At 59.8% G+C, this 57,671-nt stretch carries 46 protein-coding genes and 1 pseudogene (1 of these 47 running past the window's edge); 20 read left to right on the top strand and 27 right to left on the bottom strand.

The genetic code is table 11. The annotated features are described in order from the left end of the window. Positions 1 to 1,530: the 3' portion of a copper resistance system multicopper oxidase gene (locus tag DFP85_RS12520; protein ID WP_133636602.1), read on the top strand. 252 nt of this gene lie to the left of the window's left edge; only the last 1,530 of its 1,782 coding nucleotides appear in the window; its start codon lies off the left edge, out of view; its stop codon occupies positions 1,528 to 1,530. Positions 1,531 to 1,539: 9 nt separating this feature from the next. After that, positions 1,540 to 2,310, top strand: a complete 771-nt coding sequence (locus DFP85_RS12515) for a copper resistance protein B (protein ID WP_133636601.1) — start codon at positions 1,540 to 1,542, stop codon at positions 2,308 to 2,310. 686 nt (positions 2,311 to 2,996) lie between these two features. Here DFP85_RS12515 and cueR read toward each other — a convergent pair. Beyond that, a complete protein-coding gene (gene cueR, locus DFP85_RS12510) occupies positions 2,997 to 3,416 on the bottom strand; it encodes a Cu(I)-responsive transcriptional regulator (RefSeq protein WP_133636600.1) in 420 nt (139 codons plus the stop codon). Positions 3,417 to 3,832: 416 nt separating this feature from the next. On the opposite strand from cueR, the gene DFP85_RS12505 reads away from it, so the two are divergent. Both DFP85_RS12505 and DFP85_RS12500 read left to right on the top strand, forming a co-directional pair. Then, positions 3,833 to 4,030 (top strand): heavy-metal-associated domain-containing protein, encoded by a 198-nt coding sequence (locus tag DFP85_RS12505; protein WP_133636599.1) that lies wholly within the window; start codon positions 3,833 to 3,835, stop codon positions 4,028 to 4,030. A gap of 265 nt (positions 4,031 to 4,295) precedes the next feature. Further along, positions 4,296 to 4,796: an Lrp/AsnC family transcriptional regulator gene (locus DFP85_RS12500; RefSeq protein ID WP_279512937.1), complete on the top strand. Its 501-nt coding sequence runs from the start codon at positions 4,296 to 4,298 to the stop codon at positions 4,794 to 4,796. Between the two features lie 31 nt (positions 4,797 to 4,827). Here the strand turns inward: DFP85_RS12500 and DFP85_RS12495 are convergent, their stop codons facing one another. From DFP85_RS12495 to DFP85_RS12470, 6 genes are all read right to left on the bottom strand, one after another. Further along, a complete protein-coding gene (locus DFP85_RS12495; RefSeq protein WP_243737295.1) occupies positions 4,828 to 5,694 on the bottom strand; it encodes a GNAT family N-acetyltransferase in 867 nt (288 codons plus the stop codon). Positions 5,695 to 5,887: 193 nt separating this feature from the next. Continuing rightward, on the bottom strand, positions 5,888 to 6,607 hold the full coding sequence (locus DFP85_RS12490) for a cupin domain-containing protein (protein ID WP_133636596.1): 720 nt from the start codon (positions 6,605 to 6,607) through the stop codon (positions 5,888 to 5,890). 76 nt (positions 6,608 to 6,683) lie between these two features. Further along, positions 6,684 to 8,144 (bottom strand): aldehyde dehydrogenase family protein, encoded by a 1,461-nt coding sequence (locus DFP85_RS12485; RefSeq protein ID WP_133636595.1) that lies wholly within the window; start codon positions 8,142 to 8,144, stop codon positions 6,684 to 6,686. Continuing rightward, positions 8,141 to 9,418: an NAD(P)/FAD-dependent oxidoreductase gene (locus tag DFP85_RS12480; RefSeq protein WP_133636594.1), complete on the bottom strand. Its 1,278-nt coding sequence runs from the start codon at positions 9,416 to 9,418 to the stop codon at positions 8,141 to 8,143. The genes DFP85_RS12485 and DFP85_RS12480 overlap by 4 nt, the downstream gene beginning before the upstream one ends. Before the next feature lie 97 nt (positions 9,419 to 9,515). Beyond that, complete coding sequence (locus DFP85_RS12475; protein ID WP_133636593.1) at positions 9,516 to 10,382, bottom strand: GNAT family N-acetyltransferase; 867 nt, start codon at positions 10,380 to 10,382, stop codon at positions 9,516 to 9,518. Positions 10,383 to 10,506: 124 nt separating this feature from the next. Continuing rightward, on the bottom strand, positions 10,507 to 11,370 hold the full coding sequence (locus DFP85_RS12470) for a GNAT family N-acetyltransferase (RefSeq protein WP_133636592.1): 864 nt from the start codon (positions 11,368 to 11,370) through the stop codon (positions 10,507 to 10,509). 359 nt (positions 11,371 to 11,729) lie between these two features. On the opposite strand from DFP85_RS12470, the gene DFP85_RS12465 reads away from it, so the two are divergent. Continuing rightward, positions 11,730 to 12,890: a M20 aminoacylase family protein gene (locus DFP85_RS12465; RefSeq protein ID WP_208108508.1), complete on the top strand. Its 1,161-nt coding sequence runs from the start codon at positions 11,730 to 11,732 to the stop codon at positions 12,888 to 12,890. Positions 12,891 to 12,982: 92 nt separating this feature from the next. Here DFP85_RS12465 and DFP85_RS12460 read toward each other — a convergent pair whose 3' ends face one another. From DFP85_RS12460 to DFP85_RS12415, 10 genes are all read right to left on the bottom strand, one after another. Then, positions 12,983 to 13,390, bottom strand: a complete 408-nt coding sequence (locus tag DFP85_RS12460) for a RidA family protein (RefSeq protein WP_133636591.1) — start codon at positions 13,388 to 13,390, stop codon at positions 12,983 to 12,985. After that, entirely contained in the window at positions 13,390 to 14,535 is a 1,146-nt protein-coding gene (locus DFP85_RS12455; protein ID WP_208108507.1) for a DSD1 family PLP-dependent enzyme, read from the bottom strand. Before DFP85_RS12455 ends, DFP85_RS12460 begins: the two co-directional genes overlap by 1 nt. A gap of 138 nt (positions 14,536 to 14,673) precedes the next feature. Then, positions 14,674 to 15,996, bottom strand: a complete 1,323-nt coding sequence (locus DFP85_RS12450) for an NAD(P)/FAD-dependent oxidoreductase (protein WP_133636589.1) — start codon at positions 15,994 to 15,996, stop codon at positions 14,674 to 14,676. A 278-nt stretch (positions 15,997 to 16,274) separates the two neighbouring features. Further along, the gene (locus DFP85_RS12445) at positions 16,275 to 17,606 is read right to left on the bottom strand and encodes an MFS transporter (protein ID WP_133636588.1); all 1,332 of its coding nucleotides are present in this window, start codon (positions 17,604 to 17,606) and stop codon (positions 16,275 to 16,277) included. Positions 17,607 to 17,617: 11 nt separating this feature from the next. After that, positions 17,618 to 18,667: an ABC transporter ATP-binding protein gene (locus DFP85_RS12440; protein ID WP_133636587.1), complete on the bottom strand. Its 1,050-nt coding sequence runs from the start codon at positions 18,665 to 18,667 to the stop codon at positions 17,618 to 17,620. Beyond that, a complete protein-coding gene (locus tag DFP85_RS12435; protein ID WP_133636586.1) occupies positions 18,654 to 19,742 on the bottom strand; it encodes an ABC transporter ATP-binding protein in 1,089 nt (362 codons plus the stop codon). The genes DFP85_RS12440 and DFP85_RS12435 overlap by 14 nt, the downstream gene beginning before the upstream one ends. An 88-nt stretch (positions 19,743 to 19,830) precedes the next feature. Beyond that, positions 19,831 to 20,544 (bottom strand): GntR family transcriptional regulator, encoded by a 714-nt coding sequence (locus DFP85_RS12430; RefSeq protein ID WP_133636585.1) that lies wholly within the window; start codon positions 20,542 to 20,544, stop codon positions 19,831 to 19,833. A 31-nt stretch (positions 20,545 to 20,575) separates the two neighbouring features. Beyond that, entirely contained in the window at positions 20,576 to 21,442 is an 867-nt protein-coding gene (locus tag DFP85_RS12425) for an ABC transporter permease (RefSeq protein WP_166644642.1), read from the bottom strand. A gap of 43 nt (positions 21,443 to 21,485) precedes the next feature. Next, entirely contained in the window at positions 21,486 to 22,433 is a 948-nt protein-coding gene (locus tag DFP85_RS12420) for an ABC transporter permease (protein WP_133636584.1), read from the bottom strand. Between the two features lie 104 nt (positions 22,434 to 22,537). Further along, positions 22,538 to 24,079, bottom strand: coding sequence for an ABC transporter substrate-binding protein (locus DFP85_RS12415; protein ID WP_133636583.1), 1,542 nt, complete (start codon positions 24,077 to 24,079; stop codon positions 22,538 to 22,540). Between the two features lie 614 nt (positions 24,080 to 24,693). Between DFP85_RS12415 and DFP85_RS12410 the strand changes: the two genes are divergently transcribed. The 7 genes from DFP85_RS12410 to DFP85_RS12380 all read left to right on the top strand — a co-directional run bounded on the left by DFP85_RS12410 (position 24,694) and on the right by DFP85_RS12380 (position 35,256). Continuing rightward, positions 24,694 to 26,085, top strand: a complete 1,392-nt coding sequence (locus DFP85_RS12410) for an aminotransferase class III-fold pyridoxal phosphate-dependent enzyme (RefSeq protein WP_133636582.1) — start codon at positions 24,694 to 24,696, stop codon at positions 26,083 to 26,085. Between the two features lie 147 nt (positions 26,086 to 26,232). Next, entirely contained in the window at positions 26,233 to 28,743 is a 2,511-nt protein-coding gene (locus DFP85_RS12405) for a heavy metal translocating P-type ATPase (protein WP_243737294.1), read from the top strand. A 58-nt stretch (positions 28,744 to 28,801) separates the two neighbouring features. After that, positions 28,802 to 29,896 (top strand): NADH:ubiquinone reductase (Na(+)-transporting) subunit F, encoded by a 1,095-nt coding sequence (locus tag DFP85_RS12400; RefSeq protein ID WP_133636581.1) that lies wholly within the window; start codon positions 28,802 to 28,804, stop codon positions 29,894 to 29,896. 144 nt (positions 29,897 to 30,040) lie between these two features. Then, positions 30,041 to 30,973, top strand: coding sequence for a 2-hydroxyacid dehydrogenase (locus DFP85_RS12395; protein ID WP_133636580.1), 933 nt, complete (start codon positions 30,041 to 30,043; stop codon positions 30,971 to 30,973). 38 nt (positions 30,974 to 31,011) lie between these two features. After that, positions 31,012 to 32,463, top strand: coding sequence for an NAD-dependent succinate-semialdehyde dehydrogenase (locus DFP85_RS12390; RefSeq protein WP_133636579.1), 1,452 nt, complete (start codon positions 31,012 to 31,014; stop codon positions 32,461 to 32,463). Positions 32,464 to 32,696: 233 nt separating this feature from the next. Next, a complete protein-coding gene (locus DFP85_RS12385; RefSeq protein ID WP_133636578.1) occupies positions 32,697 to 33,368 on the top strand; it encodes a haloacid dehalogenase type II in 672 nt (223 codons plus the stop codon). A gap of 934 nt (positions 33,369 to 34,302) precedes the next feature. Beyond that, the gene (locus DFP85_RS12380; RefSeq protein ID WP_133636577.1) at positions 34,303 to 35,256 is read left to right on the top strand and encodes a cation diffusion facilitator family transporter; all 954 of its coding nucleotides are present in this window, start codon (positions 34,303 to 34,305) and stop codon (positions 35,254 to 35,256) included. A 473-nt stretch (positions 35,257 to 35,729) separates the two neighbouring features. Here the strand turns inward: DFP85_RS12380 and DFP85_RS12375 are convergent. After that, positions 35,730 to 36,696: pseudogene (locus tag DFP85_RS12375) on the bottom strand (integrase core domain-containing protein). Positions 36,697 to 37,858: 1,162 nt separating this feature from the next. On the opposite strand from DFP85_RS12375, the gene DFP85_RS12370 reads away from it, so the two are divergent. The 3 genes from DFP85_RS12370 to DFP85_RS12360 are packed head-to-tail and all read left to right on the top strand — an operon-like array spanning position 37,859 to position 44,356. Then, a complete protein-coding gene (locus tag DFP85_RS12370) occupies positions 37,859 to 38,512 on the top strand; it encodes a hypothetical protein (protein ID WP_133636576.1) in 654 nt (217 codons plus the stop codon). 16 nt (positions 38,513 to 38,528) lie between these two features. Next, complete coding sequence (locus tag DFP85_RS12365; protein WP_133636575.1) at positions 38,529 to 40,898, top strand: hypothetical protein; 2,370 nt, start codon at positions 38,529 to 38,531, stop codon at positions 40,896 to 40,898. Continuing rightward, complete coding sequence (locus DFP85_RS12360) at positions 40,895 to 44,356, top strand: site-specific integrase (protein WP_133636574.1); 3,462 nt, start codon at positions 40,895 to 40,897, stop codon at positions 44,354 to 44,356. Before DFP85_RS12365 ends, DFP85_RS12360 begins: the two co-directional genes overlap by 4 nt. 43 nt (positions 44,357 to 44,399) lie before the next feature. On the opposite strand, the gene DFP85_RS12355 is transcribed toward DFP85_RS12360, so the two are convergent. The 5 genes from DFP85_RS12355 to DFP85_RS12335 all read right to left on the bottom strand — a co-directional run bounded on the left by DFP85_RS12355 (position 44,400) and on the right by DFP85_RS12335 (position 46,910). Further along, entirely contained in the window at positions 44,400 to 44,798 is a 399-nt protein-coding gene (locus DFP85_RS12355) for a helix-turn-helix domain-containing protein (protein ID WP_133636573.1), read from the bottom strand. An 86-nt stretch (positions 44,799 to 44,884) separates the two neighbouring features. Beyond that, the gene (locus tag DFP85_RS12350; RefSeq protein ID WP_133636572.1) at positions 44,885 to 45,169 is read right to left on the bottom strand and encodes a hypothetical protein; all 285 of its coding nucleotides are present in this window, start codon (positions 45,167 to 45,169) and stop codon (positions 44,885 to 44,887) included. Then, on the bottom strand, positions 45,166 to 45,459 hold the full coding sequence (locus DFP85_RS12345) for a hypothetical protein (RefSeq protein WP_133636571.1): 294 nt from the start codon (positions 45,457 to 45,459) through the stop codon (positions 45,166 to 45,168). The genes DFP85_RS12350 and DFP85_RS12345 overlap by 4 nt, the downstream gene beginning before the upstream one ends. Next, positions 45,449 to 46,681, bottom strand: a complete 1,233-nt coding sequence (locus DFP85_RS12340) for a site-specific integrase (protein ID WP_133636570.1) — start codon at positions 46,679 to 46,681, stop codon at positions 45,449 to 45,451. Before DFP85_RS12340 ends, DFP85_RS12345 begins: the two co-directional genes overlap by 11 nt. Beyond that, positions 46,674 to 46,910, bottom strand: coding sequence for a hypothetical protein (locus DFP85_RS12335; RefSeq protein WP_133636569.1), 237 nt, complete (start codon positions 46,908 to 46,910; stop codon positions 46,674 to 46,676). Before DFP85_RS12335 ends, DFP85_RS12340 begins: the two co-directional genes overlap by 8 nt. Before the next feature lie 151 nt (positions 46,911 to 47,061). Between DFP85_RS12335 and DFP85_RS12330 the strand changes: the two genes are divergently transcribed. Continuing rightward, positions 47,062 to 47,274 carry a helix-turn-helix domain-containing protein gene (locus tag DFP85_RS12330; protein WP_133636568.1) on the top strand — a complete coding sequence of 71 codons (213 nt, stop codon included), beginning with the start codon at positions 47,062 to 47,064 and terminating at the stop codon, positions 47,272 to 47,274. A gap of 223 nt (positions 47,275 to 47,497) precedes the next feature. Here DFP85_RS12330 and DFP85_RS12325 read toward each other — a convergent pair whose 3' ends face one another. The 4 genes from DFP85_RS12325 to hsdR form a co-directional block, all read right to left on the bottom strand. Further along, a complete protein-coding gene (locus DFP85_RS12325) occupies positions 47,498 to 48,508 on the bottom strand; it encodes an Abi family protein (protein WP_243737293.1) in 1,011 nt (336 codons plus the stop codon). 30 nt (positions 48,509 to 48,538) lie between these two features. Beyond that, complete coding sequence (locus tag DFP85_RS12320) at positions 48,539 to 50,314, bottom strand: restriction endonuclease subunit S (protein WP_133636566.1); 1,776 nt, start codon at positions 50,312 to 50,314, stop codon at positions 48,539 to 48,541. After that, positions 50,311 to 51,855 carry a type I restriction-modification system subunit M gene (locus DFP85_RS12315; RefSeq protein WP_133636565.1) on the bottom strand — a complete coding sequence of 515 codons (1,545 nt, stop codon included), beginning with the start codon at positions 51,853 to 51,855 and terminating at the stop codon, positions 50,311 to 50,313. The genes DFP85_RS12320 and DFP85_RS12315 overlap by 4 nt, the downstream gene beginning before the upstream one ends. A 116-nt stretch (positions 51,856 to 51,971) precedes the next feature. Continuing rightward, positions 51,972 to 54,416, bottom strand: a complete 2,445-nt coding sequence (gene hsdR / locus DFP85_RS12310; protein ID WP_133636564.1) for an EcoAI/FtnUII family type I restriction enzme subunit R — start codon at positions 54,414 to 54,416, stop codon at positions 51,972 to 51,974. 154 nt (positions 54,417 to 54,570) lie between these two features. On the opposite strand from hsdR, the gene DFP85_RS12305 reads away from it, so the two are divergent. The 4 genes from DFP85_RS12305 to DFP85_RS12290 all read left to right on the top strand — a co-directional run bounded on the left by DFP85_RS12305 (position 54,571) and on the right by DFP85_RS12290 (position 57,287). After that, the gene (locus DFP85_RS12305; RefSeq protein WP_166644640.1) at positions 54,571 to 54,828 is read left to right on the top strand and encodes an antitoxin Xre/MbcA/ParS toxin-binding domain-containing protein; all 258 of its coding nucleotides are present in this window, start codon (positions 54,571 to 54,573) and stop codon (positions 54,826 to 54,828) included. 103 nt (positions 54,829 to 54,931) lie between these two features. Then, positions 54,932 to 55,771 (top strand): DUF2971 domain-containing protein, encoded by an 840-nt coding sequence (locus DFP85_RS12300; protein ID WP_133636562.1) that lies wholly within the window; start codon positions 54,932 to 54,934, stop codon positions 55,769 to 55,771. A 223-nt stretch (positions 55,772 to 55,994) separates the two neighbouring features. After that, entirely contained in the window at positions 55,995 to 56,585 is a 591-nt protein-coding gene (locus DFP85_RS12295; protein WP_133636561.1) for a hypothetical protein, read from the top strand. Positions 56,586 to 56,786: 201 nt separating this feature from the next. After that, entirely contained in the window at positions 56,787 to 57,287 is a 501-nt protein-coding gene (locus DFP85_RS12290) for a hypothetical protein (protein ID WP_133636560.1), read from the top strand. The last annotated feature ends 384 nt before the right edge of the window (positions 57,288 to 57,671 follow it).

The following is a 57,671-nucleotide window of genomic DNA, read 5'->3' as shown; positions in this document are numbered from 1 at the left end:
CCGATGATCCGGCTCAAGGAAGGCCAGGACGCCGTACTGCGGGTCACCAACCTGCTCGACGAGCCCACGTCCATCCACTGGCATGGCCTGATCCTGCCGCCCGGGATGGATGGCGTACCGGGGGTAAGCTTTCCCGGCATCGCGCCGGGCGAGACCTTCACCTACCGTTTCCCCGTTCGCCAGAACGGTACCTACTGGTATCACAGCCACTCCGGCCTGCAGGAGCAGCTCGGCCATGCCGGTCCGCTGGTCATCGATGCCGCCGAGCGCGAGCCCTTCCGCTACGACCGTGAGCATGTGCTGCTGCTCACCGACTGGACCTTCGAGGACCCCATGTCGGTCTTCCGCAACCTGAAGACCGCCGAGGGCTACTACAACTTCCAGGAGCGCACCATCGCCGACTTCTTCGCCGACGTGCGTGAGAAGGGCCTTGCGGCGACCGCCGAGATGCGCGGCATGTGGGCGAAGATGCGCATGAGCTCGCGCGACATCGCCGACGTCACGGGCAGTACCTACACCTACCTGCTCAATGGTCACTCGCCGGAGGAAAACTGGACGGCGCTCTTCAGGGCCGGTGAGCGGGTTCGCCTACGGGTGATCAACGGCTCGGCCATGTCCTACTTCGACGTGCGTATTCCCGGGTTGAAGATGACCGTGGTGGCAGCCGACGGTCAGCCGGTGCAGCCGGTACCGGTCGACGAGTTCCGCATAGGGGTGGCCGAGACCTACGACGTGCTGGTCGCCCCCGAGGACGACACGGCCTATACGATCTTCGCCGAGGCAATGGATCGCAGCGGTTACGCCCGCGCCACCCTGGCGCCGCGCGAGGGCATGGCGGCCGAGATTCCCGAGCGTCGCAAGATCGCCGACCGCGGCATGGAGGCCATGGGCGCCCATGACATGGAAGGCATGGACCACGCAGAGATGGAGGGGGTCGCTGACGGCGACATGGAGGGCATGGACCACTCCACCATGGAGGGCATGGACCATTCCAACATGCAGGGCATGTCGGATGAGCGCAGCAGGATGAATGCCAACGGCATGCTGGCGGCGGGGGCGGCCCAGCCGGGCTCCCGCTACGACCAGGCCGGCATCGGCATCGACCCGGAGGCGCGACGCATGCTGGTCTACCGGGACCTCAAGGCCTTCACTCCCTGGCCGGACCGCCGTGAACCGGAGCGGGAACTGGAACTGCACCTCACCGGCAACATGGAACGCTACATGTGGTCCTTCGACGGCAAGAAGTTCAGCGAGGTGTCGGGGCCCATTCACTTCAACAAGGACGAGCGCCTGCGCCTGATCCTGGTCAACGACACCATGATGGAGCACCCCATCCACCTGCATGGCATGTGGATGGAGCTCGAGAACGGCCAGGGCGAGCTCATTCCTCGCAAGCACACCCTGAACGTCAAGCCCGGAGAGCGTGTCTCGGCGCTGATCACCGCCGATGCCGAGGGCAGCTGGGCCTTCCACTGCCATCTGCTGTACCACATGGATGCCGGCATGTTCCGGGTCGTCAAGGTTTCATAAGGAGAAGGTATGAATACCAGGAACGTACGGACGGGGGCCGGCACCGTCCTGGCCATGCTGACGCTCTCCACTGCCTACGCGGAGGAGGGTTACGATGCGCCCGCTGACTGGCCGTCCCCCATGGCCGAGCACAACATGGCCATGGCACTGTTCGACCGGCTCGAGTACGCCGTGCCCGACAAGGGGCACGAGGAACTGGTCTGGGACTTCCAGGCCTGGTACGGCGGTGACGTCAATCGGGTCTACCTCAAGTCCGAGGGCGAGAACGTCCAGGGCGATGGCGAAGATGCCGAGTTCGAATCGCTGGAGCTTCTCTATAGCCGGTTGATCGCCGACTTCTGGGAACTCCAGGGCGGCATCGGCTACCAAGGTGGTGTGTTCTCGGACGACCATGCCGAGCGCTCTTACGGGGTGGTCGGCCTGCAGGGGGTGGTGCCCTACGGCATCGAGACTGACGTGGCACTTCGGGTCAGCGACGAGGGTGACGTCTCGGCGAGTCTCGAAGGGGAGTACGACCTGCGACTCACCCAGCGATTCTACCTTCAGCCGCGTACCGAGATTGCCGTGGCCGGCAGTGAGGTCGAGGAATTCGGGGTCGGGGAGGGGCTCAATTCCGTGCGGGTCGGCATGCGCCTGGGTTATGAGGTGACGCGCCGTTTCGCCCCCTACGTGGGTGGGTACTGGGAAAAGCAGTACGGGGATACCGCCGACCTGGCCCGCCACCACGGCGACCCCACTGAAGATAGCGGCTTTGTTGCAGGTGTCCGGCTGATGTTTTGATCCGCCATGGTTTTACCACGTGCGGGTAGTAGACGAGGCAGTCACCGGCACCGACAAGAAACGATCGATAGACTGGACTACCTCCCAATCGCTAGACCGGGTATTTCGTGAGCGCCGCCAGTCGGCGCTCCCTGGCACTTGAGTATTGGGACCAATACCGTCCCCCGCCAGATTGATCACTTTCTTATCGATCTCCCTGCGCCAAGATGCACTGTCCCCTCCCCCCGTTATTTACCCTATGCCGGGGACAGCACCGTTCTATTCATCAGCCAAACGGCGCGCGATGGTGTTAGTCAGGCCGATCTCGAGATCTAGTTGGCCGAGCAGCAGGGCACCGCCATCTGACGTGAGCTCATCCCCGTCGAAACTGGTGGGACCTCGCAACATTTAAGGCGTGGAAAGGAAGTGGTAGCCGTGGTAGATATCGCCATGGCACCTGTGCCGGTTGGTTCTTGTGTAAGGAATTGAATTATAACCGATTTTCAGCCGCCTTTTTCATGCTTGGTGCAATATGATGCGTGCTGGCCGACTTCCTCGATCCGAGCACACCCCGCGAAGGCCATTCGGCCCAGAAACGGGTGGTGGTAATGGTAGAGAATCCGAAGCGAACACCCGCTGAACAACGCAAGAGCGAAAGCCCTCACTCAACCAACCATAGCCAGGACAATCCCTCCAGGCGACTGCCCTTATAAGGCAAGCTTGTCGTCCAGCTCGACGCTCTCTGCGGCCAGATCCCCCAGGATCGGACAATCAGGGCGTTCGTCCCCATGGCAGTGCTTCACCAGATGCTCCAGGGTCTCACGCATGGCCTGCAGCTTATTGATCTTGCTGTTCAGCTCTTCGATGTGGGTTAGGGCGAAGGCCTTTACGTCCGAACTCGCTCGGTGTCGGTCATGCCATAGGGCAAGCAGATTGCTCATCTGCTCCACCGAAAACCCCAGGCTTCTCGCCCGAAAAATGAAGCGCAGGGTATGAATATCCTTATCGCTGAACACCCTGTACCCTGCATCTGTCCGGCCAACTGGCGCGATGAGCCCTATGCTTTCGTAATAGCGAATCATCTTGCCCGAGATGCCAGACGCTCTTGCAGCCTCTCCGATGTTCATAAGATACCTCCATTTACAGGCCATCTTCACGCATAAGCACACCCACTGATCTACTGAGCTTTGGGCTGCCTGCCTCGCGCCCCTAGAAGATGAGGCGTTTAACTCTACAATGATAGGAAACTTCGGACCAGAAGTCCCGGTCATCCGCGACGGGCGACAGATCATTGTCTACAGGATACTTCATACAACACTGCCCGATCACGACTGCTCCGCCAAGCCGGTGAGGCCCCGGGGATGCTTGCCAACGCCGAATGCTACTGGACCAACAACGAAATCGTGTGCAACATCTTCTGCATCATCGACGGATAGCAGAAACCGCTCCCGTTCCGGGCGGCTGGCATTTCCGATTCAGCGCTTGACCTTCCAACTATGGGAAGCTTTACGCTGGTAACTCCCAACCCTGAAGGAGAAGGATCATGCTGAAACTCAAGGTACCTAAGATGACCTGTGGCCACTGCGCCTCGACCGTGACCACCGCGATTAAGACCGTCGATGACGATGCAAACGTGGAAATCGATCTCACGCAGCAGCAAGTAACGATCGAGAGCAACACCGATGCCGCCGCCCTGTCCGCGGTCCTTGTGGAAGCCGGCTACCCCAACGAACCTGCATAGCGTCAAGGCATGGGCCGGAGGCACGCTCGCGTCTTCGGCCCTGCCTCCCTTCCTGGTCGTACCTACAACAGATGTCACCTCCCTCGGGGCAGGTTCTGCTTTTACCCCTCAGCCGGGGTCGATTGGCTTTACAGGTATATTGTCTACATACTACCTTCCACATACAAAACTATGTCCAGTCCAGACCCGTTTCGCACCACAAGCCGCTCGTTTCCTGGCGGAGAAACTTCCGTGGATTGCGCGCGCATGCAGAAGGGATCCGAAATTGGCCTTAACACGCCTTGACCGTATAGACATGAACATCCTTGTCGAACTGCAGCGAAACGGACGGGTGACGAATGCGCAGCTCGCCGACTCAGTCGCTCTCTCACCTTCGCCGTGTCTCCTGCGCGTGAAACGCTTGCAGCGTGAGGGATTTATCAATGGCTACTCTGCTTTGATCGATCTACGAAAACTCGGCAATAACGTTACGCTATTTCTCGAAATTACGCTTAGCCAGCACAAAAGGGAAGATTTCCTTCTCTTCGAAACCAGCCTTCGCCGTATCGAGGAGGTTGTCGAATGTCACCTGATCAGCGGTGGATTCGACTATCTCGTGAAAATGGTCGTGCGCGACCTGAGTCATTTCCAGACGATCATTGAGGGACTACTTGAGGAAAACGTCGGCATTGCCAAATACTTTAGTTATATCGTCGTGAAATCGCCTATTCGGAAACACGAATACCCACTTCGCTTGCTATGCGAGCAGGACCACACGTCCGAATAACCCGATTCGGTGCTGGCCGACCCCACCGCGCCTACCCGAGTGTGTGGCCAGAGAGGGCGAACGTCCTCATCTGGCCATCGCCACCCCGAGGCATACCCAGGCACATCGTCGTCACCGTGTCATGCTGCAGCATGCCGCAACGGCTCAGGAAAGCCGTGAAGGCGCTGTTGCTGCGGTCCGTGTCGACCCGCACGAACGTGCCGGCGTGACGCGTCAAGTGGGGCGCCGTCAGTGCCATGGCCTCGTCGACGTCCCGGGTGACGATCGGCCCCACCACCCGGCCACGGCCGAACGGGCGGCAAAGAGCGAATGCGGCCACTCTCCCCTCCCGCATCAGAACCGTCCCTTCGGAAAGGCGAACGAGGCGCTCGAGAATCGCCGTCCGGTCTGCACCATAGGCCTCCCTGTCGAGCCGGATCATCTCCGCGAGGTCCGTCGCCTCGGCCGCGCGGACTTGCGTACCACTCGGAACCGGAACGTGCCCGGGGTCTACGGCCTCTCCCTGGTGCTGGCAGATGACTCCGGTGGGTTCGAATGACAATGAGATGTAGAGGCGGTACGCCTCACGCGTTGCGTTCAACCGCAGGTCCCGGTCGCCGCACTGCTGCAGGACGTGCTTCATCAGCCAGCGACCGGCTCCCAAGGCCTGGAGACGTGGCGAGGTAAGGACCATGCCTATGGTGGCGAAATCATCTCCCATCGGAAACCACATCGCGGAGCCGAGGACTCGTCCGATTTCATCGCAGCCGATATAGCCACGCCCGACCTGCATCAGTAGCTGCCAGTCTTCGGGCCGGTGCGACCAGCCGACCCCAACCGACAGCTCATGCAGCTTGTCGATGTCAGTTTCATGAATGTCTCTTACAGTCAGCTCGTACGTCTGCAGCCGTTTCGACATATTATTTGACATGCTAGAAACGCTCTCATTTTCTGCCGGGTACTTAGTGCCTATGCCAGAACCATAGCTACCCGCGTCTTGGCGAAGTGTGGGTGGTATTGCTTAGAGCGTACACCGAGAGGCCGACAATAAAATGACTGGTTTACAGGCCGCGGCGGCAGGATATGTCGAATCTTCTTCGGTGCACCTAGTCTCAGTCCTGGACGGCTTGGACTACGTAGAACTTCGCTACGCGCTCGGTGCTTTCCCATCCGATGGGGGTGCCCTTGGGCACGAAGAGGGATTCGCCGGCGTTCACCGTCAGCGCACCGCTATCGGGGAGGGCAAACTTCACACTGCCAGCCACCAGATACATGAACTCATTCTTGCCCTGAGGTCGAATGATCCGGTGATAACCGGTGGAATCCCACGTGCCGGCGAGAGTCTGTGTCTGGTCGTCGGTAAAGACGTTATCGCTACGGCATTCCGGGGCCGGGCCAAGCAGGACTTCCGCCGGCAGGGTCGCGGACGGCTTGAAGTTGGCGTCTGGACTAAGCGAGGTGATGCCAGGCATGGGCGAAGCCCCCCCGGCCGCCGTGCAAAACACGAAGTGGGTGCCAGGCTGGGCCTGGATCTGAACCTCGGTTCCGCGTCCTACGACGCCCCCCCACCCAGGACCGACGACCAACGGCTCCGCGCCGGCTTCGGTCAGCGTCAGCTCGCCTTCGACGACCACCATGGTTTCGGTGTGCGGGAAGTTCGATACCTTGAGCTCTCCCGCGAAACTGACACGGCCTGCGGCCATGGCGTCTGCGCCGTCCCAGGCGATTTCACGGTGCGGCGCGAAGGGGTCCGCCTCCCCGATGGAGCTCTTGAGAAATGCGGTGCTGAGGGATGCGCCGCCGGCGCGATTGAGAATTACGGGTAAGGTCATGATGGTTCCCATGCCTGATCACAAGTGAAGGTGATGTCGGTGGTGAATGGCATTGCGCCGCTGCTGTCGTGGTCCGTTATGCCGACTGGAAACCGACGACGGCTTTCGTTTCCAGATACTCTTCCATGCCCTCGATGCCGTATTCGCGGCCATTTCCCGAACGCTTGAAGCCGCCGAAGGGGGCGTTGGGGTCCCAGGCCGGGTAGTTGAGGTGGACCTGCCCGGAGCGGATCTGCGCCGCCACGGACCGTGCGGTCTCGAGATCCCCGCTCTGGACATGGGCACCGAGGCCGTAGATGGAGTCGTTGGCAATAGCCACGGCCTCATCGATGGTGTCGTAGGGAATGAGACAGAGGACCGGCCCGAAAATCTCCTCCTGAGCGATCTTCATGTGAGACTGCACGTCGGAGAAGACGGTGGGGCGGACGTAGAAACCCCGGATCAGACCCTCGGGTCGGTCAGGGCCGCCACACACGGGCCGTGCGCCCTCGGCGATCCCCACTGCGATCATCTCCTGCACCCGTTCGAACTGGGCGCGGTTGGCCACGGGGCCATGGGTCGACTGCTCTGAGCGCGGATCGCCAACGACCATCTCGGCTACCGCGACGCAGGCGAGACGCTCGACCTCCTGGAGGTGCTGGCGGGGCACGATCATGCGCGTTGGTGCGCTGCAGGACTGCCCGAGGTTGCGGAACGCGGCCGCCACGCCGGGGGCGATGGAACGGCTCAGGTCCGCATCCGGCAGGATGACGTTGGGGGACTTGCCACCGAGTTCCAGGGCCACCCGCTTCACCGTCGGGGCGGCCGCCTGGCTCACCAGGACACCGGCCCGGGTCGAGCCGGTCAGCGAGATCATGTCAACGTCGGGATGCGCCGACAGGGCCGCGCCGACTCCGGGGCCATCACCGTTCACGAGGTTGAAGACGCCCGCCGGAATGCCGGCGTCCCGCACCACTTCCGCGAAGAGCAAGGCGCTCAGGGGCGACAGTTCACTGGGCTTCAGCACTACCGCACATCCCGCCGCCAGGGCGGGGCCCACCTTGGCGGTGATCTGGTAGAGCGGCCAGTTCCAGGGGGTGATCAGGCCGCACACACCGATCGGCTCGCGCAGGATGGCCGTGGTGCCGCGATGGGTGACGAACGGATAAGTGGCCAGATTATCCCGTGCCACGCGGATGTGCTCCGCCGCAAGCTTTACCTGAGTGCTGCGCGCGTAGCCGATGGGCGCACCCATTTCCAGCGAGAGGGCATGGGCGAACAGTTCCGTCCTTTCGAGGATCAGGGCGTGGATGCGATCCAGAAACTTGGCCCTGCTCTCGGGCGAGGTGGCGGCCCAGCCTACGAACGCGCGCTTCGCCGCGGCCACCGCCGTGTCGACATCCGTGCTGCTACCCAAGGCGATCTCGGCGACGGACTCCTCCGTCGAGGGGTCGATGACACCGGTTCGGGTCAAGGGTTCGGGTAAGGTCCACTCTCCGTCGATGAACATGCGATCGAGACGGTCCGCGTTCCTGAGATGTGCGATGGGTGAGATCATAGGAATCGATCCTTGAGACGGAAATAGGCGCCCACGATGGGCAAGAACCAGGGGGGGCCGAAGTGACCGGGAATGGCCGGCCAGTCGAAGTCTTTCCACGGATTAAGCTCGGTGCGCCCGTCCATCACCTCGGCCATCACCGTCCCCATGTAGGTCGCCATCTGCGTGCCGTGGCCGCTGTAACCCACAGAATAGAAGATCCCGTTGCGTTCACCGGCCCGAGGCAGGCGATCGCGGGTCATATCCACCATGCCGCCCCAGCAATAGTCGATCCGCACGTCGGCCAGTTCCGGGAACATCTCGACCATGGATTTGCGCAGGATAGCGCCGCTATCGGCATCCGACTTCGGATTGGAAACGGCGAAGCGGGCGCGACCGCCATAAAGCAAGCGGTTGTCCGGGGTCACCCGGCAATAGTTCACCAGGTTCTTGGTGTCCACCGTCATGCGACGGGTGGGCAGCAGGCGGTCCAGCACCTCGACCGGCAGCGGCTCGGTCACGATAATGAAGGCCCCCACCGGCACGATGCGGCGCCGGATCCAGCCCAGCGGGCCCACATGTGAGGTGCCGCTGGCGAGCATCACCTGAGACGCGGTGATGCGTCCTTGCGGTGTGGTGACCTCGTGTCCCCCGCCGGGCAGTGGGCGCAGCCCCATGACGGGCGTGTGCTGGTGGATTTGCACGCCGCGACGGGCTGCGGCCTCCGCCAGGCCCGTCACGTAGCGTCCGACATGCATACCGGCGGCCTTCTCGAAGATCATGCCGCCGTAGTAGCGCTGCGAACCCACCTCGCTCGGCAGGTCTGCTCGAGAGACCATGCGCGTGTCGGGATCCGCTTGGGCGGCGAGCAACTCTTGGGTGCGGGCGAGCTTGTCGTAGTGCTCGGGTTTCGCGGCCAACTTGAGTTTGCCCGTGCGGGCGAAGCTGCAGTCGATTCCCTCTTCGTGCACCAGCCGCTCCACGGTATCCACCCCGGCATCGAAAGCGTGATAGAGGCGGTTGGCTGTTTCGATGCCCAACTTCGCCGCCATGGCGGTGTAGTCTTGGGCGAAACCATTGTTGCACATGCCGCCGTTGCGGCCTGATGCGGCGCTGCCCACGGTCTCCGCCTCGCAAAGCACGACGCGGGCGCCTTTCTTCGCCAGGGCCAGCGCGGCCGAAGAGCCGGTGAGCCCGCCCCCGACGACGACCACATCCGCCTTGCCCGCCACCGGCTCCTTCGAGACGCCGGTGAATGCAGGGGTGGTATCCAGCCAGTACGACTTGAGTTTCATAAGGTCCTCACTGTATCGCCGGTCTCAGAGGACAACGCCTCGATCGCGATCAGATAGCCGTGGTGAAGTGACGTAAGGGTGCTCACTTGGCGTGCTCCTAACCCAATGACTGGCTGCAAAGTGCAAACAAACGGGCGTTTCCGGAAGGCCGCGGTGCCTCTCCCCGCACCATGGACGTCACCGTATCGACGCGCTTCAAGCCTCTTGTTTCCAGCCACGAACCGAGGCCGGAGCTGGCAGGGATGTCTATCCTGATGAAGACGTCCGGCAGTTGGGAAATGGCTTCCTCAATGAGAGCCTGGGCGTCCGTCATATCGGCCGCCACCACGGGACCGACCACATAACCGCGGCCGAAGCGCCGGCAGGCGGCGTAGCCGGTCACGACACCGTCACGGACAATGACGCTCAGCCGCCCTGCCTGCGACAGGCCCTGCAAGAGCCGGCCCCTGGGCATGCCAACCGTCTCGCTATCAAACTGATCGATCACTGGCAGCTCGCTGACCTCGGCGGCCCGGACACAGCCCAACTCGGGGGAAGACAATACCCGCGTGGGCACACCTTGATGCTGATGCACCTCACCCACAGGCAGGAATCCGCGGCGACCGTAGAGCGCCAACCCTTCCTTTGTGGAATTGAGTAGGAGGGTGTGCGATCCCGCGTCGTCCAGCAGCGCGTCGAAGAGACGTGCGCCATAGCCGTGCCCCTGGGCCGCGTTCGCGACGATGATCATGCCGAGCGTGGAGAATGCATGGCCATACTGCCACCGCATGGCCGTACCGATCAGCCTGCCAGCACGTTCGAGCACGAAGCCCTCTCCCAGGCCTTGGGCGAAGGCCCAATCCTTCAGCCGGTAGGGCCATCCCAACTCGGACGACAGCCCAAGCGCCTGTTGCAGGTAAACGGAAGTGAACCGTGCCAGTTCAGGGGTCCGTGCCTCTAGCGCTTCGTTAGTTCGCTCTGACATGTTTCCACATCCCTGCCGTTTATTAGCTATCAGTGTAAATTGTGCGCCAGTGTCAGTTGTGCCGTTCACGTTCGGAGAGGATCACGGTACGCGCGAGGAAGGCGTGCATGCTCCCTCACCGGGGTCAGAAGAACGCCTGGCTGGCGATGGCGAACTGGCGGATGCCGAGGTCCGCCTGCTGAGGCTCGCCCCGAATCATGGCCACCGGGGTATCGACGTGGGCCAGCCCCAGCTCGCTCAGCAAGGAATCCAGCCCGTGCTCATCGCACATGTCGATACGCACGAAGGCGCCGGTGCGCTTCGCCGCCAAGTGGCTGAGCAGCGCGCGGGCGTGCTCTGCATCGGGAGCGACCACCGGACCGATGATGTCGCCTTGTCCGAAGCTGCGCAGAATGCCGAAGCCGACCGGATTGCCGTTATCGTCTTCGATGACGACGCCTTCGGCGGTGCGCAGCAGCTCGTTCACGACCCGTGTACGCGCCATGCCGGCGGCGCGGGACGCCAGCTCCGCCAGCGCGACGCCATCGCCCGCCTCGGCCGACCGCAGGCGCGTGCCCTGGGGCGGTGCAACGGGAGTGCGGGGAACGACCGCGCCCTGGTGCTGGTAGACCCTGCCGATCACCTCGAAGCCGAGCTTTTCGTAGAGCGGCTGCCCGGCCGGTGTGGCGTGGAGCAGGGTGTTACGCTCGCCGATCGCCTCGAGCAGCCGGTTCATCAGCTCGCCCCCAATGCCCCGCCCCTGGGCCTCCGGTGAGACGATGACCATGCCGAGCGACGCATGGTCGTCGCCATGAGGCCACCACAACGCGGTACCAATCACGTCGCCGTCGCATTCGGCAACGAAGCCGCTACCGAGGTAGTGCAGGAGTTGCCAGTCTTCCGCCCGGTGCCGCCAGTGCACCGCCTGGGAAAGGGCGTGCGCTGCCGGGAAGTCACTTTCCAGCATGGGGCGATACTGGACTCGAACTGCTGCGGTCGCAAATGACATCAGGGTCTCCTTCCGGTTCCCAACATGCTGTTTCTGATAGGCAGTAAGCATACTTCACACCAGGCGGCATAGGCTGCTGCTTTCACAGGGTTAACGGTAGAATATGCCATAGGCGTACTCGATAATAGCAGGATATTGATTGGGATCTCGCGCAGTATATTGGCAGTGATCTCGCGCAGTGAATCTCATAGTGTAGTAAAATAAACAGGTGGATTATTCATTCGTTTCCCTCTTCACATACGCGCATACAGTGAAATTGCAGCAGCGCTGCCGATCGTTAATCTCATTCGATACCTATCCGGCAACCAGCAGGGTCAGGTACCGGAACATGGCTGAAGCTGCCCGACGGAGGCTGGATAATGTCTAAAAAAATAGCGGAAATCGACGATCTGGTGGCGCCGCTGGTGTCGTTTCGTCGTGATATTCATGCAAACCCCGAACTGGCCTACGAAGAGTACCGCACGGCGAACAAGATTGAAGAGGCTTTGCGCCAGCTCGGGCTAGAGGTGCACACGGGTATCGGTGCAACCGGTGTCGTCGCGTCCCTGAAGGTGGGCAATTCCGATCGCGCCATTGGCTTGCGCGCCGACATGGACGCGCTGCCTATCCATGAGGAGACCGGCCTGCCTTACGCCAGCCGCAACCCGGGTATCTTCCATGGCTGTGGTCATGACGGGCATGTGGCGATGCTGCTGGGTGCCGCCCAGCAGCTGGCGCGTAGCCGCCGCTTCGACGGTACCGTTCATTTCATTTTTCAGCCAGCTGAGGAAGGACACGGTGGCGCCCGGGCCATGGTCGAGGACGGGCTGTTCGACCGGTTTCCCTGCGACAGGGTTTTCGGCTTGCACAACTGGCCGGATCTCCCGGCCGGGACGGTGTCGACGCGGCCGGGTCCGATCATGGCGGCTGCCGACAAGTTCGACATCCTGGTGGAGGGGCGCGGCGCCCATGCCGCGATGCCCCACCAGACACCGGACGCCATCCTGGCGGCAAGCGACTTGGTCACCCAGCTCAACGCGCTGGTGTCACGCCGGATTCCGCCAATGTCCACGGCGGTGCTCTCGGTGACCCAGATTGCGGGCGGCAGTTCGCACAACGTCCTGCCCGCTGCGGTCCGCGTTGTCGGCACGGTCCGCACCTTCGATAGCGCGGTGCAGGACAGGATCGAGGAAGCCCTGCGGCAAGTCGCCGAAGGCGTGGCCCTGGCCAGCGGTACACGGATGACCGTGACCTACAATCGCTACTACCCGGCGACGATCAATAACGCCGCCGCCGCCGACGAAGCCCTCGCCGCCGCCGCCATCGTCGCTCACGCCGAACTCGCGCCGGATCCGGCATTCACCTCGGAGGATTTCGCGTTCATGCTGCAGGCATGCGAGGGCGCTTATATCTGGTTGGGCCAGGGTCGCAGCGACGGGGAAGTACCGCTGCATCATCCCCATTACGATTTCAACGACGATGTCCTGGCGACCGGGATTCGCCTGCATGTCGCACTCGTCGAACGTCATCTGACTATCTAATCGCCAGCGCCAATGAGACACTGACTGATTCCCGCAGTCGCGCGAACAAGTCGGTGTCTCCTTTTACGTCCGTACCATTAACATCTATCGGATTATTTCGAATCGACTGCCGCGACGGCGTCGACTTCCACCAGATAGCCATGATGCAATTCTGGAACGGGCACCACCGCCCGGGCTGGCTTGATGTCGCCGAGCGCTTCGGAAAATACCGAATTAAAGTGCGGCCAATTCTCCACGCCGACAATATACGCGGTGACCTTCAATAAACGTTCCGGCGAACTGCCGGCCACCCTGACCACCGCCAGCAGATTGTCCAGCGCCTGCCGGGCCTGATCGCCGAAAGACGCCTCGGGAGGATGGGTGCCGTCGGCACGGACCGGCAGCTGGCCCGACACATGGACCATGCCGCCACAGACCGTGGCCTGGAAATAGTGACCGGCCGGCGCAGGGGCCCGATCCGTCATGACTGTCACAATATCGGATTGGCTGCTATCGCTCATCACCAGCCTCCAAATCGCGGCCATTCGGCCTCAATGACATCGGAACCGTCGCGAACCACATGATAGCTGTCATACTGGGCGCCGGTGGCGCAGGCATGGTTGGGCAGGATGCGGACCCGAGTACCGATCGGCAGATCGGGAAGGATGCCCTCTGATCCGGGGCGCAGGGCGATGACACCGTGCTCCTGATTGGCGTCCGCCACGATCAGGTCGTCATAGGGCTTGCCGTGCACGTCGCAGACCAGACCGTACCCCTGATCGACCTCCTGCTTGGCGGTGCCGCGATCCCGTGACATGGCCATCCAGCCCGCATCGACGAGAATCCAGCCCTTGTCCGGCTGGTGCCCGATAACCGTTGTCAGTACCGAGAGGGCGATATCGTCCACCGTGCAGACGCCAATGCCGGCCATGACCAGGTCAAAGAAGACGAAAACGCCGGCCCTGACTTCGGTGACTCCGCTGAGGTCCCGGCTGAAATGGGCCGTGGGCGTGGACCCCACACTGACCACAGGGCATGGCAACCCTGCTTCACGCAGGACTTCCGCCGCCTTGACCGCCCCCGCGCGCTCCTCTTCGGCACACTGCTCGAGCGACGCCTGGTCCCGAGCGGAATAGCTGCCGCCGGCATGAGTGAGCACCCCGCGCAACTCAGCTCTCCCGTCGTGAAGGACGCGGCCGATCTCAACAAGTCTTTCGGTTTCGTCCGGCAGCACGCCCGAACGATGGCCGTCGCAATCGATTTCAATCAGCGCCGGAATGCGCGTTTTTGCTTCGCGAGAAGCGTCGGCCACAAAGCGCGCTTGTTCGACACTATCGAGAATGACGGCAAGGTCCACACCCGCTGCGCGCAGGGCCAGGACTCGGTACAATTTCCCGGGCGCGATGCCGACAGCATAGATGATGTCGCGCACACCGGCGGCAGCGAATTGCTCCGCCTCCTTCAACGTCGAAACCGTTGCCGGACCTGCATCGCTCATCATGACCCGGCGGGCCACCTCCACCGACTTCCCTGTTTTCAGATGCGGCCGCAACCCGAGCGCAAGGGTGGCCAGGTGGGATTTCAGACGCTGGACATTGCGGCCCATGCGGTCCGCATCAAGCATTAGACACGGTGTTTCGAGCGTTCGAAGCGTGGTTTTTTCCATGGAATCCTGACTCGCTATTGTTGATTCTCCTTGATCTGCATTTAGCTGCATGACGGCCACTGTAAGAGCCCATTCAAGGCGCGACGCAGGTGGAGTGTCGCCAATGATACAAGCAACGCTGGTCACGGTTAGTCCGAGTTAAATCGCACCTACCTCCACCTTCGAGCCATCGAGCAAGCGCGAGAGGCTGTAGGGCTCGGGATCGACACAGGGGGTATCGTTGGCGACCAGGTCAGCAGCCAAATGACCGATCCCCGGCCCCAGGCCGAACCCATGCCCGGAACAACCCGCTGCCAGAAAGAAGCCTGATATCCCATCCATGGCGGAAATCACCGGCACTGCATCGGGCGTGCAATCCACATAGCTCCCCCAAGTCTCGGCCACTTCAATGTTCGCCAGTGCCGGGAAACGTTTTCTGACCCGCTTGAGGATATCGGTAACAGTCTCGGGCATGGCCGTGGGATCGAGCACTCGGATGCGCTCAAATGCGGAGGACTTAGCCGAACCCCAGCCTGCCAGCCCTTCCGGGCCGTGAATGAAGGACTTGCCGATGCCGAACTCCATGGCGCCCAACCGCTTGATGAACATGGGCAGGAAGGACTTCCCATAACGGAGGCCCTGGGGGGTGATTTCAAGCCGTGCCTTGCCACTGATGGCCATCGTATAACTGCCATCGAGGCGGCGGGTAAGCGCGCAATCCGGCGTGTAGATCACGTCCCCGATGTCCGGTGCCGGACGCGTACGCATCGCGGTCTGGCGCACGCTCGCCTGGGGGAAGCGAAGCCCATGTCGCCGACAGAACGCCGATGCCCAGGCGCCTGCTGCACACAGGACCGCATTGGTCCGGATTACACCCTTTTCGGTGATCACACCCGTCACAGCGCCATTGGTAATATCGAGACCGTGGGCGGCGCAGTTCTGGTGGATGCTGGCTCCATGGGCGCGCGCCCCCTCGGCAATCCCCGGCGCCGCGATGGCGGGCTCCGCCTTGCCATCATCGACGGAGTGGACGCCGCCCAGCCATTTGCGCCCCACAGACGGTATCGCGGAGGTCGCCTCCGCGGCGCTCAGGATCTTCGTATTTATGTCGAACTGGCGCGCCGTATCCAGCCAGGCTTCCCATTCGGCGAGCTGCTTGGGATCATCGGTCGCGTACTTGAGGCCGCACCGACGAAATCCGAGGTCAGTGCCAATCTCCGCCGTGAGTTCACCCCATAGCCTCATGGCGGCACCGGAGAGCGGCAATTCCCGGGCATCACGGTTCTGCTGACGGCACCAGCCCCAATTGCGACTCGACTGTTCGCAGCCGACATAGCCCTTCTCGATCAGGGCGACTGAAAGGCCCCGTCTGGCTAGAAAATAGGCTGCAGTTGCGCCGACGATACCGCCACCAATGATAACGACGTCAGCAGAGGATGGCAGATGCTCATCACTTGGGATGTACTTTATCGATGGGGACACAGCAGGAACCTTATTTGAAGGTTAGGATAATCGAACGTCGGTCGAAACCGAGCAGTCCGCCGGTATCCGCTATATACAATCAGTATACGGCGCACGTCCCGGCATTTGTTGCTTCTTTCCTGGAGCAAACCACGAAAATATATCAAAAGTGCTGGCGAAAATGGCAGGAATTCCAGCATCCCCTTAAGCCAGGAAAATGACAGTTTCCGGCAACGATTCAGTACTCGGTTTGCCTGGCCCAAAGCGACATGAGGCCAGACAGGAATAAGCGACGCCTTTTACAGACGCCCCACTCTGCCCCCTGCCGTCGGCCAGGTGCCATGCAGGTCATCGATCACGATAGAATGGACGTGGCGCCCGCCATGGGCATCCGCCAGGTGCGGATCTCCGGGGGACAAGTCGACATGCTCATGTTCCACAGTCAGCACGAGTCCGGCCGGCCAGGCGCGCATGGCCAGCAGGGTGCCCAGAGTGGCCAGCACAGCGAGCACCAGGAAGGCCGTGTCCAGGCCGACCTGGGACCCCACGAGGCCAGCAACGGGGTAGGTCACCAGCCAGGCCGCATGGGCGATGGAAAAGTGTGCCGCGAAGACGGCAGGGCGATCATCTTCCCTAGCCGATTTTACCAACACTCGGCCCGCGGTGGTCACCCCTGCGCCCAGGGCCACCCCCAGCAGAGGCCATAGCAACAGCAAGTTCGACAGGGACTGCGGGACGATCGCGCCTAGGCTCAGCGCGAGCACCGTGACCATGCAGCCGGCCATCATGATGGTGCGGTCTTCCATATGCTTGAGCAAGTAGGGCACCAGCAGCGCCACGGTCATGGAACCGGCACCGAAGCAGGCCATGACCAGCGCCACGTCCCGCTGCCCCAGCCCCAGCACGCTCTGCACGTAGACCACGGTGTTCACCGCCACCATGGCGCCACCCGCGGCGATAGCGAAATGGATGGCCGTGAGCCCCTTCAGGCAGGGGGTATGGAGGAAAATCGTCACCCCGCGGAGTACCCGGGTCGCGAAGCCGCGCTCCCGAGCACATTCGAAGTGTGGAAGCGCCGTCATCGCGATGATGACGGCCGAAGCGAACAGGGCCAGTGCCGTGCCCAGAAAAAGCAAGTTGAAGGACATCAGGGTCAACAGATAAGCCGCCAGCAGTGGACTGATCAGGTTTTCCAGATCATGCGCCAGCCGGGTCAGCGAGAGCCCCTTGACGTAGAGCCACTCCTCGTGCAGCACCGCGGGAATCGTGGCCTGCAACGCCGGGGCGAAAGCCGCCGACGCCGACTGCAGCACGAAGATCAGCACGTAGATCTGCCACACCTCAGTGACGATGGGCAGCGCAAGCACTATTGCCCCGCGCAGCAGTTCCAGCAGGATCAGTACTCTACGCCGGGGCAAGCGTTCGGCGAAGGCCTGAGCCAGCGGTGCGACGACGACATAGGCCCCCATCTTGATGGCCAGCGCCGTGCCCATGACCACCCCCGCCCGCTCCTCCGCCAGCTCGAAGGCCAGCAGTGCCAGAGCGATGGTGGTCAGGCCGGTGCCCAGCAGTGCGATGCACTGGGCCGAGAACAGGCGGCGGTATCGCCAGTCGCGTAGCGGTTCGAACATGATCGGTGCCTCTAACCGGACCCCACTGCCGCCATGTGTGCACGTCTGGCGGGGGCACTCTCCTGCGAATCGGCGGCGTGGTAGGGGCAGCGGACCTGATGCCCATCACTGGTTGTGATCAACTCCGGGAGGGCACGGCTGCACTCTGGCTTGGCAATCGGACAACGAGGATGGAAGCTGCAGCCAGGCGGGGGTGCGACCGGGCTTGGTGGTTCACCGCGCATCGCGGCACACCCTTCTAGCCCTTTCTCCTCGAGCATGGAGGCACTGATCAGCGAGCGAGTGTATGGATGACGGGGGTTGTTGAAGAGTTCCTCACTCTCGGCGATTTCCACAATGCGCCCCAGATACATCACGGCGACCCGCTCACAGAGGTGGTGTACCACGCGAAGATCATGCGAGATGATCAGCAGGGTGAGGTTGTAACGTTGCTTGAGCGAGTCCAGAAGGTTGAGGATCTGGGAACGCATGGAGGAGTCCAGCGCCGACGTCGGCTCGTCACACACCAGCACTTGTGGGTCGAGCAGCAGGGCACGAGCGACCACCACTCGCTGCAGTTGTCCACCGGAGCACTGGCTGGGGAAGCGATCGATGAAACTGGCGTCCAGACCGACATCGTCCAAGGCACGGATGATTCGCTGCAGCCGCTCAGTCCGGGTGCCGATCCGATTCTGGGACAGCGGTGCATACAGGCTCCGTCCTATGGTCATGCGGGGGTCCAGGGCGCTGAACGGATCCTGGAACACCAATTGAACTGTACGTCGCAGTCGCTTGCCTGTGCTTCGGCTGGCCGACGAGACATCGATACCGTCAATATCGATAGTGCCCGATGTCAGTGACGACATGCCGAGAATCAGCCGAGCCAGCGTGCTCTTGCCGCAACCCGACTCGCCCACCAGTCCCAGGGATTCGCCCGGAGCCACCGAGAGGCTGATACCATCTACGGATCGCACCTGCCGACGCTTGCGTAATAGGCCTCCACGCAACGGATAGTATTTTACGGCGTCCGCAATGCGAAGAATCGGCACCGTGGGGTCGGTTCGTGCCTCAACAGCCATCATGTTTACCCTCCACGTCGGACTGACAGATCCTTATGGCCTGGTCCTGGATGTCACCTGATGCCCCGACCCAGCACCGTGCGCAGCAGTCGGGGCCATCATGCTCGACCATCGGAGGGGCGACCCGTGAGCAGACTTCGGGGTGCCCCCACTTTTCGGCGACCTGGCAGCGCGAATGAAACCGGCATCCGGGAATCTTCGACAGCAGCTCTGGGGGATTTCCCGGAATTGCATACAGTTGCCCCGACTCATTGGCTTGCAGGAGTGAGCAGTGAATCAGCGACTGGGTGTAGGGGTGCTTGGGGTTGTGCAGGATCTCGTCAGTCGTGCCCTGCTCCACGATCTCTCCCGAGTACATCACGGCTATCCGGTCGGCGATCGCAGAGACGACGGAGAGGTCATGGGTAATCAGCAGAATGGAAAGATTGCTCTCCCGGCGCTTGCGATCCAGAAGCTTGAGGATCTGCGCCTGAACGGTGACATCCAGCGCGGTCGTGGGTTCATCGGCGATGAGTAGGTCGGGCTCGGCACTCAGTGCAGCAGCGATCATCACTCGTTGCGCCATCCCCCCGGACATCTGGTGCGGATAGCACTTCATCCGTTCTTCGGGCTCCGGGATCCCCACGTCGCGGAATAACTGGACGACCCGTTCGTGCTCTTCTTCGGCGGAAAGGTGCTGATGGATATGCAACGCCTCGCCGGCCTGGGCACCGACCGTGCAGGTCGGATCCAGCATCACGTGGGGTTGCTGAAACAGCATCGCGATCCTGGATCCGCGGAGTTTATTGAAACTGTCCTCGGACAGGGAGAGCACTTCTTCCTCGCCAACACGTACCGATCCCTCGAGAATCGAGATGCCGGAGGGCATCAGGCGCATCAAGCTACGTGCGGTCATGCTCTTGCCAGAGCCTGACTCGCCTACCAAGGCCAGGACCTCACCGCGCCGAACCGTCAAGTTCAAATCATTGATAATGGCGCCGACTCCAGGCACACCGACTGTGAGATTTTCGACTTCAAGAACTGGGGCACATTCCTCCGTTCGTAACTGATGCTGTATGGTTGTTTGATTGGCAAGCATCTTGGAACCCCTCTGAGTTGTGTTTGTGCGGGTGATTGTGGCTAGCCACGCCTATTCGACATCCACTATGCCGACTCGCCTCCTGCTTCTACTTGTCTGTGACGGCTGATTGAGCAGCCGTTTGTCTCGACTTTTCCCAGGCTTTACAGATGGTGTCGACCGGCTCCTGAAGATGCTCGGCCATAGCTTTATCGAGTTGCTCAGCGTCACCGCTCGCTATCAGGTTCACCAACAACTTATGCTCTTCAAGCAGCCGCCCACGTCCGCGATACACCCCGATCAGCTTATTGAGGCAGAGCCCCATTTCCGCCATCAGCGTGGCATACAGGCGGGACAACCGCTGACTGCCGGCGGAATTCACCAGCTCGGAGTGAAAACGGATATCTAAGGCAGCGACTTCGGTCCACTTCTCCTGCTCGATGGCTTGACTCATAGACTCCACGACCGCCATGAGCCGAACGGAAAGCTCCTCTCCGCGACCGGAATGGACAATACGCCGCAATGCGGCGCGCTCTACCGCATCACGGGTGAAATAAATGTCCTCGAGATCGTGTTCCGTGAGCTCCAGCACGAAAACCCCTCGATGCGGCTCGCTGGTAAGCAGTCCCTCTTGCAGGAGGCGTTGGATAGCCTCCCTGACCGGCCCGCGACTGACGCCACAGCTTTCGGCGACCAGCTTTTCGTTCAACTGCATGCCCGGTGGATAGACGCCGGACAGGATGGCATCGCGAATCTGTTCGGTGACCATGCTCGACATTGTCGAGCGAAGGACGGGTTTGGGACCCACATGCAGTTTCATCATGGCTTATCCCTCATCATCAGGAAAATATTAATCACTTGTCATCATGACGCCACTTCATTTTTTCATCCATGTGAGCCTCCAGGCCTTGCCCGATCAGGGTGACACTCAGCGCGGTAATGAAGATTGCCAAACCGGGAATCAGCACCAGGAAGGGAGCACGATCCAGGTAGGGCAGCGCTTCAGCGAGCATCGCGGCCCAATCCGTATCGGGCGGTTGCACCCCGAGCCCTAGAAAGGACAGGCTACCAACTGTGATCAGCTTGTGACCGAAGCGCAGGAACGTTATCGTCGCGAGCGGCCTCAGAACATTGGGAATCACGTGGTACAGGATGATGAAGGTGCGTGAACAGCCGAGTATCTCCGCCGCGCGAATATAGTCCTTGGAATTGATCTCCAGGGCCAGTCCGCGCGCCATGCGTGCAAAGGGCGTCCAGCCGGTCAGGGTCAGCGCCAGGATCAGTGTGCCGTAGCCCGGCCCCAGAATAGCGACCAGGAACAGCGCCACCAGCACATCCGGAAACGAGATGACCAGGTCCACGATGCGCATCAGAAATTCGTCCACTGCGCCACCGACGCGGGCACTGATCGCCCCCAGAAGCGTACCGACGACGGCCGATATCACTAGGGTGATCGCGGTGATGGAGACCGAGAACTGGCCACCATGGAGCAGACGACTGAACACATCCCGCCCCAGGTGATCGAGCCCTAGCCAGTGTTCCGCACTCGGTGGCGAGAAGCGACCGCTAAGGGACATGTCTGCCGGATCGTGAATGGCGAACCAGGGAGTCAGCAACAGCATCGCGATCACGGTGGCGAACACGAAGCTGGCCAGCAACAGCGTACGGTTGTGTCGGGAGAGATGGATAACGAAGGACCACGCCATGTGCACGTTACCCATTCTCGACCTCATGCCCTGCACGCGATCCGGCGACATTGGGGTATTAAGCTGCGGCATTGTCGATCCTCACCACTGGATTGAGAAGGGTGTAGGCCAGGTCCGTGAGCGTATTGATCGACACGGCAAAGGTGACGATCGCAACGAGACCCGCCTGCAGGACCGGGAGGTCGCCATTGACAATTGCCGAGTAGACCAGCCGCCCCATACCAGGCACAGCGAAGATGACCTCGATGACGACTGCACCGCCGAGCAGGCCCGCCATCCACACCGAGAACAGCGTGATTACGGGCAGCAGCGCATTACGCAAGCCATGGGCGATCAGCGTGCGTCGGATGCTGAGTCCCCGGCTGTGCGCCGCGACGATATGGGGCGAGTTGAGCACATCGATCATTGACGCGCGCATGACCTGGGTGAAATAGCCCATGGGCCGCAGCGACAAGGCGAGGGCCGGCAGGATCACCGACGCCGGCCCCCGCCAGCCTGCCGACGGCAACCACCCCAGATAGAGGGCGAAGACCAGGATGCTCATGGGGGCAAGCCAGTACTCCGGCACTGCCACGAATGCCTGGTTGAGCGACTTGACGATGGAGTCGAAGGTACTGCCTTGGCGCAGAGCCGCGAAGCTGCCACAGGGGACGGCGACGGCGAACGCGAACCCCAGGGCGGCCAACGTCAACACGATGGACACCTTGAGAGCCGACCAGACCTGCCCTATGACCGGCTCACGGCTCATGTACGAATTACCGAAATCGCCGGTCACGGCCTTGCCCAGCCAGTCCAGGTACTGCACCAGCAAGGGCCTGTGCATCCCCAACTCGATGCGCAGCGCCTCGATGGCGTCTGCATCCAGATCCAAGCGACCGAAACGTGCCCGAGCCAGCGCCCGCACCGGGTCCGTGTCTCCCAGGTAAGGAATCAGGAAGACCAGAAACGATACGACCAATAGGGCCAGCGCAAGCACTGCGAGTCGGCGCAATATGAAAATCCACATGTTGAAATCCTCCCAGTGATCGATTACTCCCGCTTCGGCGCGGCGCAGTGATTAAGGAAACGCTGACATCCCGTGCTCGCCAGCGCTTCCCTTCAGGAGTATCACTACTGGGAGTTGATCTTCAGGTCCTTGTGCAAGGCGGTGCGTTCATAGGCATGCACCTGGTAGTTCTCCACCTGGTTGGATACCGCCTCGCTGATGGTCTCGTGGATCAGGAACACATTCACCGCCTCCTCCTGCAGGCGCGCCGCAATATCTCGATAGATGGCATTGCGCTCCTCGGGATTCACCATGGCGCTCGCCCGCTCCAACTGGGCGTCCACTTCGGGATCGCAGAACCCGGCCAGGTTATAGCTGCCGTCACAGCTATAGTCCGCCACCAGCGTGCCAACCGGATCGGCGACATCGGTGAGGTAACCCCGCGACAGCAAGACCATGTCGAAATCGCCTGCGAGCAACTGCGGCTCGATCGCTCCATACTCCGAGACTCGGATATTGGCTTGTATACCCACCTGCTGGAGCTGGAATTGGATCACCGCCGCAACATCAGCCAATGCCGGACGCTCTTCATAAGCCAGCAGCTCGAACTGTAACTCGCTTACCGGCACCCCCGACTCTTCCAGTAGCTGGCGGGCCCGCTCCAGGTCTTGAGGTACGACAGCGGCATTCTCCGGCGCCCAGGGCGTGTTCGGCGAGAACTGACCCACCGCTGGTTCCACCGAGCCTTCATAGACCGCCTCGGCAATACCCGCCACATCGATGGCACCCTGAATCGCCTGGCGAACCTTCATGTTGTCCAGTGGTGCGGCATGATTGTTGAGGTAGAGCGTCGTGGTCCGCGGCGCCTCAATGGTCTTCACTTCCAGCGACTCCGAGCGCTCCAACTCTGCCAGTGCCGATGCCGGTAACTGACGGGCAATATGAATTTCGCCGGTCTCCACCATCCCGGAGCGTACCTGTCCATCGGGGATGTAGCGTACCTCTGCTTCATCCAACTGCACCTCTCCCCCCCAATAGTCCTCATTCCGCTTGAGCTCCAGGCCCTGACGGGGAATCTCGCGAACGATTTCGAACGGGCCGGTGCAGTGGCCCACCGGGTCGATACGGCCATCGGCGAATGCCGCTGGCGACAGGATGCCGGTATTGGTGCTGGCCACGCGATTAGGCATGAAGACGTCCGGCTCCTGGGTGACGATACGTACCGTGTGCTCACCCGCCGGCTCCACAGTCTCGACCAAACTAGGATTGAATCCCCGCGGTGGAGAAGCCACATTCAGCACCCGGTTTAGCGCATCGCTGACCACTTGCGGCGTCAACGCAGTACCGTCCTGAAACGACACCCCTTCGCGTAACTGAAACTCCCACACCGTCGGTGACACCTGCTCCCAGGACTCGGCCAGCGCCGGTGTTATCGAGGCGTCGTAGTCCATGTACGTGAGTGACTCCAGGCAGCCAGCTCGCGACAGCACGTAGGAATCGATGGTCTCCAGTGCCCATCCCGACGCCGGGGTGAAGAGCTCGCCGAAAACGACCTTCCCATCGGAAGCTGCCAAGCTGGAGGCGGCCATCGGACTGATCATGGCAGCGACCGCAGCCCCTTTGAGAAAGGGGGGAGCCACCTTCAGGTAATTTCGAATATTCAACATTGTCTATCCCTCTAGCTTGTTATTGTGCTAAGCGCATGTAGCGCAGAACCTTTCGCGGGGCACCCTCTTGTTCTTACTCTTCATCTCATCATGTGTTGCGGGATTAAGGCCTCGGTCACCATTTTCTCGGCGGCCATTGCCGCGACCAGATTGACGTTGGCATCAGGCATACCGATTTGGTTGGTCGGCATGGTCCAAGCTCCTCTAGCGTGCCGTGATGGCAATGTTTAGAAACCTAAACCCTCCCATAGTGGGAAGGTCAAGACGCATGACAATGCTTAGAAAGCTAGACCTTCCCATGCTGGGAAGGTCAAGAAACCAGGCCTGAGACACCTTGCTGTTGTCCAGCGGCGCGCCTGGTGGTTCATGTACAACGACATGGTCCGTGGCATCTTGATGGTCTGCACCTCTACGACGAATGCCCGGCATAGCCCCTCCAGGACGAAGCAGCATAAAGCGAAGGACTTCTCACGGGGCGCCCTGCCTCGTCTTATTTTTGCTTCAGTGTAAAAGATATATTGACTAAGGTATTTTGCAAACATTATTTTGTCTACAAAGTACAGGCATCTCAATCCATACCATAAGCACAGACACAAGTGAGGGAGAGGCACGGAATGGGGAACGACTATCTAGAGCGGCTGGATCGCGCGCACCTGGTGCATCCGGTGGCCTCCTGGAGCGAGCACGAGCGGAGGGGAGCGACGATCCTCGAATCCGGCAATGGCGCCTATCTACGCGACAGCGAGGGGCGTGAGTACCTCGACGGCTTCGCCGGCTTGTGGTGCGTCAACATCGGCTACGGCCACGACAGCGTGGTCAAGGCGGCGGCCCGGCAGATGTGCCAACTGCCCTATGCCACCGGCTATTTCCACTATGCCAGCGAGCCAGCCATCCGTTTCGCCGAGGCCATCGCGCGGCGCACCCCGGGTGATCTTGACCATGTCTACTTCACCCTCGGCGGCTCGGACGCCGTCGACAGTGCCGTCCGCTTCGTCCGTTACTACCATAACGTCACCGGCGCACCGCAGCGCAAACACTTCATCGCCCTGGAACGCGGCTACCATGGATCGACCAGCATCGGCTCAGGGCTAACCGCCTTGCCGGTGTTCCATGACGACTTCGACGGCCCCTCACCGTTCCAGCACCATATCCCCTCGCCCTATCCTTACCGCCACCTCGCCGGGCCATCCGAGGAAGCCATCATCGCGGAGTCCGTGAAGACACTTCGGGCCACCATCGAGCGACTAGGCGCAGAAAACGTGGCGGCCTTCTTCTGTGAGCCCATCCAGGGCTCGGGCGGCATCATCGTCCCGCCCCGCGGCTGGCTGAAGGCCATGCACCAGGTCTGCCGTGAATACGGCGTCCTGCTGGTGGTGGACGAGGTGATCACCGGCTTCGGCCGCACCGGCCCGCTCTTCGCCCTGGAAGACGAAGACGTGGTCCCCGACCTCATGACCATGGCCAAGGGCCTGACGTCCGGCTATGCCCCACTGGGCGCCGTAGTACTCAGCGAGGGCATCTACCGGGGTATTGCCGACAACGCCCCCGCGGGCAAGCCGGTCGGGCACGGCTTCACCTACTCCGGCCACCCGGTGAGCTGCGCGGTGGGCCTGGAGGTACTGCGGCTCTACGAAGAAGGCGGCCTGCTGGCCAACGGACAGCGGGTGGGCCAGTACTTCCAACGGCGCCTGCGCGAACTGGAAGACCACCCGCTGGTGGGTGAGTCCCGCGGACGGGGCCTGCTGGGGGCCCTGGAGCTGGTCACCGACAAGGCGCGCAAGACCAAACCCGACCCCTCGCTGCGCCTGGCCGACCGGCTGCTCACCCTGGCCCGGGAACGGGGGCTGATCTTCCGCGCCTTCGCCGACGACATCCTGGGCTTCGCGCCACCGTTGTGCTGCTCCCCAGAGGATATCGATCGGCTCATCGAGCGTCTGTCCTCGACCCTCGACGCCGCCCTGGACGAGCCGGACATCCACGCCGCCCTCCGTCGACACCCCCTATAAAAAACCGACCCCCGCCCCTTGACCTTCCCATCTTGGGAAGGTCCAAGTTCCTAAGCACACCGACAACTGCGGCACACCAGAGGAACTTAGACCATGCCAACCAATAACATCACCAAGATAGGATCGACCAAGGGGGAGACCCCTGACATGGGCGCTTCATACTCCCTGGAGATCGAGGGCATGAGCTGCGCCTCCTGCGTGGGTCGAGTCGAGAAGGCGATCCGCAGTGTGCCGGGGGTCATCGACGCCTCCGTCAACCTGGCCACCCAACGCGCCCAGGTGGCCTTCACCGACGACAAGGCGGACATCGCCGGTGTTGTGCAGGCGGTGGACAGCGCCGGCTATCCAGCCGTCACCGACACCCTAGAGTTGACTGTCAAGGGCATGAGCTGCGCCTCCTGCGTCGGCCGCGTGGAACGCAAACTCGCCGGCATACCCGGCGTGCTCGACGCCAGCGTCAACCTCGCCACGGCGACGGCGACCCTGAAAGTGATCGCCGAGGCTGTGACCCCGCAGGCTCTGATCGAGGCGGTGCAGACCGCAGGCTACGACGCCGAAAGCGCCAGCGACGCACCGGACCGCAGCGACCGTGAGCGCGAGGCCCGGGAACGGGAAATCACCGAGCTGAAGCGCACGGTCACCATCGCCGCGGTGTTCACGCTGCCCCTCTTCGTTCTGGAGATGGGCTCGCATTTCATTCCAGGACTCCATCACTGGCTGCAGATGAGCATGGGACAACAGAACCTGTTCTATCTGTTCTTCGTTCTGGCCTCGATCGTGCAATTCGGCCCCGGCCTACGCTTCTACCAGAAGGGCTGGCCCGCGTTGATGCGCGGCGGCCCGGACATGAACTCCCTGGTGATGCTAGGCACCTCCGCCGCCTGGGGCTATTCGGTAGTCGCCACCTTCCTGCCCCAGGTACTGCCGGCCGGCACGGTGAACGTCTATTTCGAGGCCTCGGCGGTGATCATCATGCTGATTCTCGTCGGCCGCTATTTCGAGGCCATCGCCAAGGGCCGCACCAGCGAGGCGATCAAGGCGCTGATGAAGCTCCAGGCTAAGACCGCCCGCGTTGTCCGCGACGACCAGGAAATGGAGATCGGTATCGATGAGGTACGCCAGGGCGATGTCGTGCTGGTGCGGCCCGGCGAGAAGGTCCCGGTGGACGGCCAGGTCATCGACGGTAGTTCCTTCGTCGACGAATCGATGATCACCGGTGAACCCGTGCCGGTGCGCAAGGAGGCCGGTGTGGACGTGGTCGGCGGCACCATCAACAAGGTGGGCAGCTTCACCTTCGAGGCCACCAAGATCGGCGCGGACACCCTGCTCGCGCAGATCGTGCGCATGGTCGAGCAGGCCCAGGGCTCGAAGCTGCCCATCCAGGCCATGGTGGACAAGGTCACCAACTATTTCGTGCCGGCGGTGATCGCCGCGGCCCTGGTTACCGTGGGCATCTGGCTGATCTTCGGCCCCGCCCCGGCGCTGACCTTCGCCCTGGTCAACGGCGTGGCCGTGCTGATCATCGCCTGTCCGTGTGCCATGGGCCTGGCCACCCCCACCTCCATCATGGTGGGCACCGGCAAGGCGGCGAAGATGGGCGTGCTGTTCCGTAAGGGCGAAGCCCTGCAGTCGCTGCGCGACGCCAAGGTGATCGCCCTCGACAAGACCGGGACCCTGACCCGGGGCCGGCCCGAGCTCACCGACCTGGTGGTGGCCAATGACGTCGACGAGGCCGACACCCTGCGCCTTGTGGCTTCCGTCGAGCGCCAGTCGGAACACCCCATCGCCGAAGCAATCGTCAACGCCGCCAAGGCACGCGGGCTGGAACCCGCCACCATCCAGGACTTCGAGGCGATCCCCGGCTTCGGTGTCGCGGCACAGGTCGATGGCCATCGGGTGGACGTCGGTGCCGACCGCTACATGCGCAAGCTGGGCCTGGACGTGGAGGTCTTCGCCAAGACCGCGCACCGCCTCGCCGACGAAGGCAAGAGCCCGCTGTATGCCGCCATCGACGGCCACCTGGCCGCCATCATCGCCGTCGCCGACCCGATCAAGGAGTCCACACCAGCCGCCATCCGCGCGCTGCACGCCGAGGGCCTGCAGGTCGCGATGATCACCGGCGACAACCGGCGCACCGCCGAGGCCATCGCCCGCCGCCTCGGCATCGACAAGGTGGTGGCCGAGGTGCTGCCCGACGGCAAGGTGGATGCGGTGAAGAGCCTGCAGGCCGAAGGCGGCCTGGTGTCCTTCGTGGGTGACGGCATCAACGATGCGCCGGCGCTGGCCCAGGCCGACGTAGGGATCGCCATCGGCACCGGTACCGACATCGCCATCGAGTCCGCTGAGGTGGTGCTGATGTCCGGCGACCTGCGCAACGTGCCCAATGCCATCGCGCTGTCCCGGGCCACCATCCGGAACATCAAGCAGAACCTGTTCTGGGCCTTCGCCTACAACACCGTGCTGATCCCGGTGGCCGCCGGCGCGCTGTTTCCCGCCTTCGGGATCCTGCTCTCGCCGATCTTCGCCGCCGTGGCCATGGCCGCTTCGAGCATCTGCGTGCTCACCAACGCGCTGCGCCTCAAGGGCTTCCAGCCGCCGATCGTGATCGAAGCGGATGAGGCCGCCCCGGTTGGCCACCCGGTCACGCAAGCCGCTTGACTGACAACGCGCCTCACCCAAGCGAGAGGCGCCTAAACAACGCTCGGAGAACAAGAACATGAGCCACGACGTTCAGATCACGCCGGCCGGCAAGGCCATCACCGTGGAAGACAGCGACACCATCCTCGATGCCGCCCTGGCGGAGGGCATCGCCTACCCCCACAGCTGCCAGGCCGGCCGTTGCGGCGCCTGCAAGTCGCGGCTGGTGGATGGCGAGGTCGAGATGCTCCCCCATACGCGCTTCTCGCTCAGCGAGGAGGAGCGTGACGCCGGCCTGGTGCTCGCCTGTCGCGCCATGCCTCGCAGCGACTGCACTATCGCCTGGCTCGGCGACGACGAGGAACTCGCCGCCCACCCGCTGCAGAAACTGGACTGTGTGGTGGCGGAACTCGACGACGTCACCCACGACATCAAGCGGGTCCGTCTGCAGGTCGCAAGTGGCGACCCCCTTACCTTCACCGCCGGCCAGTATGCCCAGGTGACCTTCCCCGGCTGCCCGCCACGGGAGTACTCCATGGCCAACCGGCCGGATGAGCCCATCATCGAGTTCCACGTGCGGCATGTGCCGGGAGGTGCCACCAGTGCCCATGTGGCTCGGGAACTGGCGGTGGGGGATAGCGTTCAGGTGGAAGGCCCGTACGGCACCTCACATCTGCGCGAACGCCACAGCGGCCCCATCGTGGTGGTGGCAGGCGGTTCGGGCCTGGCGCCGGTGAAGTCGATTCTGGAAACGGCACTGGCCGCCGGCATGCGTCAGCCGATTCACTTCTACTTCGGGGCCCGAGATGAGCGCGACGTCTACCTGGAACCCCACTTCGAGGAACTGGCCAGACGCCACGGCAACCTGCGGACCGAAATCGTGCTCTCGGCGCCCAGCGGCGCCACCGGGCGCAGCACCGGCCTGGTGACCGAGGTGATGGCGATACGCTGGGAGAGGGTGACCGGCTGCCGGGCCTACCTAGCAGGCCCGCCGCCCATGGTGGAAGCGGCCACCGAGTTGCTGCTGGGCCGCGGCGTGCCGGCGGACAACATCCACGCCGACGCTTTCTACACCTCAGCCGACCGCGAGCCCGCAGCGTCGGCCCCGGAAGAGCAGGCCACTCAGGGGAGCACCGAGAAAGCCTGCTCGTGCTGCCATACGGCGTCCTCGTAATACCACCGACACAGCATCAGCACCGGGTAAGCCATGGGGCGTTGCCCCATGGCTTACCCCCGTAGCGTCAGACAACGTGGGTAACCCCTGCCTCCATGCGAAAGCGCCGTGCGAAACGCCAGGAGCAGAAGGAGTAGAAAAGGTATGACGACGAGTTTCGTCTACAAGGCAGACCCGGAGCGCGGCCGTGAGTGGCAAAGGCTGTTCGCCGAGAAGGCCCCTCATCTGGATTTTCGCCTCTGGCCCGATGTCGGGGATCCCGGGGCGGTACGCTATCTCGCCATGTGGGAGCCGCCCGACAATCTCACCGAACGCTTCCCCAATCTCGAGCTGGCATTCTCCATCGGCGCCGGCGTCGATCAGTTCGATCTGAACGCCATTCCCGATCACGTGCCTCTGATGCGCATGCAGGAGCCGGGCATCGCCACCACGATGCAGGAGTATGTCGCCATGGCGGTATTGTCCTTGCACCGCAACCTGATCGATTACATCGACCAGCAGCGTAAGGCGGCCTGGCAGGCCTTGCGGGTACGTCCCGCTTCGCAGTGCCGGGTGGGCATCCTCGGCCTGGGCCAGTTGGGCTCCGCCGTGGCGAATCGCTTGACCACCCTGGGCTTTGCCTGCCGCGGCTGGAGCCGCACCCGCCGCCATTTTGAGGGCGTGGCGTGTTTCGCCGGTAACGACGAATTGACGGAGTTCCTCGCCGGTAGCGAGATCCTGATCTGCCTGCTGCCGCTGACCGATCACACCCGCGGCATCCTCGATGCCGAGCTGTTCGCGCGCCTGCCGCGTGGCGCCTCGCTGGTCAATGTCGGCCGTGGCCCGCATCTAGTCGCCGCGGATCTGCTGGCGGCGCTGGACAGTGGGCAGGTGTCGGCGGCGGTGCTGGACGTGTTCGATCCCGAGCCGCCGCCCGCCGACCACCCACTTTGGCATCACCCGCGGGTCCTGATGACGCCCCATGTGGCCAGCATGACCCAGCCGGCAGGTGCCGTCGAAACGGTACTGGACAATATCGCCCGCCATGGTGAAGGCCGCGAGTTGATCGGGGTCGTCGACCGTCAACGTGGCTATTGAGCCCCCACGACTCACCAACGAGAAAAACAGGAATCGACATGAAACAAGCGACAACCCTTCTGCGTGAACAGTGCTATATCGATGGCGCCTGGGTATCGGCCGCCGATGGCCGGACCCTGACGGTCCATAACCCGTCGTCCGGTGAGGCGATCGGCAGCGTGCCCAGTCTCTCCGCCGAGGATGTCCGCGGCGCCATCCGCGCCGCCGAAGCGGCCAGCGCCGGCTGGGCCGCCATGACCGCCAAGGCGCGCGCCGTCATCCTGCGGCGCTGGTTCGAGCTGTGCATGGAGCAGCAGGAGGCACTGGCGCAACTGCTAACCCTGGAGCAGGGCAAGCCCCTGGCCGAGGCACGCGGCGAGATCTCCTACGGTTCCGCCTTCATAGAGTGGTTCGCCGAGGAGGCCAAGCGGGTCTATGGCGACATCATCCCCAGTACGAGCGACGGCCGGCGCACCCTGGTGCTCAAGCAGCCGATCGGCGTCGTGGCGGCGATCACGCCGTGGAACTTCCCCAACGCCATGATCACCCGCAAGGCCGCCGCCGCCCTGGCAGCGGGCTGCAGCATCGTGATCAAGCCAGCCAGCGCCACGCCGTTCTCGGCCCTGGCGCTGGCCGAGCTGGCCGAGCAGGCTGGCGTGCCCAAGGGCGTGCTGAATATCGTCACCGGGCAGGCGTCGGTGGTCGGCAACGAACTGACCGACAACCCCACGATACGAAAGCTCACCTTCACCGGCTCCACCGAGGTCGGAAAGCAGTTGATGCAGCGCTGCGCCGATACCGTGAAGAAGGTGTCCATGGAGCTGGGCGGCAATGCGCCCTTCATCATCTTCGACGACGCCGACCTGGACGCTGCGGTGGCCGGGGTGATGGCATCCAAGTTCCGCAATACCGGCCAAACCTGCGTGTGCGCCAACCGGGTATTGGTACAGAACGGTGTCTACGATGCCTTTGCCGACAAACTCAAGGCCGCAGTCGAGGCGCTGTCGGTGGGCGATGGTTTCGAGGAAGGGGTCACGCTGGGGCCGCTGATCGACGAACGCGCCGTGGCCAAGGTGCAGGAGCATATCGAGGATGCCGTGGCGGGTGGTGCCCACCTGCTGACGGGCGGCGTGTCCCATGCCCGCGGCGGCAACTTCCTGCAACCGGCGATCCTCACAGATGTCTCCCGTGACGCTCTGCTGATGCGCGAGGAGACCTTCGGCCCGGTGGCACCTCTGATCCGCTTCGATAGCGAGGAAGACGCAATAACGCTGGCCAACGACACCCCCTTCGGCCTGGCCAGCTACTTCTACACCCGTGATCTCGCCCGCTCCTGGCGAGTGGCGGAGGCCCTGGAATTCGGCATCGTCGGCTTGAACGAAGGCATCATCTCCAGTGAGGTGGCGCCCTTCGGCGGGGTCAAGGAGTCGGGGATAGGCCGCGAGGGTTCGAAGTACGGCATCGACGACTACATCGAGATAAAGTACCTGTGCGTCGGCGGTATTCGCTGAATGAGAGGCACATCCGCAGTTGGGGGGAGGATGTCAAGGAATGGCCTCGATGGCGGAATTTTCGGCTATCACAGCGTGCTATGAATTGTGCCAGCGAGGCCCATAAAAACGGCGTTTTGTGCTTCAACGACCACCGATTAGACATCATCTGCCACCCCCAGGATGGTCTAATCAATTTATGCGAGGTGCAAAGGTCACCCCGCTGTTAAACCACCCTGCATAAGGATAACGACATGAGCATATTCCGCCCCAAATTCATCACCTTCGACTGCTACGGAACCCTGACCAACTTCCAGATGGGCAAGTTGACGCGTGAATTCTTTGCGGACCAGATTCCCGAACCCGAACGCATGGATCGTTTCGTCGACGATTTCAGCGCCTATCGTTATGACGCGGTGCTGGGTGATTGGAGGCCCTATGTCGAGGTCCTCAAGTCCGCTCTCGAGCGCACCTGCGCACGCTGGGGAATCAAGTACGACGATGCCGTTGGCCAGAAGTACTACGATGCCGTACCGAGCTGGGGGCCACACCCGGACGTGATCGAAGGCCTGTCGAAGATTGCCGGCAAGATCCCGCTGGTCATCTACTCCAATGCCAGCAACGACCAGATCGACTTCAACGTAACCAAGCTCGAGGTACCGTTCCACGAGGTCTTCACCGCCGACACCTTCAAGGTCTACAAGCCGCGCTTCGCCGCCTTCGAGGCGATGATCGACACGCTCGGCTGCGCGCCGGAAGAGCTGCTTCACGTCTCCTCCAGCTTCCGCTACGATCTGATCCCAGCGCAGTTGATGGGTATCAAGAACAAGGCGTTCGTCAACCGCAATCATGAGCCTTACTGCCAGGGCTACGGTGCCACCGAGATTCGTGATATTAGAGACCTCCCGGCGCTTGTTGGTCTCTAAATTTCATGCCTTTTTTCACCACCCTATAAGCAATACCTTTGCCAGGGTCGGGTCAAGGCTGGGGTAACGATCACCCGATAAACGCCTCTATCCCGACCCTTGCGTGAACGACATGGGCAGTGGTCGATGGCTGTTCTTTCACAACGGAATTCTACCATAAACAGCAGCTTACTAGTCAATAATAGAGATAAGCGCTTTGCTGATCATAGTGCCAAAAGGATGGATGCTTTTACAACGATATCAGCCAACAGACTATTTGCAGAAAACTAATGATCGCGCCTTACATTCGAACAACTATTCCATGTGTCACATGCCTACTACCCCTCTACTTAAAAACACGAGCGGACTTGCTAAATAAATTATCGCTCACCTAGGAGAAGAATATAAATACTAATATGGAACGACTCCAGCCACAACGACCAGTCCAGAACGTCATTTTTGCGTATCATATCGTTAGGCAGCCATTATCGAATCGCCTCATCACGAGTGAGTCATGTTTGAAACCTGGAACACCAAAGCTACCGACACCTATTCTTTGCACCAAGCCATCGCGCTAATCGACAAGAATCTGACTACGGCCGCCCTAGTGCTGCGGCCCATCATCCTTCGGCCACGCTAGTGGAAGCCGTCCTAGGCCCCACCTTGGCAAGCAGCTTGGCGACTGACTTGGGCCTCGCACCGCTGGTAGAGCCTTTGCGGCAAACGTACCACGAACCTGGCTGCTTGGCCGGTCTGGACCTGCTGCGTGCTGTAGTCAATGCGCTGCACTTCTTCACCGAAGTGTGGCAATTTTTTGCAGACAATGTATTCAAAGCCGGTAAGCGATTTAGCTGTCCGAATCGTGCTGTGCCTTCAGGCATCATGGACCATATCACAGCATGACAAAAACCATATAAAAAAGTATTTATACCTTCATATTTTTTAGGAGATGACCATGTCTCATTCACACTCTCATGACCACTCTCATGACCACTCTCATGATCACTCTCACACGCCGACCGTAACTGTCGACAATGAGCGCAAAGTGCTTATATCCTTTTTCTTGATCTTCACATTCATGATCATTGAACTGGTCGGTGGTCTCATCTCAGGTTCACTGGCATTAATCTCCGACGCCGGCCATATGCTGACTGATGCAGCGGCGTTGGCTCTTGCCTACGGGGCATTTCGTATTGGGCGGCGTTCAGCTGACTCAAGGCACACTTTTGGCTACCTTCGGCTTGAGGTTATTGCGGGCTTCATTAATGCAATCACCCTATTCGCTATTGTCATTTGGATCGGTTATGAAGCTTGGGGGCGTTTACAGGAGCAGCATGTAGTGCTTGCAGGGCCCATGCTCGGCGTAGCTATCGCAGGCCTACTAGTCAACGCCCTCGTATTCTGGATTCTGACGCGCGGGGACAGCGAGCACGTCAATATCAAAGGTGCTGTCATTCACGTTATAGGTGATTTGTTAGGCTCGGTCGGTGCAGTAATTGCAGCAGTTGCTATCTACTTCACTGGCTGGACTCCTATCGATCCGCTACTTTCGGTGCTCGTCGCCCTACTTATCTTGCGTAGTGCCTGGAAGCTCCTGATTAAATCACTTCACATCCTGCTTGAAGGCGCACCTGAGAATGCAAAGCCTGATCTGGTCAAACATCATATCACTTCGGCAGTACCTGGCATAGTTTCTGTCAGCCACGTTCACGTCTGGTCTATTACGTCCGGGCGCACGCTGGCTACATTGCATGTGCGACCGGAGTTCGATATCGACGCCCCCGCTGTGGTTCGCTCAATCGAAAACGAACTGAGAACATACTTTGGTATCGAACATGCTACCATTGCTGTTAATTGGAATGATGAAACGGCATCGTGCAGCTTATCTCAGCCCATCTCTCGACTCTAATGAGTATAGACACATACCCAAAAATATGATGTCAGTGTGAGTGCCGTGCTAGGCAAGGGCATATCTCCTTTCGGCATTTGCGCGGCTCCCCTGAAGCTATTTTTGGGATCGCCCAACAGGGAGGGGGGTGGGGACATTATCAACAACAGCCTCATAATCGCAAGTAAAATGCATGCCCTTATCGGCGCGCTTGCTCGCCTAGAGCTATTAGATACGACCTGTCCTAACCGCCCACCGACACCTCATCAGGCGGTTTACTGTCGATATTCGGTTTGCGTCTTGAGGATGCGATAGGCGATGTGGATCAGCTTACGCATCCCCCTGGCTGCCGTTTTCTCTTGCCGTTTCTAGTCTGCCTTTTGTAAAGCGGCGATATATCCGGATTCCGCCATGGCGTTCTGTGCAAGTCTCAGACTTTGGGCTGCTTTGCTCCCTTTCCCAGAGGCATCAGGCTCATATACGATTTCTGTTCGTTAGGTTTCGGCTCCAGTGTGATTGACCACCCGCTTGGTAAATAACTCTAGACGTTTGGCATGCCACTCCTTCATTACCGCAATGGGTGATTGATGGTGCAGTGCCTTCTGCGGGATGTGGTGATTGTACAGCCACATGTAATGTTTGAGCGTCTGCTGCAGGTCCTCGCCTGAGGTATAGCGCCGAGTCGCCAGCACGTCGCTGATGCGGCCGTTGAAGCGTTCCACCATGCCGTTCGTCTGCGGCTTTCCCGGCTTGATCAGGCGGTGTTCGATAGCATGGGCCTGGCACTCCTGATCGAAGGGGTGGTGGCCGCTGGACTTGCGCTCACCCGCCCGTGTGAAGCCATCGGTGAAGCATTTGGCATTATCCGTCAGCACTATCCGAATCTTGAATGGTGTCTTTTCTTCCACCTGCTTCATGAACGCCCACGCATCCTTTGAGGACTGACTGCACCTGAACTCCAGATAGACCCAGCGCGTAGCGCGATCGATGGCGACGTACAGGTAGCGTTTCTGCTGCTCGTCGGGCATCTGAGGCAAGTGCTTGATGTCGATATGCACGAAGCCTGGCTCGAAGTCCTTGAAGGGCTTGTGCCGAGGATTCCCATCATCGCCACCGTCGGCACCTCGCGCCGCCGGAGCATGCGATGCAGCCCGGAGCGTGACACAGGCGAGGGTTCAGGAACTCACGCGCCGCGATGAGGATATCATCCAGGCCGAGGCGAAGGAATTCGCGAGCCGCGACCAGCACCTCCTCCTGCTCGGGCGTGAGCGTGGGCAGCAGGTTGTGACGCGTGTGCGGTCGGTCATGGACATCTTCACGGTACCGCCAGCGCCGGATGGTCGCAGGGGAGACGCCATACTGGCGGGCCAGCTCGCTATCCGTGATGCTGGAGGGCGCTGCCTGAATCTCGGCTCGGATCTTCGGTGTTGTCGTTGCTTGCTTGTGCAGCTTGATGTCCATGAACCTGCTCCCGGATGAAATGCTGTAGAGGCTCCGTGGCTGCTATCAGAGGATGACTTCTATAGGCGATCCGATCATCCGGGCCCCTACAATAAAGTCATCACCGTCCGTGGCGGCTTCTATGTCGCTTAAGTAGCTCGTAACACCCCATTCCAATAGTAGCGATCATAATAAATAGGATCGGCGACACCCCCGCCAAAAATGTAAGCATCTCCTTCATCACATGCCTCCCGGGTATCTCTTGACGCTCATGAGCCATGCTTTACACCAATTGTGACTAGCCCGCGCCTACTTATTTAACAAAAATTCTTGTTTTTCTGATAACTATTCGCAATCAGATGACAATAGTAGAGTTGTATAGCTAACCGTTGAGTCCCGCGTGACGAAACCTACGGGATCCTAAAAATATTGGGTCTCGGATGATCAATTAACCATAAATCGAAAAGCCCCAGAGGCTAACATGATGTATTGTCAGTGGCTCGAACAACATGCATCACTTGACTTTTCGACAAAAAATTCATAAACAGAGCATATCAGTGGAGGAAAATATGACTGAGAAATATTCACAGCCGGATGACATACAGCCAAAGGTACTTCGCAGCCGAAAGCGCAATGGCGAATATGTGACACTTGGCACAGCCAGCATTGTCGGGAGAGGTTTCGCGCCAAAGGAAAAAGTGGCCGAAACGTTCAGGAAAGCCCATGAGCGGTCTAAGGCAACCATCCTCAGGCATCGCCAAGAGCTTTTTGACCCGTAGCCTCATCGATACGTATGAATGAATCCGATTGACGTACCGATAATCGAGCATCGTGTGCGTTCCGCATGCGGAACACACACGATGTTCCGTCAGAACATTGCGTGACGCCTCCCTAACAGCCTTTCACTTGCGACACCCGCTCGCACCGCCAGCCTCGAAAGATTGCTAAATCACTGATTCCTCTTAGATAGTATTAGCACAAGCCCATTTTCAGCTATCCCCATCCTCACCTTCCTCCGCTCCACGGGGGCTCTCTGGGGCGCTTGCGTATTCTGGAAAATCCGTATCGTCGTTCATCAGAGGCCGATTCCCCCCTCGTTGTACCCTTCAAGGGCATTTCGGGACCGGGGTGGGTGCCAACGTGGCAGGTAGTCTGCACGGGACTGACCATCGGGGAACAGATGATGACGCAGGAAACGAGTACAGCACAGCAGACAAATACTAATACTGCCAGCGGGGAAAATGCACCTGGCATCAACCGGCCTGTGGTGAGCACAGAGAGTCGACAAGCTTCCCCTCAGAACGGAGCAACCCATCCGACTCTGGAAATCGCCAAACTAAGGAGTGTTCGGTGCCAAGATCTGACGATCTCTCCGAACATTTCACGAGAACTTCGCATCCAGCTGGCTAGCCATATTCCGTTACTTCAGCGACATAGCCACCTCACTGAGGCGGCAATCAAAACTATTATCATCAGCAATCCTCCTTGTGTATATGAAAATCAAAAGGATCGCATGGCATATGTGTTTGGCAACCTTCGCTCATGGGAGCTGTCCCAGTGGCTGCCACCAAAGTCTCGCATCCCCGCGCTGGTGTTTCATGGCCTCAACAGGGGAGACATTGAATCGATTTGCATACAGTTAGAGCTTCTCAATTATGTCACGTGTGGGCTAGAGGCGAGAAGTGCACCTGAAGTTTGTGAGTCGTTGCGGTTAACCTTGAAAAACCGCAACCCCGACCTACTGGGCGCCTTATCCCCAATTTTTGTTCACAAGAAATTATTTCTTAGCGCCTTGGGCATGAGTCGCAACTCAGTGAGCAAATCGGAAAAGTCATAATATTGGAGAATCAAGGATGAGCCCATTCAGCACTCCTGAACTTTCATTACTGCATGAAGCTATACAGCCTCGCTATGACTGGTTTGGAATCGACGTCTTCCAACATGACCTCTTGTCAGCCATTCAAACCCTTAACGCTATCGACCACTATGTCTGGCCAACTGATGTCGTCAACTCCATTATCACCAAAGTAAACGAGGACCCAGGGGTTATCAAAGCCCTCTACCAGCATACTGAGCCGAAAGGTTCCAAGGGCATCTATGGGAGCCACCCTATCCAGGCCGCACTGTGGCAGATCGCCAAACACGGCCATGACGTCACGCGTCTGACCCTCTTGGCCCATATTATCCACATGGCGCTCCTGTGGCGAAACCGACTCGATCAATTCCTCTCGACCGATGACCTGGAAGCTGAACGTCGTTATAATGAATATGCAGGCAGCCTCGAACGGGCCTGCCTGGCAGTTCGTAAATTATCTGGGAAGGCTCTGGAGTACTTCGAGCTCGATGACGCGCCCTCCTGGAAGGTGCGTCAGCAGCTCAGTCAGTTTTTGGCTGAAAAAATCCACATATATGATCGCCATAGTATTGGCTATATCAGCAATTTGGAACGCTTTATATCCTACGCTCTGGCGATGCGTAATCCACGCAACACAACACGTAGCGACCGAACCGCTGAGGCAAGACTGGATGTCCTGGTCACTGTCGAACATATTGATGATGACCCCAGTGCCCATGTCACGCCTGATGCGGTCCGAGAACTCGCCTCTCTTAACTTGCTGGATGCAGAGGGAAAAGATCGCTTCAATGTCGTTCGTTCACTCGGTATTGCACAAAGCGAGGAGGCGGCGCACCTCCGATTACAGCAGGAGCGTCACCCCCTTCGACGTCAACAGGGCGATTCGGCATATTTGTCGGTGATTCGTGCCCGCTCAGCCGCAGCCCATCGTCAGAAGGCCGCGCAGCTGCTTCCTCACCGCTGGGATCAGCTCAACGAATTCGATATACGAATGCTCTGGAAGGCCGCAGAAAGGCATCGTGACAGTGATGTTCTCGGCGCTGTCATTGCATTGGTGCTGATGACAGGGCGCTCCCTGGAATGCGTCCTTCAGTTCAAACTCGTACGCGAGTCATCACAACTTCCCGGCACGATCGAGTCGAACGCCCTCTACCTCTGTCAGAAAGATAGCGCCTGGGTGAGTGCTGTGCTGACACCCGAGCAACGCCGTCAGTTCCAGCCCCAGTGGTCTCCCCACATGCTGCCCACGGTGGACCGGCTGTCCCTGCCCATTCCCCCGGCGCTGCTTCCCACCCTGCAAAAACGACTCAATAGCGCCGCGCGGCGTGCCAAACATCGCTCCGTGGGGGTGTTCAGCAACGACCAGCAGCGCATGATTACCGACGCTCTCATGACGCTGCTCAGCAAGACCAACAAGACGCATGGCACCCGGCTGACCCTGCACCGTCTTAAAAACCACCTATTCAACACCCTAAACCATGGTGGTCTGGACATCGCCGACGCCTGTCTGATCACGGGCGTCCTTCCCCCCTTCGGTCAACAAGCCTCACTGTATTATTACGCCCCCAGACAAGATGGCCTTGCCGCTGCCTATCAACAGGCCATGGATCGCATCAACCGTCAGGCGGGGATTGTCCTTCCAAGCCAAGTGTCACTCACTGCCATTACGACAACTCCAGAGCGGATCGGCTCCCAGCTCGTGCCTACCGATAGCTATGTCTCGCAGATGGTGAGCACCATCAAGTCGACCCTCAAGGGAAATCGGCATGAGTGGGCCGGAGATCGACTGATTCAACAGCACAATGCCTATACCGCCTACACGGCAATGATGTTGATGTTTGCCACGGGTTATCGGGGGGTGCGCGATCCACTCTCCACCATCACCGAAATCAATGCCTGTCGAGGCTGGATCATTATCTCTGACAAGGTCGACGACAGCAGCAGCCATTCACGCATTGTACCGATCATTGGTATTGCCTCGACACAACTTCGCCATTATGCGGCACATGCCGAGTTCATGCGTCGAAGGCTCTCTGCATACCTCGATGCCCACTGGCAAAGCACCTTCTTCTTTCTCGATCAACGCATGGAGCCCACGCAAGTCAGCCCTCGCGCGCTTGTCAGACACCTCCAACTAGTCGATGCCCCTCCTCTCAATATCAACCGCCATCACCTTCGTACGCGTCTAAGGGACCTCAATGTGTCAGGAGAATGCGTGGATGCCGTGATGGGCCACTGGGATCATGGGCAGGAACCGATGAGCAAGTTTTCCAGTTTCTCCCCCACGATATACCGAAAGAGGGTGGCCTTCGCATTGGATATGCTCATGAGTGATGTGGGCTGGGAAGCGATTGAGGGATTGGCATGACAAGCATTACGTCATACTGGACCGGATGGCCGCTCACTCCTCCCGGCGCCAAACCGCATCAAGGTGGTGCCATACGTGCCCATGAACGCGCCCGACAGCGATACCGCGATCAGCGGGCGTGTCTCGATCTCCTCGCCAAGCACTTCCCGGCGCTGGCATATGGCGAGCCCGGTGTCAGTCTCAGCACCGCGCAGGTCGATGGCCTGTTTACCGAGCTGACTCACGGGCTGTCGGGTCAGCCCCTTCGACACAGGCATAATTTCCTGGTCCGGGGGCTGGAGCGGGGCTGTCGCGAGCTCGGCTGGGAGATCGAGGTACCCGCTCCGATCGTCACGGTGCCCCGTGAGTCACCGGTAGCCGTCAACGCCGATTTCATCCGTCTCCAGCAGCTGGACCACCTCATCGATTTGCATGAGACGGTGGGGCTCATCAGGCCACCTAGTGGCGTGGAAACTCCCGCATGGTCGGCAGGCCGCCTGCTGTTTGCCTTGATCATCGAAGGCAGCGTGCTGCAGCGCAAGCTGCTGGAGCGGCTTCCCGATGCCATCTGCCGGGGAGTGGGCATGGACGGTCATCGACCGTATTTGACGCTCCAGGAGGTCATAGAAGATGAACTGGAGCGTGAGGACGCCCCTCCGAACGCTGAGCATGACCACACTGACGAGACACAGGGCGACACCAAAAAGCGTCGCCGGAAGTCGGAAAAGACCAAGCACAAAGCGTATCGCCGAGTATTCCCTGGTCCCATCTCGTCTCTTCTCCTGCTGCGATATTATCAGCAACATGGAAAGGCCTGGCCGGATGACGGACTTCAGGAACCGACGCCACTCTCGGTGGACAGCTGCCTACGCTGTTACTGCCAGTCGTTGGTTGAGGCCTCGAGCCTGCCCAATGGCCTGGTTGCCTTCCTGCTGGAGACAGCCCGGACGGCGGCCAAACTGACCTTCACTCCATACTTGGCCAACTATGCTTCGCATGACGGCATTGGGGTGTCCCTCCCTCCCTCGGTATGGCGCCGGCTGACGACGAAAGAAGCACCTTTTGATTTGGACAGGGTCACGGCAGATTCAGCCCGTCAGCCGTCACATAGCGAAGATGACATCCACCTTCTAGGGACTCTGACCCTGCCAGAGTCCCGACAGTATACCGATCAGGCCAAACGGCTGGTGGACCTAAACGCTTGCCTGGGCCCAACACAGGGGGCGACGTCCTTTTCCCGACAAAGGATCAAGGAAAATCTTCAGGAATTCATCACCCTGGTTCAGGGTGAGAGCCCCATCCTGCAACTGGTCTCCGGGTGGACACTGCATCTGTTGACCCATGGCGGCCGGGTCAAGCCTCGCCTGGAAATCAGCACCATCAAGAAGTACTTGAGCACCGTCTCCCAAGACCTTGTCCGTCTCGCCTGCACCCATACCAGCCTCGGCGACTGGTCCTCGGAGGACTGGGAGACGCTCTACGAAGCCGTGCTACAGCGTGCGAGAGGACATGGCAACAGGATGGACCGACTGGGACGCTTGCACGATTTCCACCGCTATCTCGAGAGCCGCTATGACGTTCCCCCGGTCGTTCTGGAACATGGCAAGGGCCGACCTAGACGCGTCGACGCCAATCTCCTCACCCCTGCGGAGTTCATTCGAGCACGGGACGTGATACGAGCATCCGGCCAGGATGATCGCCTGCGACTCATGCAGGAGTTGGTGCTGGTTATCGGCTATCGCTGCGGCTTGCGCCGTTCGGAAGTGGCAACCCTGACGCTCAAGGACCTGCAGGGTGTCGAGGATCCCAGCATCTCCGAGCCAGAGCTGCTGGTGCGACCCAATGTCCATGCCTCCGGGAAGACCGCCTCCGCCACGCGTCGCCTGCCGCTCCATATCTTGCTCACCCAGGAGGAGCGAGCGCAGCTCGCGCTGTGGAAGGGCAGGCGGCATACCGAGCAGGTGGGCGGGAATAACCTGCACCACCTGGTGTTCTGCCTGCCGGGCCTCCCCCACGAGCGTATAGAGGACGACATATTGTTCGGCCCGATTCACCATGCCATGCGGATCGTGAGTGGGGACCCCACCCTGAGGTTCCATCACCTACGGCACTCCTTCGTGACGCTCATGCTGCTGCGTATGACGTCATCAGGGTCTGGCTCGCTGTTGCCCAGGGAATGGGCGACGGATGACGAGGGTCGAATCGCTTTGCCGTGTTGGAACGAAGATCTGTCGGCCCTGGCGATGTTGGCACCACAGCCCGAGGCGACCCGCAAACGCCTCTGGGCCCTGGGCCTGTGGACCGGGCACCTGACGCCCGACGAGACACTGGCGACTTACACCCACCTGATCGAAATGCAGCTTCGTCATGAGGTATGGACAACCCAGGACACGCTCCTGAGCACGCCTCTCCAGCAGAGTCTGATGGGACGCTCAGCCACTGCCGTGGCGGTATGGCGCCACAAATGGCGTAAGAAGGTCGGCGAGCAGGAAGAACTGACCGCATCTCGGCTCTGTGAAGCCCTGAGCGAGGAGTGGACACCATTTCTGGAGCCGAGTGACGATGGGTTGGTGTGGTTAAGCTACTCCGCTTCACACGTCCCCCAAAGAGAGCTGTCGCCTCACCACCACCTGTCGGCCTCCACCGTCTACAGCACGCTCAATTTCATCGAGCTGGAAACCGCCAACGGCCAAACGATGACGGCCGCCTTGGCCATTGCATCACGACGGCTGCAGTTGCCTGCCGAGATGCTGTCCCGTTGGGTTGAGAAAGGCCAACGGCTGATGGCGCTGAAAACCTCTCGCGGGAAAACCCGGTTCAGCGGCATCGCGCGTCGTAAGCCACTCCCTCAATCGGCCCATGCCTTGGAGAAACAACCCATGCCGGAACTCTCCACGTGCGTGGCACCGCCCTTTGTACCCTCTCATCAACGCGAGGCCAACCGCTGCTTCCGGGCCCTTTTGGACTGGTACGACGAGGCTCCGGACGACTGCCTAGCAGCCATCACGCCGATTCTGAACGCCATGCAACGTGCAGACGCCCAGATCAAAGTGCGAAGCGAAGAGACACTGGTGAGCATGATGCCATTCTTCGAGCGACTTGGACTCAGTCGTTACCTTCGCCTGACGGTAAAGATCGCGGATTCAGCCACAGAAAGCCATGACAGAACCTACTGGCGCCGATGCTTAAGGGTTCCAGACCGCTCGATTCAGATCAAAGTGAAGGAGGATGGAAAGCCCACCCGGCACCCTCATGGGAATGCCAACGTCATGCTTGCCGACTGGAACAAGCCATCAAGAAAACCGAAGAAAGCCCCAACCAAAAAGAAGCAGACGAGTCAGGATCTGCATGACTTCGGTATCTGGACGGCCGTTCGCTTCGCCCTGTTCACCGCCCTGGTCGTGATACAGTCCGAACGCAAGAAGGAGGTTCTGCGGTCCCTCTACGAGGAGCCGCTGCATTCTGCACAGACCCCTTAGGGGCCAGCGTGGGCAACGCGTCCGCGCCACCGACTGGAGCCCATCACCTGAAGCCGGGGCGGTCATCCGCCCCCCTTTCCAGCGCCTCTAGCATCTCGCGCTTGCGAGTCAGCCCCTCGATGGAATCAACAGGCGAGAGACGAATCAGCGCCTCGAGCAGCTCGGTCTGCCAGTCGAGTCGGTGCTGCAGCTGCTCGAGCAGGATCCGCTGTCGGCACAGTTCCTGATGGAGCGGTGACTGATCGTTGCCATGTCGCGCCACCTGCCGCGCCTTGGCACAGGCCATGGCAATGACAGCGTCGCGACAGATGGCGCGCCGCCCATCGGGACCAGTGACAGATGTCAGTCGCCCCTGTCGCAGCCAGCGGTACACCGTGCGTGTGCTGACGCCCAGGATATCCGCGGCCTGCGGCACGTTTATGTGTTCTGGAGATTCCGTCATGGCGGGCTCGTCGCGTTGTGTCACGTCAGTGACAACTGACTGACATCGCCGGTGACAGGGTGTGCCCCTGTCACCAACGTGTCGGACTAGTCTGTCAGCATCAGGTAGGTGTCCAGCATGTGGCAGCTGTCCGCTCCATGGGGGTAGCCCCTGAGCGTGACCAGGATGGCCTGCCCCGTCCGCGGCACCCCCTCGACGGTCACGGACTCCGCCAGCAGGAAGACGCGCAGCCTTCGGGCTGGGGTGGTCAGTGTCAGCACCCAGCAGCGTTGCGCCTCGGGCACCGGCACCGGCAGCACCTCCACCCGTTCCACCGTCATGGCGTTCTCGAACAGGTCCATCACCCGCCCCTCGGTTCTGGCCTTTGTCATGACGGCATCTCCCAGCAAGTGAGCGTTGACTCCAGCTCGCGCAGCAGCATCGGAATCGCTTCCCGCGTCGGCAGCAGATCCCTCTCGATCAGCGCCTGAGCCACCCAGGTCTCCAGCGCCTCCTGATTGTTGCGCTCGTTACCGGTGCCGAGGACCATCACCAGGCCGCGACCTGGCTGGATGTTGAGGGCCAACCCGACGGCACTGGCTAGCTTTCGGACGTTACGGCGCGCCGACTGCGTGATCAGGGTGTCCTGAACGGTCGTGATGGCGTAAAGATCAGCGGGCATGGCTCACCTCCTCGGCGACTACGCATTCGGTTTCGGGATCCTCGGGTGCCTGCGACGACTGCGGGACCTGCTGCCGAAGCATCTTCTCGAAGGCGGAGCCGTCCTGGCGGGTCAGGTTGGGCACGTAGCGGGAATAGACCCGGAACAGCATCTCGGTGGTGGTGTGCCCCATCTGACGGGCGATCCACTCGGGGTTCTCGCCCGCCGCCAGCCACAGCGTGGCGGCCGTGTGGCGGGTCTGGTAGGGCCGCCGACGACTCAGCTCCAGCGCATCGAGCAGCGGGTACCAGATGCGCTTGGTGACGTTCTGGTGGTCGAGCGCGTTGCCCACCCGGTTGCAGAACACCAGCCGCTGGTCGCCGGTCACTTGCTGTTGCGCCCTCAGCGCCTGGTAGACCGGCTCCGACATGTCGATGGCACGGCTCGAGCCATCGGTCTTGGTGGCCACCACCTCGCCATGTACCAGCGACTCCTTGACCAGGATCTGGCGGCGGGAGAAATCGACGTTGGCCCAGGGCAGGCCATCGATCTCGCCAGTGCGCATGCCGGTGAAGAAGCGCACGGTGTAGTAGTTGCGGAAGTCGGGACGCACGTTGTCGATGATCCGCCACACCTCCTCGAGGGTGAACGGCTGGACGTCGGTACGCGGCACCCGCAGCGATTTAATCCCCCGATACGGTGAGCTAAACTCGAAGCGGTCGGCGGCTTCATTCAGCATCATGCGCAGAGGCGTCATGATGTGGTTCAAACGGCTGGCAGACAGCTTCTTGCCGCTCCGGGAAGTCACTTTGGCGAGAGATGACCGGAACTCAAGAATGTCTGCTCGGGTGATGCTGCCGACCTCCTTCTCCCCCAGCTGGGGCAGGATGTGGCGATCGAGGCTGCTGCGCACCGTCCTGATCTGCGAGTTGCGCCACTCGATCTCCTTCTCGGCGAACCAGGTCTCGGCGAACTCGCCGAGCAACGGCGTCTCCCGATACCCTCCCTGCCGCTTCAGCGCACGCTTGCTGAGCGTTTCGGCCCGCGGGCTGTTGGGGAAGTAGCGGCCGTAGTCGAAGCTATCCAGGGTGATCTCGGCCTCGATCTTCTCCATGATCTTCATCAGCTTGCGACGGTTGGCCGGCGTGTCATCCAGCGTCGTCTGCTCGCGGCAGCGCTTGCCGAGATAGCGGAAGTCGAAGCACAGCTTCCCGGTTTCCTTCCTGGCAACGATCTTACCCATGGCAGACCCCTCCCCGCGCCATCGGCACGCCCAGGCTCTCCTCGGCGGAGTGCAACTTCATGTCGCGCTCGATCGGCTCCCAAAGGTAGAGGATCTTGCGTCCCCCGAACGGGCGGATGTAGTGGATGCCCTCCAGCAGCACCCGGTCCTTGAGGCGCTCGCGGATGGTGCGGGCGTCGTACTTGATGCGCTCGGCCAGCTCGGCCGTGGTCAGGTAGCAATGAGCCATCTTGGTCTCTCCATGTGGTATGGTTCCCAGGGGATCCAAAGGCACTTCAAAAGCGCTTTGTGATCTCCTGTAGACCAATATAGCCCGGCAGAGACCTTTTGCAAGCCTTTTTGCTCTTCAGTAGATCATTTTGTTTTCGGAGAAGATCGTAATGATCAAGTGCCACCTATCACGCCTGCTTGGCGAGCGAAAGCTGAAGATCACCGACCTGGCTCGCGACACCGGCATCAACAGAGGCACCATCACGAGGCTCTACCACGAGACAGCCAGTCGCGTAGAGCTCGAGGTCGTCGACGAGCTATGCCGCTACTTCAGTTGTGAGGTGGGAGAGCTCTTCGAGTACATCGAAGATCCTGAGAAGTGAGGCAGGAAGCACACTTATGACTGGGGGCAGACACCCTAGGCGAGCTTCCAGATGACCTGCTGTACGGATATATTGATCAGATATTTTTATTCCAAAACGCCATATTTAGCTCTTTGCTATCGCCTAGGGTGCTCTCTATAATACGCCTCAACACGGCCCCGATCGGTGGATCCGCTCTGCGGTGAAGCTGCTGAGGGGTTTTTTAATGCCCGCTCGTTGGCTGCTATGGCCATTCCCACTGCTCCCATCCTTCGATAACGCCCATGCCATGCAGATCGAGCCCGACATGGGCAAGGTCAGGAAACGCTTGCAGCAAGTTCTTCAGACGTTGCCACCAGCTAGAGCTGGGGTTGATGGTGGTCAGCAGGTGCTGGATCACGCACAGCAGGACGAAGACACGTGCCAGTACGTGCTCACGGCCTGGCTGCCAGGCACTCTCGAAGAGGGGAGCTTCCCCGCTATCCGGCTTCCTTGGCTGATCCACCATGTTGCGGTTCCACAGCCGGCTATGGTGGGCGCAGACGTTACGGAGGTAGTTGAGGCTGCGCAACCATGAGGCGAGGACTCGCCCATCACGGATGCCGTAGCGGGCGGAAATCCGGTCCTGTTCGTCCTGGCGCATCCCATCATAGAGCGTGGAGAGCGTGCCGAAGTCCCAGACCTCGCAGGCGATCCAGATGGGTAAAGGCAGCCCGTACTTCTCCTTGTTGTGACGAATGAACTCCTCCTTGGAGCGGTTGATCATCAGTGCCTGCTTCTGCAACCAGGAATGGTGGTCGGTAATGCCCGTCTTCTGGTTGATCTCCCGAGCGAAGGCCTCGAAGAGCTGGTCAGGGTCGAGGTAGGCGAAAGGGCCGTACTCCCCGAGGGTATGGGAGATGTCGACCCGGAATGCCACCTCGATTCTCTCCAGGGCGTCCATCACCAGCAGGCGCAGCTGCTTGTCGAAGACATAGAGTGCGACGGCATCTTTGAAGGTGGCGCCAGTGGTGAAGTCATCCAGTGCGATACGTTCTACACGGCCATTCCTGGCCTTCTTTCCCGTTCGTCGGCGGGGCCAGACACAGCAGGGCTCACTCCGCTGGCGAAAGGGAAACCAGTAGCCGCTCAGCCGGTAGTAGCCGATGCGCTGCAGGTAGTCGAGGGCTTTCTCATCGTCGGTAACGATCAGCCCTCGGGCCTTGAGCGTTTCCAGCTGGTCGCGGTAGCTGAGCCAGGGTTTGTTGTATCGCACTTCAGGCCTCCCAGCTGTGGTCGACATCGCTTAGGATACCGCCTGCTCGACCACTGCCTCGGCCAGCTGAGTGCGGGTCTCACCGGCCTCGTTAAGGCGGGTCTTGAGGTGATCACAGAGGGCCATCAAATCATCTACTTTTTCGACGATACGTTGTTGCTCTTTTTCTGGAGGAAGAGGGACCAGAAGGTCTTGAACCTGTTTCCTTGAAACATTTTTCATCGAACTGCTGGTACCACCAGCAACGCGAGAGTAGTAATCACGTGAAATCTTACTGTTGTTGAAGAGATTTATGTAAAAAGCATTCACCCGGTCAGAGAAAACGAATCTGACAATCTTGTCGCTCATCATAAGATTTTTTGGCACATCCTCTGGAACAACGGCGGAGCGGGCAACAAGCTCGGCTGTGTTCGCTCTGGAGATCAAGAAGTCATTGGGCTTGACTTCGAGCTCAGGACGAGGCATCAAACTGGCGGGAAGCGCTTTGTTTTCATCGGAATTGAATGATCCCCAGGAGACAGCACTGACCTTCAATACGCCCCACTCATCTCCAATCCTTGGAGTGTTGTTACATTGAGGGCTCCAACCTGAAGCTGAATGAAGCGCAAGACATTCTAACCTGCACCACTTCCAATTGTTTGGAACCTGGAAGGGTATATCCTCTGCCTGTGGAGCCGAAATTGCTTTCGGCTTCTTTAACTTCCCTTGCTTGACCAGCCGCGCCTTCTCCTCGGCGATACGCTCCAGCAGCTCACTGGCCGGCTCATCGTCGGGATCCTGTTCCACCAGCTGCCCCATCACCGCCAGCTGAAGAATGGCTTGCTTGAGTTTGTCGATGCTGGCTTCGGTGGTGAAAAGGGTATCGAAATGCTCGGCGATGCGGGCCCAGCTCTCGGCCACTTCCGCGGCGTCGGTGGAGCGGGTCAGGGCATCGAGGAGGGTATCGACCAGCACCTCATGGGCTTCCAACTGGTCGCCGACCTGCTGCTCCAGCCGGTCGCAGAGGGCCATCAGTTCGTCAACTTTATCGACGATACGGTGTTGCTCTTCCACAGGGGGAAGTGCAAATGTGAGCTTTCTAAGGCCTGTGAGTGGAACTGTTTTTTGAGCAATGCCAGTGGCTATGGAATCAGCGATTCTTTTTGCATAAGGACTACTTAGAACAACTTTTAAAAAGGGTGTTGGTGTTGAAGGGGAGGCCTTTAAGATGGCGACATGTCGCTGAACGCAAAATCCTAAATTTTCATTAACCTTGACTGGGATGCCATATGACCCAGTAACTGTGTAAAGAATGTCTCCCTTTTTTGGTTTTTTTGTCCAGTCTAATTGATCGTAATAGTTGTCTGGCACTCTCCTGCACTCAGAAAAGTCCAAGTATCCTTTATTGATGTTGCTGATTACTAAAAAAGGAATTCCGGCCTCTGATTTTGGTGGGGCTTGGTGGTCACCATCAGTTACGATGGCAAACAAATGATCTAACCGCTCCCACTGCCAGCCCGAGGGAAGCTCAAAGTACATCTCTTCTTCTGCAATCTCCGGCAGCTTCTTCGGCTTCTTGATCTTCCCTTCCTTGACCAGCCAGGCCTTCTCGTCGGCGATGCGCTCCAGCAGCACGCTGGCGGGCTCGTCATCGGGGTCCTGCTCCACCAGCTTGCCGCGTACGGCGAGCTCCAGGATAAGCTCGCGCAGCTTCTTGATGCCAGTGAGCTCAATCTTTCCATTGGTGCCACGGCCGCTGCTGCGCTTCTGGGTGACCGCACCGGTCCAGAGGTCGAGGTGGTCGGTGATCAATTCGCGAGCACTCACGCCTCGTCCTCCTGCGTTTCGCTACTCGCGATAGTGGCACTTTCCTCGGTCGTGTGGCCCGAGGTTGCATCCTGGCTGGCATGGCTCAGCGCATCGCCAAGGATCTGCTTGAGCTGGTCGCGCAGTTCCTGGATCTCGGCCTGCTGGCGGGCGTAGGTCTCCAGCAGCTCGTCGGGATCATGACTGACCTGCTCTCCCTGGTGGGGGTTCTTGATATCCAGGTTGTAGTTCCGCGCCTGGATCTCCTCGATGCCGACCTGCCAGGCCTGCTCGGTCTCCACCCGGCCGGCGAAGCCGTCGCTCTCGTCACCCCACCAGTCGATCTCGGTGGCGAACTCCGCAAAGCGCATTGGCTTTGTCTTGCTGTAGCTCTTTGCCCCCTCGGGGTAGGGGTGCTCGTAGTACCAGACCTGCTCGGTGGACCGGCCCTTGGTGAAGAAGAGCAGATTGGTCTTGATGCCGGTGTAGGGATTGAACACCCCGTTGGGCAGGCGAACGATAGTGTGCAGGTTGCACTCGCTGAGCAGCTTCTCCTTGAGGCGGGTCTTCATGCCCTCGCCGAACAGGAAGCCGTCCGGCAGTACCACGGCGGCGCGGCCACCGTCCTTCAACAGCTGGATGAACAGCGTCATGAAGAGGTCGGCGGTCTCGCGGGTGCGGAAGGCCTGGGGGAAGTTGGTCTCGATGCCATCCTCCTCCATGCCACCGAAGGGCGGGTTGGCGACGATCACGTCGACTCGCTCCTTGGGCCCCCAGCTGATCAGCGGGCGGGCCAGGGCGTTGTCGTGGCGGATCTGCTCCGGCACCTCGATGCCGTGGAGGATCAGGTTGGTGGTGGCCAGCAGGTGGGGCAGCGGCTTCTTCTCGATGCCGCGCAGGCTGGCCTGAAGGGTCTGCTCGTCCTCCGGCGTCTTCACGTAGCGGCTGCGCTTGTGCTCGATGGTGCAGGTGAGAAAGCCGCCGGTGCCGCAGGCCGGGTCCATCACCACCTCGTCGAGCTTCGGGTCCACCCGGTTGACCATGAACTCGGTGACCGCACGCGGGGTGTAGAACTCCCCGGCGTTGCCTGCGCTCTGCAGGTCCTTGAGGATCTGCTCGTACATGTCGCCGAGCTGGTGGCGGTCGTCCTGGGTGTTGAAATCGATGCCGGCCTGCAGCCGGTTGATGACCTGGCGCATCAGCTGGCCGGACTTCATGTAGTTGTAGGCGTCTTCGAAGACGTTGCGGATCACCACGGCGCGGGTGTCGTCGCCGCGGGCCTGCAGCTGCTGCAGGCCGGGGAACAGCATGGTGTCGACGAACTCCTTGAGCTCGTCGCCGGTCATGCCCTCGGGGTCGGCAGCCCAGTGCCGCCAGCGCAGCGGCTCGGGGATCGGCGAGCGATAGTCGTCGTTGAGAATTTCCCACTCCTGCTCACGGTCATCGAAGATCTTCAGGAACAGCATCCAGACCAGCTGACCGATACGCTGGGCGTCGCCGTCGACGCCGACGTCCTTGCGCATGATGTCCTGTATGGACTTGATGGTGGTGGAAATGCTCATGGGCGCGTTGTTTCCTTGGTGTTCTCAACGGAGGCGAGCTCATCCACAGGGGGTGTGCGGCACCCGCCTGTGGATAGTGTCGTTTTATGCGATGGAAAATGCTGACAGGATACCGATCAGCCGGCAGGTTGGTAGAGCGCGTGTTCCAGTTCATGCAGGGCGCGGTTGTAAGCGGGCTTCCCGCCGAAGGCCCTGACCAGCTCCGATACGGTTCCGATCTCGCTGAACGGCGTGACAGTGAGGACGTTGATATCCTCGATGGGCTCGATGCCTGTATCAGCATACTTGTCGACCAGCGACTCCAGCACCTGGCGGGCCTGCCCCTCGTAGCGGGTGAAGATATCGCGTTTCTTGACCCGCTCGGCGCGCTCGCGACGGGTGAGGGCGGGGCGGTCGAAGGCGATATGGCAGATCACGTCGAAGGGGTCGGGTTCGTCACCGAGGCGGTCGCCCAGTTCCTTGATCAGGTCGTCCCAGAAGACGCCGTTCTCCTCCAACTCCTCCAGGATCGCCTGCTTGCGCTCGGCGTCGTGCCAACGGCGCAGGAAGTCATCCAGCGAGGCGAACTGCTCCTTCACCTTCTTGCGGGTGTAGTCGCGCAGGCTCTCGGTGATCAGCTTGCCGTCCGGCCCCAGGTACTGCACCCGCTCGGCCACCACGCTGACCGTGACGTCATCGACCACGTACTTGCGCCTGGGCTCGGGTGGCTCTTCCAGCGGGCCCAGGGCGCCGCTGTCGTCGCTCTGCCAGGTGGCGCCCTCCTCCGGGGCGTAGTCGGTTCCCTCCTCCTCGACGCCTTCCGTCTCGCCGAGCCCCTCGGCGCTGTCGCCGGGGGCGATGTCGTCCTCGGCCAGCTCGTCGTCCGGGGCAATGGGATCGTCACCCTTCGGCTGGTAGACCTTCACCGGGTCGCCGTCGAAGTCGGGGTCGGCGAACAGCTCGGTGGCCTTCTTGAAGTCGAGAATGGTGAACCAGTGCTTGTGGTAGTCGTCGTTGATGCGAGTGCCGCGGCCAATGATCTGCTTGAATTCGGTCATCGACTGGATGCGTTGGTCGAGCACGATCAGCTTGCAGGTCTGGGCGTCGACACCGGTGGTCATCAGCTTGCTGGTGGTGGCGATCACCGGGTAGCGCGACTCGGGGTCGATGAAGTTGTCGAGCTCGGCCTTGCCCTCGGCCTCGTCGCCGGTGATGCGCATCACGTACTTGCGGTTCTCTGCCATGCGCTGCGGGTTGAGGTTGATCAGCGCCTGGCGCATGCGCTCGGCGTGATCGATGTCCTCGCAGAAGACGATGGTCTTCTGGTAGGGGTCGGTGCTCTCCAGGAACTCGGTGACCTTGCGGGCTACCAGCTCGGTGCGTGGCTCCAGCACCAGTTGGCGGTCGAAGTCCTTCTGGTTGTAGATCCGGTCCTCGATCTCCTGGCCAAGCTTGTCCACCTGGCCCTTGCTGGGCCGCCAGCCCTGCAGGTCGCGGTCGATGTCCACCCGCACCACCTTGTAGGGGGCGAGGAAGCCATCCTCGATGCCCTGCCTGAGCGAGTAGGTGTAGACCGGCTCTCCGAAGTAATCGATGTTGGAGACCTCCCTGGTCTCCTTGGGCGTGGCGGTCAGGCCGATATGAGTGGCCGAGGAGAAATAGTCGAGGATCGCGCGCCAGGCGGAGTCCACCGCCGCGCTGCCGCGGTGGCATTCGTCGATCACCACCAGGTCGAAGAAGTCCGGCGAGAACTGCTTGTAGATGTTCTTCTCCTCCTCGCTGCCGGTGACCGCCTGGTAGAGCGAGAGGTAGATCTCGTAGGACTTGTCCACCGTGCGGTTGGTGACCTTGGTCATCGCCTGGCCGAACGGCTTGAAGTCGTTGTTCTTGGTCTGGTCGACCAGGATGTTGCGGTCGGCCAGGAACAGGATCCGCTTCTTCTGTCTGGCCTTCCACAGCCGCCAGATGATCTGGAAGGCGGTGTAGGTCTTGCCGGTGCCGGTGGCCATCACCAGCAGGATGCGGTCCTGGCCACGAGCCACCGCCTCCACGGCGCGGTTGATGGCGATGCGCTGGTAGTAGCGCGGGCTGCGGCCGCTGCCGTCATCGTAGTAGGGCTGCTCCACCACCGGGCGCTGGGCGGGGCCGATGCCCTTGTACTGGCAGTAGCGCTCCCAGAGTTCGTCCGGGGAAGGGAAGTCGTCGAGGCCAAGCACGGTCTCGGTCTGGCCGCCCAGGCCGGTGCGGTCGTGAAACAGGAAGCCGTCGCCGTTGCTTGAGAACACGAAGGGCACGTCCAGGGCATCGCTGTAGGCCAGCGCCTGCTGAATGCCGTCACCGAGACCGTGCTTGTTGTCCTTGGCCTCGATCACCGCGATGGGTTGATGCTTGTGGTAGCTCAGCAGGTAGTCGGCGCGGCGCCGCTTGCCACGGGTGTGCAGCCGCCCGCGCACGATGATACGACCGGCGGTGAAGGAGACCTCCTCACGCACCTGCCCCTGGATGTCCCAGCCGGCGCGTTCCAGCGCCGGGGTGATGAACTTGGTGCAGATGTCCCGTTCGCTGAGGGCCTTCTTGTCCATGGCAGCATCCTGCTCGTCGATGGCGGGGCGGGCGGTGTTGGTTACCTAAGCTTACGCTACCCAAGCAGGCTAATCATCCTGTGCTAGGCTGACTCCAACAATGATCACAACAAATCCAGCGCGAGACGCACCGCAGGGAAGACAGGGAATAGAGATGACACCCCAGCAAAAACAGCCTCACCCCGACAAAAACGGGCCCTCCCATCCCGAAGGCAAGATATCCAACGCTGATGCAGACAAGATATGGGAGTCTGCCATTGAGCTTTTCGGTGGTAATGAAGCACTCGCCAGGGACTGGATGAATACAGAAGCCATGGCACTGGACTGGCGCAAGCCGATTGATGTCATGGTGGATGACCCAACGGCGGTGATGGACCTCATCACCAGAGTGGCATATGGCGTGTACACCTAATGGCTGCTGTCGACCCAAAGCGGCCATTTTGGCAAGCAGCAAGTACTGTCCCAGCTCTCTTAGAGTGCATGAGCCCTAGCCACTGTTATGCAAACGGAAAATTATGAGAAAAAAAGAATACGGACATTACACTAACCAAAATGGAATGATGGGTATAGTCGGCTCGGAAGCCTTGCGGGCAACTAATATTAAATATCTAAATGATGAGCACGAGTTTCAGCATGCATTAGATCTGATACGCAAGATAATGCCAGAAACCCGGTTTGAGCAACATCATCCTGACTACAGTAAATATCTTGAATATATTGAGGCGATAGAAAAAAAGATTCAGGCGCTAGATAATTATAAGTCTGATTCAATATTTACTGTTTCCTTCACCGAAGAGACAGATCTACTCAGTCAATGGCGGGGCTACTGCCCAGGAAATAATGGGTTCTGTATAAGCATAGATGCAGATGGCATATATGAAGAGGCATGCAAAATTTTCAATAATGTCTATCTTTTAGACTGTGTCTACAATAAAGAAAAGAAAGAATCAGATTTAAAAGACTTGCTTAACAAACACTGGTTTATGTTTATTTCCGCGGCGCGTAGCAAGGAAAAGGAGAAAGTAATTGACTCGTTGGCCACAGAAATTATCTTGTTAGCATCCCACTTTAAGCACCCATCATTTTCCGAAGAAAAAGAGAAGCGGATAGTGGTGATTTTAGAATATGCGCCTGATAATGATCTGAGGTTCAGGGAGGGTCAGTTTTCGATAGTTCCATATATTGAATTGCCTGCCCCAAGAAGTCTGATAAACAAGATAATCATTGGCCCTTGCTCGAACAAGAAGTTATCAAAGCGAAGCCTTGAGGCTTTCCTAGAAAAAATGTATGGAGTTCCTATATTTATTGGTGGGCCAGTAGTGGAGTTATCTAGTACACCTTATAGGTCATGGTGATAATGGAGTTTCTACATAGAAGATGCAGGCAAAGCCCTCCTTCCTTATCAAGTAATAGAGAAAGTAAGAGAAAAAGATTAAAAATTGAGGTTTTGAGCCCATAAAAGAAACTCAAGTGCTCATGGTTAAGTTTCCTAACAACATCATGAGTTCGATAATTTATTCCGCCGGGCGTTCGAAAACAAGTGCTGTTTATGGAAGCGTTGGCTGGTAAGGAGGAGATGTGCCAAGGAAAAAGAGCATTCGACGTTCTGCTGAAGCATTTCGCGATAAAGCAGACGAGTTGGTCGACTACGTAACTGAGGCAGAGGCAAATCTCAGCGATGCGCATATAACATGGTGCTACGAATACGCCATAATAAGGCTATATCGTGAGTTTGAAAATCTAATGCTTGAGGCTCTGACCGGTGCCATTAATAACGACTCGACTACAATATCGCAGACCACTGGCATTGACTTTCCTGTTCATTTGACTGATGAGCTTTGTGAGTATTTGATAACTGGGAGTGGATATTTTGATTTCAAAGGGCGGGATGGCCTCATCAAGCTTCTTAAGCAGTACGTCCCAAATGATCACTACTTGATCGTTGTGGTAAAAAAGAATAGATATAAGGACCCTTTGGAACACCTGTCATCTCTACGTAACTACGCCGCCCATGATAGCTATCAGTCAAAAAATACCGCAAAAAAAGTAACAGGATTCGATCGAATGGCGGCGTGCGGGGCGTGGCTGAAGAAGCAAGACCGGTTTGCCTGGATCACTGAAGAGCTTAAGAGGTTAGCTCAAGAAATATATGATAACGCGCCATATTGAGCCGCCGCCCAACAAAGCCATTCAGCCTAAGTTTGCTACTCGCGTGGCTGATGGTTGGCGTTATTTCCACATGAGCGGAAGGTCCGATTCTGGCCGGACGGAGAATGTTAGTCCATGCTGATGGATAGATTCTTACCCTAAGCGGTCATGCCGATAAAGGCCGCAGCGCGTTCATCGATGTGATACGTTAAGGAAAATACAGTGCAGAGAATCATTCAGGTTAATAGCCACAGTTTTCATGTTGAATACCCGACCAAATGCCCCATATGTCATCACCACAGCGAGATCATTCTCGTAAAAACTATGGAAGAGCCTGATTGGCGAAACATACATGTTGTTTTCCAATGTGCTTACAGCGGGTGCCGGAGCTACTTTATCGGCTACTATGGTCAGCGAGGGGATAGAGAATTAAAGTCGCTAAAGCCCCAGAAAGCCGAAATTGCTTCAATTCCAGAGTCAGTGCGGGAGTTATCCCCGATGTTTGTCTCAATATATCAACAGGCAGATGATGCGAGAGCTCATGGACTAGACCAAATAGCTGGACCAGGATACCGGAAAGCGTTTGAATTCCTCATCAAAGATTATGCTAAGTCGTTAAAGCCAGAAGAGTCCGAAAGAATAGATGGTCTATTTTCGGGCAATGTGGTACGTGAAATTATTTCAGACCCGAGGATCCAGTCTGTAGCAAGGCGTGCACTATAGCTGGGAAACGACGAAACTCATTACCTGAAGAAGTGGGTCGCACACGACATAAATGATCTTATTACCCTTATCAAGCTGGCCATAAACTGGATTGAAATTGAGCGTTTATCAGCAGAATACGAAGAGGGCATGCCCGACTAGATTTAGGGTCCAGTCTTTGCAATCCAGGCATATCCCGGTGCGAAAGACACTCCCGAAACTCGCTGCCGAAATGAAGCAGGCCCCACCGGTGTCACCCGGCGGGGCCTGTCGCTTCCAAGGTGCTTGATGTCGGCCTGATCAGGCCGCGCCGATCATCTTGCGCAGCACGTAGTGGAGGATGCCGCCGTGGCGGTAGTACTCCAGCTCGTTGGCGGTATCGATGCGGCACAGCGCCTCGAGCTT

Source organism: Halomonas ventosae (assembly GCF_004363555.1).
GTDB classification, from domain to species: Bacteria; Pseudomonadota; Gammaproteobacteria; order Pseudomonadales; family Halomonadaceae; genus Halomonas; species Halomonas ventosae.
This window is presented reverse-complemented; position numbering and strand designations above follow the sequence as displayed.

What these genes read in the sequence shown, in the direction of transcription:
- DFP85_RS12430 (WP_133636585.1), bottom strand. Translation starts at nt 20,544, where the DNA reads ATGATGAAACTGCATGTGGGTCCCAAACCCGTCCTTCGCTCGACAATG.
- DFP85_RS12470 (WP_133636592.1), bottom strand. Translation starts at nt 11,370, where the DNA reads ATGTCATTTGCGACCGCAGCAGTTCGAGTCCAGTATCGCCCCATGCTG.
- DFP85_RS12415 (WP_133636583.1), bottom strand. Translation starts at nt 24,079, where the DNA reads ATGTTGAATATTCGAAATTACCTGAAGGTGGCTCCCCCCTTTCTCAAA.
- DFP85_RS12475 (WP_133636593.1), bottom strand. Translation starts at nt 10,382, where the DNA reads ATGTCAGAGCGAACTAACGAAGCGCTAGAGGCACGGACCCCTGAACTG.
- DFP85_RS12330 (WP_133636568.1), top strand. Translation starts at nt 47,062, where the DNA reads ATGATCAAGTGCCACCTATCACGCCTGCTTGGCGAGCGAAAGCTGAAG.
- DFP85_RS12355 (WP_133636573.1), bottom strand. Translation starts at nt 44,798, where the DNA reads ATGACGGAATCTCCAGAACACATAAACGTGCCGCAGGCCGCGGATATC.
- DFP85_RS12460 (WP_133636591.1), bottom strand. Translation starts at nt 13,390, where the DNA reads ATGAGCGATAGCAGCCAATCCGATATTGTGACAGTCATGACGGATCGG.
- hsdR (WP_133636564.1), bottom strand. Translation starts at nt 54,416, where the DNA reads ATGGACAAGAAGGCCCTCAGCGAACGGGACATCTGCACCAAGTTCATC.
- DFP85_RS12370 (WP_133636576.1), top strand. Translation starts at nt 37,859, where the DNA reads ATGACGCAGGAAACGAGTACAGCACAGCAGACAAATACTAATACTGCC.
- DFP85_RS12480 (WP_133636594.1), bottom strand. Translation starts at nt 9,418, where the DNA reads ATGAAACTCAAGTCGTACTGGCTGGATACCACCCCTGCATTCACCGGC.
- DFP85_RS12410 (WP_133636582.1), top strand. Translation starts at nt 24,694, where the DNA reads ATGGGGAACGACTATCTAGAGCGGCTGGATCGCGCGCACCTGGTGCAT.
- DFP85_RS12395 (WP_133636580.1), top strand. Translation starts at nt 30,041, where the DNA reads ATGACGACGAGTTTCGTCTACAAGGCAGACCCGGAGCGCGGCCGTGAG.
- DFP85_RS12345 (WP_133636571.1), bottom strand. Translation starts at nt 45,459, where the DNA reads ATGCCCGCTGATCTTTACGCCATCACGACCGTTCAGGACACCCTGATC.
- DFP85_RS12350 (WP_133636572.1), bottom strand. Translation starts at nt 45,169, where the DNA reads ATGACAAAGGCCAGAACCGAGGGGCGGGTGATGGACCTGTTCGAGAAC.
- DFP85_RS12505 (WP_133636599.1), top strand. Translation starts at nt 3,833, where the DNA reads ATGCTGAAACTCAAGGTACCTAAGATGACCTGTGGCCACTGCGCCTCG.
- DFP85_RS12315 (WP_133636565.1), bottom strand. Translation starts at nt 51,855, where the DNA reads ATGAGCATTTCCACCACCATCAAGTCCATACAGGACATCATGCGCAAG.
- DFP85_RS12385 (WP_133636578.1), top strand. Translation starts at nt 32,697, where the DNA reads ATGAGCATATTCCGCCCCAAATTCATCACCTTCGACTGCTACGGAACC.
- DFP85_RS12440 (WP_133636587.1), bottom strand. Translation starts at nt 18,667, where the DNA reads ATGATGGCTGTTGAGGCACGAACCGACCCCACGGTGCCGATTCTTCGC.
- DFP85_RS12380 (WP_133636577.1), top strand. Translation starts at nt 34,303, where the DNA reads ATGTCTCATTCACACTCTCATGACCACTCTCATGACCACTCTCATGAT.
- DFP85_RS12405 (WP_243737294.1), top strand. Translation starts at nt 26,233, where the DNA reads ATGGGCGCTTCATACTCCCTGGAGATCGAGGGCATGAGCTGCGCCTCC.
- DFP85_RS12485 (WP_133636595.1), bottom strand. Translation starts at nt 8,144, where the DNA reads ATGATCTCACCCATCGCACATCTCAGGAACGCGGACCGTCTCGATCGC.
- DFP85_RS12465 (WP_208108508.1), top strand. Translation starts at nt 11,730, where the DNA reads ATGTCTAAAAAAATAGCGGAAATCGACGATCTGGTGGCGCCGCTGGTG.
- DFP85_RS12400 (WP_133636581.1), top strand. Translation starts at nt 28,802, where the DNA reads ATGAGCCACGACGTTCAGATCACGCCGGCCGGCAAGGCCATCACCGTG.
- DFP85_RS12455 (WP_208108507.1), bottom strand. Translation starts at nt 14,535, where the DNA reads ATGGAAAAAACCACGCTTCGAACGCTCGAAACACCGTGTCTAATGCTT.
- cueR (WP_133636600.1), bottom strand. Translation starts at nt 3,416, where the DNA reads ATGAACATCGGAGAGGCTGCAAGAGCGTCTGGCATCTCGGGCAAGATG.
- DFP85_RS12495 (WP_243737295.1), bottom strand. Translation starts at nt 5,694, where the DNA reads ATGTCGAAACGGCTGCAGACGTACGAGCTGACTGTAAGAGACATTCAT.
- DFP85_RS12365 (WP_133636575.1), top strand. Translation starts at nt 38,529, where the DNA reads ATGAGCCCATTCAGCACTCCTGAACTTTCATTACTGCATGAAGCTATA.
- DFP85_RS12425 (WP_166644642.1), bottom strand. Translation starts at nt 21,442, where the DNA reads ATGGGTAACGTGCACATGGCGTGGTCCTTCGTTATCCATCTCTCCCGA.
- DFP85_RS12390 (WP_133636579.1), top strand. Translation starts at nt 31,012, where the DNA reads ATGAAACAAGCGACAACCCTTCTGCGTGAACAGTGCTATATCGATGGC.
- DFP85_RS12340 (WP_133636570.1), bottom strand. Translation starts at nt 46,681, where the DNA reads ATGGGTAAGATCGTTGCCAGGAAGGAAACCGGGAAGCTGTGCTTCGAC.
- DFP85_RS12515 (WP_133636601.1), top strand. Translation starts at nt 1,540, where the DNA reads ATGAATACCAGGAACGTACGGACGGGGGCCGGCACCGTCCTGGCCATG.
- DFP85_RS12335 (WP_133636569.1), bottom strand. Translation starts at nt 46,910, where the DNA reads ATGGCTCATTGCTACCTGACCACGGCCGAGCTGGCCGAGCGCATCAAG.
- DFP85_RS12360 (WP_133636574.1), top strand. Translation starts at nt 40,895, where the DNA reads ATGACAAGCATTACGTCATACTGGACCGGATGGCCGCTCACTCCTCCC.
- DFP85_RS12300 (WP_133636562.1), top strand. Translation starts at nt 54,932, where the DNA reads ATGAGAAAAAAAGAATACGGACATTACACTAACCAAAATGGAATGATG.
- DFP85_RS12445 (WP_133636588.1), bottom strand. Translation starts at nt 17,606, where the DNA reads ATGTTCGAACCGCTACGCGACTGGCGATACCGCCGCCTGTTCTCGGCC.
- DFP85_RS12305 (WP_166644640.1), top strand. Translation starts at nt 54,571, where the DNA reads ATGACACCCCAGCAAAAACAGCCTCACCCCGACAAAAACGGGCCCTCC.
- DFP85_RS12435 (WP_133636586.1), bottom strand. Translation starts at nt 19,742, where the DNA reads ATGCTTGCCAATCAAACAACCATACAGCATCAGTTACGAACGGAGGAA.
- DFP85_RS12420 (WP_133636584.1), bottom strand. Translation starts at nt 22,433, where the DNA reads ATGTGGATTTTCATATTGCGCCGACTCGCAGTGCTTGCGCTGGCCCTA.
- DFP85_RS12490 (WP_133636596.1), bottom strand. Translation starts at nt 6,607, where the DNA reads ATGACCTTACCCGTAATTCTCAATCGCGCCGGCGGCGCATCCCTCAGC.